Raw genomic sequence first — 53,161 nt, forward strand, 5'->3', positions numbered from 1 at the left:
CGTTATCGTCTTTCCATGTTTTCGTTCCTTCTACTTTTGTTTCACCTACTTTTGTATTTGTGATGTCATAACCGTTGACTTTCGATTCATATCCTGGTACTGCTTGTTCTTTTACTTCATACTTGTACGCTACTCCGTTTGCATCGTATGCTTGGAGTTTTTCAAACGTGTACTTCCAATTTGTTGCCGCTGTTACTTCCTTTGTATCTACTACTTTACCATTTTGTAAAAGGTCTACTTTGATCATTTCCGGGCGATCTTTCGCGTTATCATCTTTCCATGTTTTCGTTCCTTCTACTTTTGTTTCGCCTACTTTTGTATTTGTGATGTCATAACCGTTGACTTTCGATTCATATCCTGCTATTGGCTGTTCCTTCACTTTATACTTGTACGCTACTCCATTTGCATCATACGCTGCTAAATCTTTGAATTCATATTTCCAATCTGTTGCTTTACTTACTTCTTGCGTCGCAATCACTGTACCATTTTGTAGTAGGTCTACTTTAATCGAACTTGGACGATCTGTTGCGTTATCGTCTTTCCATGTCTTCGTTCCTTCTACTTTTGTTTCGCCTACTTTTGTATTTGTGATATCGGTACCACTTACTTTGGATTCATACCCTGGTACTGGCTGTTCTTTCACTGTATACTCGTAAGCCTTTCCTTCCGCATCATATGCTTCTAGATCTGAGAATATATATTTCCAACCCATTACTGCGAATACGTCGTGTGTTTGAATCACGTTCCCATTTTGTAGTAAGTCTACTTTGATCATTGTCGGACGGTCTGTTGCATTTCCGTCGTTCCATGTCTTCGTTCCTTCTACTTTTGTTTCGCCTACTTTTGTATTTGTGATGTCGGTACCACTTACTTTGGATTCATATCCTGGTACTGCTTGTTCCTTCACTTCATACTTGTACGCTACTCCGTTTGCATCGTATGCTTGGAGTTTTTCAAACGTATACTTCCAATTTGTTGCCGCTGTTACTTCTTTTGTATCTACTACTTTACCGTTTTGTAAAAGATCTACTTTGATCATTTCCGGACGATCTTTCGCGTTATCGTCTTTCCATGTTTTCGTTCCTTCTACTTTTGTTTCGCCCACTTTTGTATTCGTGATGTCATAACCATTTACTTTGGATTCGTATCCATCCACCGGTTGTTCCTTCACTTCATACTTGTATGCTTTTCCATTTTCATCAAACGCTACTAAATCTTTAAATTCATACTTCCAACCTGTTGCTTTGCTTACTTCTTGTGTCGCAATCACTGTACCGTTTTGTAGTAAGTCTACTTTGATGGCTTTATGCTCTTCCTCTGTTCCCCCTTTCCACGTCTTCGTTCCTGCAACTGATGTCTTGCCTACTTTTGTATTCGTGATGTCATAACCATTTACTTTGGATTCATATCCGGCTACTGGTTGTTCTTTCACTTCATACTTATATGCTTTTCCGTCTGCGTTGTTTATCGCCAGATCTTTAAATTCGTATTTCCAACCTGTTGCTTCGCTTACTTCTTGCGTCGCAATCACTGTACCGTCTTGTAGTAGGTCTACTTTAATCATCGTCGGACGATCTTTCGCGTTATCGTCTCTCCATGTTTTCGTTCCTTCTACTTTGGTTGTTTGTACCACTTTTGTATTTGTAATGTCATAACCATTTACTTCTGTTTTGTATCCATCTATCAGTTTTTCTTTTACTTCATACTTGTACGCTACTCCATTTGCATCATATGCTGCTAGGTTGTCAAATTTGTATTTCCAACCGTCTGCCGCTGTTACTTCTTTCGTGTCTACTACTTTCTCATTTTGTAGTAAGTCTACTTTGATTGAACTTGGACGATCTTTCTCATTATCGCCTTTCCACGTCTTCGTCCCTGCAATAGATGTAGTTTTCACTTTATTCGGAATTAGCAACTTAACTCCATTTACAGCATCTGATTTAACTTCAAAAACTACTTTTTCTTTGGGGTCGAAATCAACATAGTCTGGAGCTGAAATTTCTTGCACATAATATTTACCTGGCTGTAAATTAGGGATTTCAATTATCCCTTTTTCATCTGTTTTATATACATCTCCAACTTGTTCATCAGACTCTTTATACAGCTTAAACGAAACATTTGGGATTACTTTTTCTTCATCACCTTCAATATGCTTTACAATTTTTAGCGTTCCTCTTGGAGTCACGTTACCTTCAGCACCACCACCAGCTGTCATATTTTCGACTGGGTGGGTACCCGATTCAGTAACTGGTTCCTTGTTTAGAACTTGGTAATCAATCGTATAATCATTCTTAAAAAAATCTTGCTTCTTCCCAGCTTCCGTTATAGTAGATGTATAACCAATCGTAAAGGAGGCAAGACGTGCTTTATCCTTATTAAGCACAACTTTAAATGATCTGTCTCCAGTAAAGGTAATCGTTCCGTAACCTTGCTTTTCAAGCTCTTGTAGCGTTAAAGATCGACGACCTAGATGATCATCTATACTTATATAGAAACTATCCTTATTAAGTGTTTGACCTTCCTGTAAATTATCAGTCACAACAATATCGCGACTTAACTCTTCTTTATTTAAGTTTATATTTAAGAACCAACGTACCTCACCTGGCTTACCTCTCATATCACCAGTTTTATAAAAAAACGGACCCTTTCCAGGATCTGTACCACCACCGCTTGTTGGACCGGTAATTGTTACAGATTGCTTATCTACATTTGTACCGAAATTGGTTTCAATCTCTTTCTTTTCATCCGTTCCTACATTGGCAGCTTCCACGAAAAAGTTTAAATACCCTTTAATATTTTGATGTGTACTCACTTTATCATTAAATGTACATACCACAGTACCTGCAGTGACTTTACAAGTACCATAGTCATCTAATAGAAACTCTGTATCTAATCCTTTTAATTCTGGAGGCAGTGTTAATGTTAGTGTGTCTCCAGCCTTCAGCTTAAGACCATCTTTTTCACTGAAGTTTACAGTAACTTTAGTCTGTTGTCCGATAAAAAGATCTGTTTTATCAATCTTAAAACTATCCACAATTCCTGCTGTGTTTAATTCTTGTGCATTTGCTACGATAGGTAAAAGACTCTGGCCTATAGTAAACATGAAAATCATTATAATCGAAAAAATTGAAGTAATTCTCTTCAAATACATACTCTATGTTAGCCTCCCCATAATTTAAAATATAAATAGTTTCTGGTACAAACATGTTATGTCGAAAATTCTATTATCCAACCATTTTACCTACGTATTTTTGATAGTTATTATGATTTCTCTTCCTCCTTCACTACTACTTAACAACTTGAAACTTGATTTTTTATAAGTGTATCTAACATTTTCAACACGCCTACAATTATGTACTTTTGACCTATATTTTTTAATAGGAACATAGATAAACCTTAATAAGGAAGTTTAAATAATAAATACATATAGACGACAGATACTGGAATACATTTAAAATCAGAAAAAAATGATTTAAAACGCATTCCAGACGAAACTCATGACAACCAGTCTTCTTTTTGTGCCTTAGGAATTATAAAATGATTATTCTACGTGTAAAAGATTTTAGTGCGGGCAAATATAGACTAACTACTTCACAGCAAATATGCATCCTATCAACTTCCATACTTATCGTTCTGAAAAAAGAACGAAAATTACGGATTATAGTCGCATTCAGCATACCAGCAAAAAAGCTTATAAATGTGGAACGAGTTAAAATACTCATATTTTACAGAATATCATTAGAAGATAAGCTTTCCGTCATCATAAGTACGGCTGATAATGTCCATGTATTAAAACATTTGATATTTAGTTAAATACCGAAATAAGTTGATGCAAAAAACATTTTAATATCAGCGTTATATGATTAAAATATTACGGACGAAGTATTGTTTGTCTATGAAGATAAAAGAAATATTCTCCAAATCTGAATAAAGTGGAACAAGTTTGGGGGTAAATAAAAACGATTGTGATTTTCAACTGATTTCATGTGAATTTTGCAGAAATACGGGAATCAGTCTTTTCATTTTTGGAGTATATAACTGGGTGTCAGGAAGAAGGGTTTCTCCTGATAGATCTGATTCTAGATCTATGTCAAAAAATTAAAATAAACCTACATATTATCTATCCGCTAGGAACTTTTAATTTCTTTACGAATAATAAAATATTTATATGTACTTATATACATTTATGTATTAATATATATATAAGTGGTGTTGAATCCAAAATAAGAGGTGTGTATCTCCTCATTATTTTTATCTAATCTAAAAAAACAAGTTGATTAGCACCAAATCCCTAACTCTTTAAATAAATAAGAAGTTTTGAGGATTACCTACTCAGTTGTTAAGGTAGTTATAAATGTAAGTACACTTACCTTGATTGTAATAACATTATTTAAAGCAATTACAACATTTCCTATTAGCATTTCATTAATAAATAATACAGACATGCTTTTTTTCGTAATTCCCCCAAAAAACAACAAATTTTTTCCATAGTCTATTATTCTAGAATTGTTACCAAAAATCAATAGTTAATTGTTGTTCCCCCATTTTTACTTCATTATTATAAGGCACCTTTAGGTTAACCGATTATCCTATTTTACATATCATATTTTGGCTAAGATTGACCACCCTCATATAATTCTCCTTAATTTATAAAACATTATATATTTATGTTTTTCAGAAAAGCCCACCTTTCTTTTAAAAGTAATAACATCTATATCCTCATTAAAAATATGCAAATAATTCACTTTTCACTTTTCTATTTCTCAATATAAATTAATTAAAATAAAAAAACATATAATTAAGTCTTTATCTATCTTGTGTTGTCAGTCCAAAAGAAAAAACAATTAGTTATATTAAAAATAACCCACTTTAAAGTGGTGACATTTTATTGAGAAAATACATATATGCATAAAAGCATATTTCCTCCTACTCATTATCATATACAATATTAACTGTAACAAAAATGATTACAACTAATAAGGAGGCTTTTTTACTATGAAAAAAATGATTTTAGCCGGTGCGTTAACTTTAGCAGGAATTACTGGTACTACCGCGTTTATTCCTGAAACAAAGGTCGCTGCTGCCACTCAAGAACAAAGCTTTACAAAATTTTATTCTTTGCAAACTGGAAGTAGTTCTGAACAAGAACCTGTTTTCCTTCAAAAGGGACAAGAGTTAACAATTCAACCTAACAGTAAAACTCCTAGTTACAGTGTTTATGACTCAAATCATAGCCTTATCGGACGTTATTCTGATGGGTATGGCAGAATTTTCACTGCAAAAACAGATGGAAATATGTATGTTCAATTTCATGCGCCTTACGTTTACTATAGTCCTATTAGCTTTTCTGTTACGTATACTATCCAATAGAAAAGAGGTCCTTTTACAGGGCCCCTTTATTTCTCTTTCCATTTTACTTTTACAAATCCATCTTTCACCATTACACCACTTATACTAAACACATATTTTTCATTCACTTTTAATGTAACTGTAAAAGCACCTTTTTTTGATTCACAAATTTCCTTTAACTCTTTTATCCCTTCCCCTTGTCTTTCATACAAGCTAAAGCATAAATTACCGTGTTTTGCATCTGTTTCATAAGAAAATGTCACTTCTGTATCTTTCTCGTACTGAATTTCAATATCTTTACCAGCAATATCCCATGATGAAAATTTTGCTTCATAACTTGCCTCTCCTTGCTTCTCACTTTCTAAATATATATCACCAGCTTTCCACATATCATCTAACGTTTGAACGAAAGCAAAGCCGCTCAGTAATACAAACATCGCACTTGCAAATATGACAACCAATGTTATCTTTTGTTTTTTCATAGCCTTCATTGTATGTTCTCCTTCTATTTTCTTGTTACTTCTTCGTATCATATATAACAAAACTCCAATAAAAAAAAAGGCAATCACAACATCGTGTGATTGCCTTTTACTAAAAGCGAAAATCGGCTAGAATAATCGGTGGCTTCGCGCCTTCCTCCGAGGCAAAGTACGCCTCTCTGTCAGGAGCTCCATCCCCCTCCTATTCTGAACGAGCCGCTTCCGCTTTTCTTAATTACATTTTTTCTGGTGCAGATACTCCCACGATTGCTAGTGCGTTTTGAAGTGTAGTGCGTACTGCTTTCATTAATTCATAACGAGCTTTACTTAATTCTACGTTATCTTGGTTTAATACTTTTTCTGCATTGTAGAAGCTGTGTAATGCTGCTGCTAATTCAAATGCATAGTTTGTAATGCGGTGTGGTAGACGTTTTTGTGCTGCATCCGCAACTACTGCTGGGAATTCACCAAGTTTTTTCAGTAACTCTACTTCTTTCTCAGAAGTAACAAGTTTGTAGTTCACATTTCCGCCCGTAGCTAATCCTAACTCTTCACCTTGACGAAGGATACTGCATACACGAGCATGTGCATATTGTGCATAGTATACTGGGTTTTCATTAGATTTTGATACAGCTAAGTCCATATCGAAATCTAAATGAGAATCACCGCTACGCATTGCGAAGAAGTAACGCATTGCGTCCACGCCTACTTCTTCCATAAGCTCACGAAGTGTAACTGCTTTACCTGTACGCTTACTCATCTTCATTTTTTCACCGTTTTGATACAGTTGTACCATTTGGATGATTTCTACTTCAAGTGTTTCTTTATCGTAACCTAGCGCTTGGATAGCAGCTTTCATACGAGGAATGTAACCGTGGTGGTCAGCACCCCAAATGTTAATTAACTTATCGAAACCACGCTCTAATTTATCACGGTGATACGCGATATCTGGTGTTAAGTACGTGTAAGATCCATCATTTTTAATTAATACACGGTTTTTATCATCACCGTAAGTCATTGAACGGAACCAAGTTGCTCCATCTTCTTCAAAGATCTCTTCGCGCTCTTTTAATACAGCAAGAGCTTGATCGATTTTTCCGTTTTTGTATAATGATGTTTCTGAGAACCATACATCAAATTTAACGCGGAAGCTTTCTAAGTCTTTTTGAAGTTTTGCTAATTCATATTTTAAACCGTACTCACGGTAGAATTCATAGCTTTCTTTTTCATCAGCTTTCGCATAACGATCGCCAAATTCTTCTGCTAAACGTTTACCGATTGCAATGATGTCCGCACCGTGGTATCCGTCTTCTGGCATTTCTTTCTCTAGGCCTAAAGCTTGCATGTAACGAGCTTCAACAGAAAGAGCTAAGTTATGAATTTGGTTACCAGCGTCATTAATGTAGTACTCACGAGATACATCGTATCCTGCTTTTGCTAATAGGTTACATAAAGTGTCACCTACTGCTGCACCACGTGCATGCCCTAAGTGAAGATCACCTGTTGGATTCGCAGATACGAACTCAACTTGTACTTTTTCACCTTTACCAGTATTCGTTTCACCGTAAGCTTCACCAGCATTAACGATTGTTGGGATTAAGTCTGTTAAGTAGCTATTGTCCATGTAGAAGTTAATGAAACCAGGACCTGCGATTTCAATTTTTTCAATAGAAGCTTTTGCTTTATCGAAGTTTGCAACTAATTCTTCTGCAATCATACGAGGTGCTTTTTTCGCAACGCGTGCAAGTTGCATTGCCATATTTGTAGAGAAGTCACCATTTGTCTTATCTTTTGGAGATTCTAATACAACGTTTGGAATCTGTTCTTCTGTCGCTAATTCTGCCTTTAATACAGCAGCTTGAATTTCTTCTTTAATTAATCCTTTTACTTGTTCTAAGGAATTCATTATTTTGCCTCCTTCAAATTAATTGTAATTGTATATCTGCCAGCTTCTTGTTCACTTAGAAGCAATGCGTACGTTAAGAAGAGTTGTCCTTTTTTCTTTTCATCCGACCATTTAAAAAGAACGTTATCAGTTTTCGTTTGCAATGCAAACGTACCAAGTTCACTCGTGTACGTACCAGTTGTCCATTCACCTTTCACATGCGTTTGACGCATAGAAACAGCACCTGAACGCATAATGAGAACTTGTTCATCTTGAATTTTAATAATTGTTTTCACTTCGCCCTGTTCGTTCGGCTCTTGGAATGTTACATATGTACCTTGACCTTTTACATAGTATTGACCATTTGCTTCAAAAGCAACGGTTTCCTTCCTCGCCCCTTCACGGATTTCTGTTACGAAATGAACGTGTACCGGCAAGCCTGCAAGTTGTTTCTCCACGTCTTGCACACCTTTCAAATGTTATAGATATTAAATACAACTTATAATAAATCACTTTTCCTATCATATCAAAAAAAACCTCTGTCTGTCTGCTGAAAAATCAGGAAAACTCCATTTCAAAAAATAATTCACTTTCACTTTATTTCATATGATAAAATATTTTTTAAATCTAAATATTCTTTCATTTCAAGGGGTGAGTTAAGTGCTACCAACAAAATTGAAAAAAGGTGATGAAATTAGAGTGATTTCACCATCTTGCAGTTTAAGTATTGTCTCAAATGCGAACCAAGGGCTCGCTATCAAAAGATTAACTGACATGGGCTTTCAAGTTACATTCTCAACATATGCTGATGAGATCGATCGATTTGCTTCCTCTTCTATTTCTTCACGCATTCAAGACCTTCACGAAGCATTTAGAGACCCGAATGTAAAAGCCATTTTAACGACACTTGGCGGATACAACTCTAACGGTTTATTGAAATACCTCGATTATAATTTAATTCGAGAAAATCCGAAGTTCTTCTGTGGCTATTCTGATATTACCGCTTTAAATAATGCCATCTACGCAAAAACAGAACTCGTTACATATTCAGGGCCCCATTTCTCTTCATTTGGAATGGAGAAAGGGCTCGAGTATACGAGCGATTACTTTTTAAATTGCTTAACTTCTAATGAGCCTATTGAAGTCCTGCCATCTGAAACATGGAGCGATGATTCTTGGTACATCGATCAGGAAAATCGAGAATTTATTAAAAATGAAGGATATGTTTCAATTCACGAAGGCGAAGCAACTGGGGAGATTATCGGTGGTAATATGAGCACATTGAATTTACTGCAAGGTACACCATATATGCCAAATTTAAAAGGCAAAATTTTATTTCTTGAAGAGGATAGTCTAACTGGAACAGCTACCCTTAAAACTTTTGATCGTTATTTACATTCCCTTATGCAGCAGCAAGATTTTGAGTACATAAAAGGTATCGTTATAGGAAAGATGCAAAAAGGTGCAGAATGTACGATAGAAGACATACAAGAAATGATTGCTTCAAAGCTTGAACTTGCACATATCCCTATCATTGCAAATGCAAGTTTCGGGCATACAACCCCGATTTTCACTTTCCCAATTGGCGGACGTGTACAAATCATTTCTAACAAAGAAAAAACATCTATCACGATTTTAACGCACTAAAAAAGGAGCGAATGAGTCGCTCCTTTTATCGTTTTTCTATTTTTTCCAACGCTTTTTGCGGAATTGATTCTTTCGGGATTTCTGCCCATCCTTTTCCTTGCATACCTTTTGCATAAATTTTTATAAACGCCCCCGTATGCAATTCACGGTTCATCATTCTTTTCACAACTTGTAGCTTTCCGTCCTCTGTATACCCTTTAAATGTATACAAGTATTCACCGTCTTTTTTCTCACCTTTATCTATAACCGCATAATAATCTTGTATTTCTTTATTTGAAAAGAAGTTGTCTACAAAAGCATGTACACCTTCTGTTTTTGTGTTCAAATAATACGCTGTTCCACCTAAAATGATGGCGAATACAGCTAAAACTTTCATTACCAATTTCATACATGAACCTCCTGTTTGCACTTCTTTCTCTCTAGTCATATATCTATACTTGTATTATACGAAAAATGACATACTATACTCTATCTAAACACCTTACACTTTCCTTACATTATTGTAAGGCATTTTCACCTTATATTAATTTCCCAATAAAAAATTTTTCCGTTTCATGAACTTTTATATTATTATTGAATGATACAAATTTTTATTACAAAAATCAAAGGAGACAGTTTTCAAATGGCTATCTTGCAAGGTTTAGCACTATTACTTGTTGTACTTTGTCTATTTACACTTTTTAGTTACCGTGCTCCTTACGGTATGAAAGCGATGGGTGCTTTAGCTAATGCAGCAATCGCAAGTTTTCTTATTGAAGCATTTCACCGTTATATCGGTGGAGAAATGTTTCATAACGACTTTTTACAATCAGTAGGGGAAGCTTCTGGTAGTATGAGCGGTGTCGCAGCGGCGATTTTAGTCGCTCTAGCAATAGGTGTTTCACCCGTATATGCTGTTTTAATCGGTATCGCTACTAGCGGATTCGGTATTTTACCAGGATTTTTCGCTGGATACGTTTGCGCTTTCGTCGTGAAATTTCTCGAAAAAAAATTACCGGCTGGCGTAGAGTTTTTAGCAATTTTATTTATCGCTGCACCAATCTCACGCGGAATGGCAATGCTTATGGATCCGCTCGTGAACGCAACGCTCGGTAAAATTGGTTCTATGATTTCAGTTGCAACTACAGAAAGTCCTATTATTATGGGTATTATGCTTGGTGGATTAATAACAGTTATTTCTACCTCTCCACTGAGTTCTATGGCACTCACTGCAATGCTTGGATTAACAGGTTTACCAATGGCAATTGGTAGTCTTGCCGTAGCAGCCTCAGCCCCAATGAACTTTATTTTCTTTAAACGACTAAAGATTTGCTCAAAGAAAGATACAATTGCTGTAGCAATCGAACCTTTAACACAAGCCGATGTTGTTTCAGCAAATCCAATTCCAATTTATGCGACGAACTTCGTTGGCGGTGCACTTGCTGGTATTATTACATCTCTGTTCCAGCTCGTTAATAATGCGCCAGGAACAGCATCACCAATCCCAGGACTTCTTGTCTTATTCGGATTTAATGACGTTGTAAAGGTAACAATTGCTGCTGTATTATGTGGAATCGTTACCACGATTATTGGATATATCGGATCAATCGTGTTCCGTAAATATCCAATTCGCTCTGCTGATGAAATTCGCGGCATTACTTCGGAAGAGAAGGTTGCATAAGAAAAAGAGCTATTCTCAAGCGATGAGAATAGCTCTTTTTTATGTCGCGTGAAGGTAAATAAAATTATATAGACGATTTTTTAAATATATTGACTTACCGACACATATCGCCAAAACAAGGGCCCCCTATTCATATAGGAGGCCCTTGTTTTATCCAGCTACAGCAGCTAGAATCTCCGGCCATTTCACACTCTCGGTCGAAGCCAAAAGCGCTTCTCGGTCGAGCGTTCCAATGACCTGCGATTCTGAGCGAGCTGCCTCCGCTTTTACTTCACCCAACCGAGCAGCATTTCCCGCACGAATTTGCTTGCTGCGACTGGTGTTTGATCACTATGGTCGTAGACAGGAGCTACTTCTACTAAGTCTGCTCCAACTACATTTATATTTGAATTTGCAATTGCTACGATGGAATCTAATAATTCTTTAGATGTGATACCTCCAGCTTCTAACGTTCCTGTTCCAGGAGCATGAGCTGGGTCTAATACGTCAATGTCGATTGTGACATAGACTGGGCGTCCTGCAAGTTTCGGTAATACTTCTTTTAACGGTTCTAATACGTCAAATTTATATAAGTTCATACCTACTTCTTTTGCCCATTCGAATTCTTCCTTCATTCCAGAACGAATACCGAAAGAATATACGTTTTCCGGACCAATTAAATCGCACACTTTACGAATAGGTGTAGAGTGGGATAAAGGCTCCCCTTCATACGACTCACGTAAATCAGTATGAGCATCCATATGGATGATTGCTAAATCCGGATATTTTTTTGCCATTGCCTTAAAAATTGGCCAAGACACTAAGTGCTCACCGCCGAGACCTAGTGGAAACTTACCGGCATCTAAAAGTTTTGATACATACTCTTCAATCATGTCTAAGCTGCGTTGTGCGTTTCCGAATGGTAATGGAATATCACCCGCATCAAAATATTTTACCTCTTCTAGTTCACGATCTAAATATGGGCTATATTCTTCAAGACCGATTGATACTTCACGAATACGTGCAGGGCCAAAGCGAGAACCTGGACGGTAACTTACTGTCCAATCCATAGGCATCCCGTAAATAACTACCTTTGACTCTTCAAAACTTGGATGACTTTTAATAAATACTTTACCTGAATAAGCTTCATCAAAACGCATATTCTTTTCCTCCTTATGTGGAACTTAAGGTATCCCAACCTTTCATTATTTCTCAAATTTGGAGCGAGCTGCTCCTCTTTCTCGATTTACCGGGTCTTCTGTTTCATAACAAAAAGACGATTTTCTTTATAGGAGTGTAAGTAGCTAGCATGTTCAAGTCTTCTGGACAAACACCTTAAATGAGCTACTTACACTTTATTTGTTCGATACGATTTTCTTACTTAATTAGATCGCCAACAAATTTCGGTAATGCGAATGCTGCATTGTGTAATTCTTTTGTGTAGTATTTCGTTTCGATTTCGTGGAAACGATCTTCACTTACTTCTAATGGATCGTGTTTTTTAGATCCAATTGTGAACGTCCAAAGACCACTTGGGTAAGTTGGAATGTTCGCTGTGTATAAACGAGTAATAGGAAAGATCTCTTTTACGTCTTTAAACACAGTTGTAATTAATTCTGGTGTAAACCAAGGGTTGTCCGTTTGTGCAACGAAAATACCGTCTTCTTTTAACGCTTTAGAAATTCCAGCGTAGAAACCTTTCGTAAATAAGTTTACCGCTGGTCCTACTGGCTCAGTAGAATCTACCATAATTACGTCATATTCATTTTCGCTCTCTGCGATGTGTAGGAAGCCATCTCCTACTTTTACTTCTACACGCTCATTATCTAATGCGCCTGCAATTGATGGTAAGTATTGTTTAGAGTACTCAATTACCTTTCCATCGATTTCAACAAGAGTTGCTTTCTTTACACTTGGGTGTTTTAATACTTCACGAATAACACCGCCATCACCGCCACCAACAACTAATACGTTTTCAGGGTTTGGATGTGTAAATAAAGGTACGTGCGCTACCATTTCATGATAAACGAACTCATCTTTTTCTGTTGTCATAACCATGCCATCTAAAATAAGCATGTTTCCGAACTCTTCCGTTTCAACCATATCTAGTTTTTGGAATTCTGTTTGCTCCGTATGTAATGTGCGGTTAATACGCGCCGTAATCCCAAAATGTTTTGTTTGTTTCTCAGTGAACCATAGTTCCATCGTACAATCACGCCTTTCAATGCAAATTTATAATAGGGACATCATTAATGTCCCCTAACAAAAATAAAACAAAACATCCAAAAAGTATAGTTAAAAGTACAAAAATACCGAAAATATATTTTAGTCAGAGGGTTCCAATATATACGCATAAAGAAAACCCTTTCTTAAGAAAGGGCTTTTGTCTCTACTTCTACCGGTTTTCGAATCGGAATTAAAAGCATTACGCAGCCAACTAACACAACAATTCCACCGACTAAAAACGGACTTTGCGGTGAAACAGTATGACCGATGATCCCTGATAAGATTGGAGCAATTGCGCCACCTAACCAACGAACGAAGTTATAAACGCCTGATGTAACAGATCTTTCATAAGGTGAAATATCCATTACATAACTTGTAAATAATGCATTATTTAATCCAGATGCTAATCCTGATAGGACAATTAATACAATTTGTAACCACATAACTTTCACAAAGAATAGTGCAATTAAGAAAATCGCAAATACGAGTAAACTACCTTTCAACAATGCTTTTGGTTCATATTTACCTTCTAGCTTATGGGCTAAAATTGCAGAACCGTAAGCTAGCGCTAATCCCCATCCACAAAATACAAATCCTAATTGAATAGCAGATAAATGCATAATAAGTGGTGAATATGCTAGCACAACGAAAAATCCGTAGTAGTATAACATTCCTGAAATCGCACCTTGCATAAACGGTTTATACTTCACCAGGTTAAGTAATTCCCCTACGCCTGCTGCTTTACGCTTCACTTTTCGTTCGGGTTCTTTTACAAAAAAGAAAACTAAAATAAATGCTAAGAAAATTAAAATACTCGTCGCAAAAAATGGGTAACGCCAAGAATGTCCACCTAATATCCCGCCTAATAACGGTCCACCTGCCATCCCTAAACCGATAGCTGCTTCATACAATCCTACTGCTTCATGAACTTCTTTACTTAATGCGATCAATAATGTCATCGCCGTTGCGAAGAACATCGCATTTCCTAATCCCCATCCTGCGCGGAAAAGAGATAATTGAGCAATCGTTTGCGATATACCACATATAAACGCAAATACAGTCACGATCGCAAGACCAATCGTCATCATTCGTTTATCACCAAATCTCGATGCGAATACTCCAGCTGGTAACATCATAATCGCCATTGTTAAAATATATGCTGTAAATAACATCTCTACTTGCCAATGGGATGCGCCAATTTGCTCAGCAATGCTTGGTAAAATTGGGTCGACTACCCCTATACCCGAAAAGGCAAGAAAGGTAGCTACCACTGTAATCAATCTCCCTAGTTTTTGTTTGCTCTCCATTTTGATCATTCTCCTTTTGTGCTCTCTAAAAATGTCACGGCACGATGTAAGCTATCTTCAAGTTCTGCCTTTACACGCTGCATTTGCTCCATTTTTCCGTCTAGCGTTTGCACTTGTTGTTCAAGCATCTCTTTAATTTCTTGAATCACTTCGCGGTCAAGAGGATTCTCACTATTTCTTCTTTGCTCCATTCTTTCTTTTAACGATAAGAAATACTGCATCTCTTGAAGCGTAATTCCTAACACTTCTTTCGCTTCCACAATTTTTTTAATTCTGGCAATATCCTCGTCTGTATACAGGCGAATGTTCCCCTCACTACGTTCAGGGGGATGAATTAAACCAATTTCCTCATAATAACGAAGTGTACGTTTTGTTAAACCAACTTGCTTTGTGACTTCATCAATTTTATACATGTTTATTCCTCCCTTCACTCGATTATTACATTTTACGTTAACGTTAACTTTTGTGCAACTGTTAGACTTTTGTAAATGTTTATCCTATTCAATTGTATTTTTCAAAAAGCAGTTTCATAATGAAAGAAAAGAAACGATAAGGAGATTTCCGTATGAATAAACCACTTATTTTCGCCCACCGCGGGGTAAAAGGAACACATCCAGAAAATACGATGATTGCCTTCCAAGAAGCTGAACGCATTGGCGCCCATGGAATTGAACTTGATGTCCACCTATCAAAAGATGGTGAACTTGTCGTGATTCACGATGAAACGGTAGATCGCACAACGAATGGTATAGGCCACGTTTCTGAAAAAACAGTAGCGGAATTACAAGCTTTAGATGCTGGTAGTCATAAAGACCCTTCTTTCCATGAAGCAAAAATTCCGACGTTACGCGAAGTATTCATTTGGTTATCTACAACAAAGTTACAGCTCAACATTGAGTTAAAAACAGATGTTATCCACTATCCAAATATTGAAGAAAAAGTTGTCGCTCTCGTTCGAGAATACCACCTGTCTAATCAAATTGTATTCTCTTCATTCAACCACGCCTCTGTTTCATTATTAGCAGAAATAGCTCCTGAAATTCCAAGGGCAATTTTATATGATACACCACTTGCTGATCCTATCGCCGAAGCAAAAACTAGAGAAGCAACTGGTTTACATCCAAATTTCCAACTGCTTACAAAGGAATTTGTTCAACTAGCACAAAAACAAGGTTACGTTTTCCGCCCTTATACAATTAACGAATACAAAGATTTACAAACTATGATCGATTATGGTGTAGATGTCATTATTACCGATTGGCCAGCACGTGCCCTTGAGCTCCTTTCTTAATTGAAGGAGCTTTTTGTTTTCAAAATTTCATTGTTTAAAATAACCGAAAACCCTCAATACTAATACAATAATGTTTGTATGATGAGGGGCTGAAAAAGATGAATCAAACTATGAATCCAAAACTTAAAAAATATAAACGTCTTTTCTTCACCGTAATGTTTTCTTCTGTTCTTTTTTTCGTTTTTTCCTTTTTTGTTATTATTATAGTTGCAAAAATTATGGGACCTCCTCCTGTTGCTGTCCCGCAAACAAGTGTCTTTTACGCCAATGATGACACTGTTATAGGACAAAGTAATGAAATGCAAAAACGTTACAATGTATCTCTCAATGAAATTTCTCCTTATGTAAAAGAGGCGACACTATCTATCGAAGATCAACGATTCTACAAACATCATGGCTTTGATATGAAGCGTATTGCTGGTGCCATTGTTGCCGATTTAAAAGCGATGGCAAAAGTCCAAGGTGCTAGTACGATTACACAACAGTATGCTCGTAACCTATACTTAGATCATGATAAAACGTGGAAACGTAAACTATTAGAAGCAATGTACACAATTCGCCTTGAGGTAAATTATAATAAAAATCATATTTTAGAAGGATATTTAAATACAATTTATTACGGACATGGTGCTTACGGAATCGAAGCTGCGTCCCGTTTATATTTCGATAAAACTGCAAAAGAATTAACGTTAGCAGAAGCTAGCATGCTCGCAGGTATCCCGAAAGGACCTAGTGTCTATTCTCCCTTTTTAAAAGAAGATCGTGCGAAAGGAAGACAATCTCTCATATTAGATGAAATGGTAGAGCAAGGTTATATTACGAAGAAACAAGCAACTTCAGCGAAGAAAGAGCCATTAACTTTCGCCTCATTAGATACGAAAAAAGTGGCAGAGGTTGCGCCTTATTTCCAAGATGCTGTACAAGCTTCCCTTCTTCGTGATATCGGATTAGATGAACAAGCCTTACAAAAAGGAGGCTTGCGTATTTATACAACGCTCGACCCTAAATTACAATCTGTTGCAGAGCAAGCTGTAAAAGATCATATACCTGACACAACAAACATACAAACTGCGCTCGTATCTATGAACCCAAAAACAGGAGAAGTGGCCGCCCTTGTTGGCGGGACTGATTATAATACGAGCCAATTTAACAGGGCTACACAGGCCGCTCGCCAGCCTGGATCTACGTTTAAGCCATTTCTATATTATGCGGCATTAGAACGAGGATTTACCCCTGCTACGCGCTTAAAAAGTGAATACACTGTGTTCACTTTAGGTGACGGTGTTTCAAAGTATAAACCGAAAAACTATAAAGACTATTATGCAGACGATTTTGTAACAATGGCGCAGGCTCTTGCGGTCTCTGATAACGTATATGCCGTGAAGACAAATTTATTTTTAGGCGAGGACATCCTTACAAAAACGGCGAAACAGTTCGGAATTAAGAGCGCATTAAAAGACGTCCCTTCTCTTGCTCTCGGTACATCTCCTGTAAAACCGATTGAAATGGTTAACGCTTATAGCATGTTCGCAAATGGCGGAAAAGAAGTAAAACCGATTTTCATTCGACGCATTATGGATCATGAAGGAAATATGCTATACGATGCTCATTTAGAGAGTAAACAAATTCTAGATAAGAGCAAAGCGTTTGTGATGGAAGAAATGATGACGGGCATGTTTAATAAAAAACTAAGCAGTTATGCTGCTGTAACTGGTCAATCAATGTTATCTAAACTATCCAGAACATATGCTGGAAAATCTGGTTCCACTGAAACAGATAGTTGGATGATTGGGTTTACCCCGCAAATCGTAACTGGCGTATGGGTTGGATATGATCAACCTAAATCGATTTCAAACGTAGCAGAGCAAGGATATGCGAAAAGAATATGGACCGATACGATGGAGAAAGGCTTAGATGGACAACCTAAAAAAGAGTTTAAACAGCCAAGTGACGTCGTTGCAGTCAATATTAACCCTGAAAACGGAAAAATCGCTACAAAAAATTGTCCAATTTCAGTGAAAATGTATTTTGCAAAAGGTACAGAACCAACTGAATACTGTATGGATCACGTCGATGATAAAGAGGAATTTGAAAAGACAACTGAAGAAAAGAAAAAAACAAGTTGGTGGAAAAAATATCTTCCTTGGTAAAAAAATAGCTGACGGGCATCCGTCAGCTATTTTTTATTCACTTAATAATGCACGGCGCAATTCTTCGCTAGATTCGTTCCAAATCGCTTCATTATGTTCTTTCAAGAATGTACCAAGTACTTTTTTAGATGATTCGTCCATATGGTCAACCATAATGTGACGCTTCAATGATTTATCCATTTTATTTACGTGCTCTGGAAGTGATTTATATCCGCGACGAATTTCACGGTCAACCGTCATTTCACAAGCTGTTACACCTGCATAATACGCACCTGTCGCAGTTCTTTCAATTGTTACCCACACAAGCCAAAATGGTTTTCCGTTTGGAACTTCATCTTTATTTGTTAAAAACTTAATACCTTTTTCTACTGTACTACGCGCATGCATCGCACCAATATCAACAAATGCTGTTTTCTCTAATACATCGACAAATACAGGTGAAATATTTTCTAGACTTAATGCCCCAACGCCAAAACCACCATGTCCATCTGTTGAATCATTTTTCACGATATTAAAACCGATTTTTTTCTTTTTCTCTGTCATATGTAAGTTCCTCCTCGTTTAAAGGCCGAAAATAGGCGCAATGATATTCTGTAAAAATATTAATACATACGGAATAACAACATTAAAAATAGGCTGGATTGTGTAATTGCTAAGCGGTGTAATAACAAGAATTAATAACGCTATCGCTCCATACTTTTCATACTGTGTCATTTTCGCACGAATATTTGTTGGTGCTAGATCCTCCACTACGCGATATCCATCAAGTGGCGGTATCGGTAATAAATTAAAGACAAGTAAAACGATATTCAACATAATAAAAATCTGGAAAAATTGAGCTAACGTATCTGCTACTGCAGATGGAATTGAGTATAATACACCAAATTTTAATAAACTATACCAAATAATTAAACCGATTGCGCTTAAAATTAAGTTACTAATCGGTCCTGCAATAGAAACTAATATACCGGCAAGACGTGGTCTTTTAAAGTTGTACGGGTTAACAGGAACTGGTCTCGCCCAACCAAAACCAAGAATTAATACAGCAATCATCCCAATAGGATCTAAGTGTGCCATCGGTGATAAAGTCAAACGGCCTTGTCTCTTTGCTGTATCGTCTCCAAATTTATATGCTACATATGCATGCGCAAATTCATGCACTGATAATGCGATAATAATGGCCATTGCTACCAAAGGAATTTGGTGCAACGGGTATCTAAATAACTGATCCATGTTTCATCTCCTCTTCCATTTGTCAAAAAAAGAAATTATTTGTTTTTTCGATTGTTCTTCCACATAATCCGCTATAATAAGAGTGTAACTTACATAAAAGGAGCGATTATATATGCCATACGTAACAGTGAAAATGCTAGAAGGACGCACAGAGGAACAAAAGAAAGCTCTTGCTGAGAAAGTAACAGCAGCAGTAAGCGAAACAACTGGTGCTCCTGAAGAAAACATCGTTGTTTTCATCGAAGAAATGTCTAAAAACCATTATGCAGTTGGCGGAAAACGCTTAAGTGACAAATAATTTCAAGTTTTTTCATAAGAAGCAGCGCTTAGCTGCTTCTTATTTTTTTCCTTCTAGTAACTCGATGATTCTCTCTTTATATTTTCCTTTTCTTCCATCTTCATAGATTAAATCATGCGGGTAGAATAGCTTTTGATCCCTTCTCTTCTTACCAGTAATCGCTTCAACAATATCCGATTCACGTGAAAGCTCTCTAAGCTCTCCATTTGGCATAAGAAGTAAGATTGGCAGACGTTCTTCTTCTTCACCAGCACGGTAAAAGTCGTACGGTAAGTCTGATGTTGAATCAACTACTAAATAATATTCTGGATCGAGTCCAATCTTTTTAAATAAGCTACTTAATTCCATCCAATTATCTAAACCGTGCTTATCTGTAAACTCTACATATTTAAATAAGTTTCGATTCATAAAACGGCGACATAAATCACTTAAAATTGGATCTTCTTCGTCTTGCCATACTTGGAAGTAATAATACATAACGTTCTCGTCTAACTTTAAATAATCCTCTACTGTCACTTCTTCTTCAAATAAAGAATAGAAATGAACCGGATGATTTTTAAATGTATAATACTTCTCGTGCAATGACTTTGCACGGTGTAAAATCTTCGTTAAAATAACTTCGGCACTGCGCGTTACCGGATGGAAATATACTTGCCAATACATTTGATAACGACTCATAATATAATGCTCAACAGCATGCATACCACTATTTTTAATGACTACTTGATTCCCGTACGGACGCATGACACGCAGTATACGTTCCATATCAAAGTTTCCATACTTTACGCCAGTGAAATACGCATCTCTTAATAAATAATCCATGCGATCTGCATCAATTTGACTGGAAATCATGCTAATCGCTAACTTATTAGTAGATGTTTTTGCGATTACATCCGCTACCTTTTGGGGGAAATCTTTATCCACACGACTTAATACGCGATTAATTTCCGTATCTCCAACGATAATCTTTTGCGTAAATTTCTCATGATCTAATGAAAATACTTTTTCAAACGAATGAGAAAACGGGCCGTGACCGACATCATGAAGTAATGCCGCACATAAACATAACAATCTATCTTCAGCATTCCAGTTTGGTCTGCCATCAAACACATCATCAATCATACGACGAATAATTTCATATACACCTAACGAATGAGTAAAGCGACTATGCTCTGCACCGTGAAATGTAAAAAATGTCGTTCCAAGCTGTTTAATACGGCGCAAGCGTTGAAATTCTTTCGTTCCGATTAAATCCCAAATAACACGATCGCGCACGTGCACATATTTATGTACCGGGTCTTTAAACACTTTTGTTTCGCTGAGTTTGTCGTTTAAATATACCACCTTCCGACATCCTCCTTTCTTTACTGCATTCTTACTATATATTATAAACGAAATAGGAAACAGAAAGAAATGAAAGACTATATTAATTGCCCGTGTATAAAGAAAAAATCACTNNAGTGATTTTTTCTTTATACATTATTTACCTAAAACGAATTCAGCAACTTCATCTAAGATCATTTCTTTACCTAGAGGGAAGTAACCTTTGTTTAAGTCTTCGTTTTTAATTGTAAATACGTGGTTATTTTTAACAGCGTTCATATTTTTCCAAATTGATTCTTCTTGGAATTCTTTTAGACGCTGAGAACCGTCACCAGTTGTAAATACGAATAAGTAATCTGGGTTGTAATCAATTAAAGCTTCTTTTTGTACTTGTACTAAAGGTTTATCAGTTGGTGTACCTTTAACTGCTGGTAATTTTAAATCGTTAAAGATTACGCTACCGTAACCGTAGTCACCGTATATGCGGAAAGCATTTGGATATGCAGCCATTTTCATAAATTTAGCATCGCCAGTTTTCGCTACGATTTTATCATGTAATTTGCTTGCTTTTTCATCATACTGTTTGAACCATTCTTTTGTTTCTTTCTCTTTACCGAAGATTTGACCTACTTCTTCGAATTTCGGACGCCATTGGTCTAATGGAGTTTTTAACATAACTGTTGGTGCAATTTTAGATAATTGATCATAAATCTTTTCTTGACGATTGTTTACAAGAATTAAGTCTGGTTTTGCAGCAGCTACTGCTTCGATGTTAATTTTATCGCCCCAAGCAGAACCAACTGGTTTTACGTCTTTTAATTTCTTTTCAATATGTGCATCAATTTTTTCTTGAGATGTATTAGCAGTAATGATTGGTTTCATACCAAAGATTAATAATTCTTCTGTTGAACCACTAAGGTCAGCAATTTTCTTTGGATTTGCAGGGATTTTAATTTCCCCTTTTGCATGTTGTACAGTGCGCTCTTCAGTCTTCGCATCCTTCGCATCTGCTTTCTTCTCTTCTTTGTTAGAACAAGCTGCAAATAGTACAGAAGTAACGACTAGTACCATTGCTAATAACGCCATTTTAAAATTCTTCATGTTCCCACTCCTTCTAGCTGTATTTCTCTTATAAGTTACAGTGAACTATAAGAAACAAGATTAACAATTAATAAATATATATTAATTAATTGTTGCTTATGCCCCGTTCTAACGGGTGTTCAACTTCCTATTTACTAGTAAGAAGCTCAACGTCCATTAGAAGCCCCCCTCTTTACGAGGGGGATTCTACTTATGCTTTTTTACGCAATTGATTACTAATCATCGCTAAATCATATGTTAAACAAATTGGTTTACAGTTTACTGGACACGGAACGATTTGAGCTTCAATCTCAAATACACTGCGAAGTGTTTCACTCGTCATCACTTCGTCTGGCGTTCCTTGCTTCATTAACTTACCTGCTTTTAATGCAATCATATGATCTGAGAAACGAGAAGCATGGTTTAAGTCATGGATGACCATAACAATCGTTCTACCTTCTTCTTCGTTTAACTTTTTCAATAAGTTTAATACTTCTAATTGATGAGCCATATCTAAGTACGTTGTCGGTTCATCTAATACAAGTAATTCTGTCCCTTGTGCAAGAGCCATCGCAATCCATACGCGTTGACGTTGCCCGCCTGATAACGCCTCTGCTGGACGATTTGCGAATTCTGTCATTCCCGTCACTTCAAGTGCCCAATGAATGTAGCGATAATCCTCTTCTTTCAATGTTCCAAACCCTTTTTGATGAGGAAAGCGTCCATATGAAACGAGTTCAAACACAGTAAGGCCAGTTGGCACTTCTGCAGTCTGTGGTAAAATTGCCATTTTCTTTGCGATTTCTTTCGTTGGCTGTTTCTCAATTGCTTTTCCGTCAAGATAAACAGTACCCTTTTTCGCCTTCAAAATACGAGAAGCCGTTTTTAATAATGTGGACTTCCCACAACCATTTGGTCCAATAATTGTTGTAATTTTCCCTTCCGGAATTTCAACTGTTAATCCATCAATAATTAACCCTTCATTATAGCCAACAGATACCGCATCAACTGCTAAAGTTGCCATACAAAAAGCCTCCCTTTATTTTGTCCTCATAAGTAAGTATATGAAATATGGTGCACCAATTACAGAAATAACAAGACCGACCGGTATTTCTGAAGTTGTTAACACACTTCTTGAAATTACGTCTGCGAATAAAAGTAAAAACGTCCCTATTAGTGCAGCGGTAGGCAGCATAATTTGATGTTTACCGCCAACAAGGCGCCTTGCCAAATGCGGAGCCATTAAACCGATAAAACCAATTCCTCCGGCAACAGCAACAGATGCACCAGCTAAACAAACTGCAATAAATAATAATTTACGTCTTTCTTTTTCTACATTTACACCAAGACCAACTGCTGTGGAGTCGCCTAGGTTCATTACGTTTAATATGTGAGCCTTACTAATAGCAAGTGGCAAGAAAATAACCATCCATGGAAGTACACTTAGTACGAACTTCCAATCTGTGCCCCATAGACTTCCTGCTAACCAAATCGTAGCAAAACGGAAATCGTTAGATGTCATCTTCATAGAAAAAATTAAACTAACAGCACCAAACCCGGCTGCAACAGCGATACCGACAAGTATTAATCTCGTTGATGAAACGCCGTCTTTCCATGCTAATAAATAAATAATAACCGCTGCTAATATCGCACCAACTAACGCAAAGAAAGGAAGGATAAATACAGATAAAAATGTACCAGTTCCAACTTTCCCGAAGAAAAAGTAAACGAAGATAACGACTGTTAACCCCGCTCCAGCGTTAATACCAATAATACCTGGATCAGCAAGTGGATTACGTGATAACCCTTGCAAAATCGCACCTGACATCGCTAAAGCAGATCCAACTAATATAGCAATGACCATACGCGGCATACGGAATTCAAATAAAATAACAGACTGATCTTCAGCCCCGAGTCCAACCAATGACTTTAATACGTCCATTGGTGGTATTTTAAATGTCCCTGTATTTAAACTTACTAAAAATACAGTAACAATTAATCCTACTAAAATTGTTAAAACCGAAACGTTCTTTTTTGTTAAGACACTTGTCCTCACATTTTCCCTCTCCCTTCGTTACGTGCTAAGTAGAGGAAGAATGGAACCCCAATTAGCGCTGTAATTGCTCCAATTGGCGTTTCAAACGGCGGATTAATAACGCGAGATAACATATCTGCACATTCAATTAACAGCCCGCCTAAGACCGCAGAACATGGAATAACCCATCTATAGTCTGAGCCTACAAGGAAACGAGTCATATGTGGGATGACAAGACCAACAAATCCAACCGATCCTGCCATAGAAACTGCCGAACCTGTTAACACAAGAACAAGTACTGTTCCGATAAATTTAATTAATGTCGTATTTTGACCAAGTCCAATCGCAATTTCTTCACCGAAGCTTAAAATTGTAATATACCTCGACATCATAATTGCAATTAAGAGACAAACTAGACCAATCGGTACTAACATATTAATACTTTCCCATTTCACGCCAGCAACTCCGCCTGCATTCCACATACTCACCTCTTGGGCAAGATTGAAATATAGCGCAATTCCAGATGAAATGGCCCCTAATAAAGCACTAATCGCTGCACCCGCTAAAGCTAATTTCACAGGCGTTAATCCACCTGGTGAAGAAGATCCAATTCCATATACAATGCTCGCTCCAAACGCAGCACCAATAAACGATGCGATAACGAACATTAAATAAGGTGAATTAGGGAAGAATGCATACATAATTGCAATTCCAAATACAGCCCCATCTGTAATCCCCATTAACGATGGGGAAGCAAGTGGATTTCGCGTCATACCTTGCATAATTGCCCCTGATACTGCTAAAAAGGCACCTGCTACTACGCCCCCTATCGCTCTAGGCATACGAAGTTCTTGAATTACGTTATGATGCGTAATAGAACCATCAAACTGAAACACAGCTTGCCATACAGTCTTTAAACTAATATCTGCAGCACCAAACGAAATAGACAATGCCATGCTTAAAGCTAACAAAATTGTACCTGCTACTAAAATAATAGAAGCAATGAGCGGCCTGCTCTTAATCTCTTTAACATTCACATCTTGCTGTTCTATACTCCTTGCGCTCGCTTCCATCCCTCAACCATCCTAACCAACAACATATGTTTAATTTAATGAAATTTATTCTCAAATAGTAATAAAAAAAATAAAATGAATCGTTCTTTGCCTGATAATGATTCTCAGAATCAGACACCTTCTATTCTACCTATCGCTTCCAAAGACTGTCAACTATTATTTTGAAATACAAATTCATATAGATTGAGACCTTAATAAATAGATAACACCTATCTGTCATTATCTATTATCAGCACCAATTAAGCTTCCACAGAATAAATCCTTCCCTTTATGGGCATAAAAAAAGAAGAGTAATCTGTTCACTCTTCTTTTCCTTACTTATTTAACTTTGCTTCAATTTTTACAATTAATTCGTCTTCTGTCGGTGCCGCAACTGGACGGTTATTTACAAATGCGAATGATTTTTTACGACCAGGACCACAGTAAGACTGACATCCAACTTCAATCGTTGCACATGAATCTACTTTTTTTAGCTTTGGAATCAACGTTTTAACGTTTGTTGCCTGACAATCATCACACACACGAAATTCGTTTCCCATTATATAACACTTCCTCTATTTTAAACTTTTCTCAAGTACATTTAAAAATAAACACTAAATGGTATTTTACCGCTCTTTGAAGCTCGTTGCAAGTTTCCTTTCGACGCTCTTTCCTCATATAATGCTACATATTTATATGTTCTCCTACAGAAGCTTCCGTCATTCTTGGCAAAATTTATCCCGCTTTAATGGGCAGTAAGACCCCTACCTCAAAATTCATCGAAATCTACCATATTTTTAAAAGCTTTGTATAAAAGCTCATTTTTTTGCCCATTATAAAAATAGGAAGTTCATAAAAAGAAAGGGAGTTGAATCTATGAAAGTAAGACAAGATGCTTGGACGGATGAGGATGATTTATTACTTGCTGAAACTGTACTTCGTCACGTTCGAGAAGGAAGTACGCAATTAAATGCATTTGAAGAAGTAGGAGACAGGTTGAATCGTACATCGGCTGCCTGTGGTTTCCGTTGGAATGCTGTTGTTCGCTATAGCTATGAACAAGCTCTTCAACTAGCAAAAAAACATCGTAAAGATAAAATGCGCGCTGCAAGCGGTGAACAAGCGAAAAAACGTTTACTTTATACACCACCAGCTTCAGATTCAATAACTGATTATGAAGAATTTGTACAAGAGGAATCAATTGTACAATATAAAGAAGCTATTCCATATAAAGAAACTACCGTTCCTACTGCAAAAAGCTCTATGACAATGCAAGATGTTATTTATTTTTTACAAACAGTCGGATCTTCCAATATAAAAGTGACAGCTCTTGAAAATGAGAATACGAGATTGAAACAAGAAATTAAATCACAAATCCTTCGAAATGAAGAACTGGAAAAGAAACTAGAAAAATTAGAAAAGCAATCTCATACTGTACAAGAAGATTACGAAACACTTATGAATATTATGAACCGCGCTCGTAAGTTGGCAGTCATGGATGACGAGGAACGTTCTCAAACATCTTTCCGAATGGATCGAAACGGTAATTTAGAAAAAATTGCAGAATAAAAAGGATGCATATAATGCATCCTTTTTTAGTCTTTCACCTTTAAATTTTCCCTTTATATATGAGAAAACCCCATTCTTCATTTTTTGCTATAATAGAGATTGTCATTTTAAAGATAAGGGGTTAGTTATATGAGCAATTCCCGTTCCATTTTATCTCAGCCAGAGTGGCGTATTGTAGATCAGTCTAGTTTGGGACCAACATTCCATGCATTGCAGTCATTCGCCATGGATGACACATTATGCACAAGCATTGGAAATGGTCAATCAGCTGCAACAATGCGTTCTTGGGTTCATCACAATACAATTGTTCTTGGCATTCAAGATTCACGCCTACCGCACTTGGAAGAAGGTATTTCTTTTCTAAAAGAAAACAACTTCAATGTTATCGTTCGTAATTCTGGCGGACTTGCAGTCGTACTTGATGAAGATGTTTTAAACGTATCACTGTTATTCCAAGAAACAGAAAAGGGTATCGATATTGATCTTGGATACGATACAATGTGGCATTTAATTCAAGAAATGTTAAAGGATTACGATGTTACAATCGAGGCAAAAGAAATCGTTGGTTCTTACTGCCCTGGTAGCTACGATTTAAGTATTCGCGATCAAAAATTTGCTGGTATTTCACAGCGCCGTATTCGCGGCGGTGTCGCTGTCCAAATTTATCTATGCGCTACAGGAAGTGGTTCTGAACGTGCCGCACTCGTTCGTGATTTCTACAACCTAGCCATTCAAGGAGAGGAAACACGCTTTACGTATCCTGAAATTGTACCGAGTACGATGGCCTCACTTTCAGAATTACTTGGCGAAACCATTACAGTACAAGATTTAATGATGCGTCTTTTAAAAACATTACAGCAATTCGCTCCAAAGTTAACACCATCTCAATTAACAATAGATGAAATACCTTTATATGAGACGAATTTACAGCGTATTATTGATCGTAATAATAAAGCACTTGGCTTAGAAAAATAAAGACCGTCGCTATAATAGCGACGGTCTTTATTTCAATTCATTATAGAATTAAAGTGCTTGAGCTGCTGTAATTAAAGCTAACTTGTACACTTCTTCTTCGTTACATCCACGAGATAGGTCGTTTACAGGCATGTTTAAACCTTGTAAGATCGGTCCTACTGCTTCGAAGTTACCTAAACGTTGAGCGATTTTGTAGCCAATATTACCAGCTTCTAAGCTTGGGAATACGAATACATTAGCATCACCTTTAATTGTAGAACCTGGAGCTTTTTTCTCAGCTACAGATGGTACGAATGCAGCATCGAATTGGAATTCTCCGTCTAAAGCTAATTCAGGAGCCATTTCTTTTGCAATGCGAGTTGCTTCTACAACTTTTTCTGTTTCTGGAGATTTCGCAGAACCTTTTGTAGAGAAGCTTAACATAGCAACGCGTGGATCAATACCGAATAGTTCAGCAGTTTTCGCACTCTCGATACCAATTTCAGCTAAATCTTGGCTATTTGGTGCAATGTTAATTGCACAATCAGCGAATACATATTTCTCTTCTTCACGTACCATGATGAATACGCCAGAAGTTTTTGTAACACCTGGTTTTGTCTTGATGATTTGAAGTGCTGGACGAACTGTATCAGCTGTAGAGTGAGCTGCACCACTTACTAAACCGTGTGCTTTGCCCATGTATACAAGCATTGTACCGAAGTAATTTTCGTCTTTAAGGATTTTGCGAGCGTCTTCTTCAGTTGCTTTACCTTTACGGCGTTCAACGAAAGATGCTACCATTGCATCCATTTCTTCGTATGTAGCTGGGTCGTAAATATCAACGCCTGCTAATGTTAAATTCATGCTAGCAACTTTTGCGCTAATTTCTTCTTTATTACCAACTAAGATTGGTTTTACTAACTCTTCTTTTGCTAAACGCTCTGCAGCGCCTAAAATTCTTTCATCAGTTCCTTCAGGAAGTACGATAGAAATGCCTTTTCCTTGAACTTTTTCTTTTACTGTTGTAAATAAGTTGCTCACGAATAAACCCTCCTACATATGTTAAAAAAACTCTATCTTTAAGAATACTGCTTTTCTTCTATATTTTAAACTTATAGCTCCCAAAAAATAGATAAAATAAAAATGATTATATTTTCATAAAATTCAGCATAGAAATAAATCCTCTTTAACCCTTATCTCTTCCTATTTTCAAGTAAATTTAAATGTGACAGTTTTATGCACCAAGGCTTTATATAGATGATTTTAAAACTATATATGCTATAGTTAACGTGTAAAACTATCATTAACTGAGGTGAATAGAATGAGTGAAGCAACAACAACGTTAGATGGCTGGTATTGTTTACATGATTTACGTTCTATTGATTGGGCTGCATGGAAAACATTATCTAGCGACGAACGCGGACAAGCTGTGTCTGAATTTTTAAATGTCGTTGAAAAATGGAATGAAGTAGCTAGTGCGAAAAAAGGCAGTCATGCGATGTATACAGTTGTTGGCCAAAAAGCTGATATTATGCTTATGATTTTGCGTCCAACAATGGAAGAGTTAAATGAAATTGAGACAGAATTGAATAAAACAACATTAGCTGAATATATGGTTCCTGCATACTCTTACGTATCTGTTGTTGAACTAAGCAACTACCTTCCAGCTGATGAAGATCCATACCAAAATCCACAAATCTTAGCTCGCTTATATCCTGAGTTACCAAAAGCAAATCACATTTGCTTCTATCCAATGGACAAGCGTCGCCAAGGTGATGACAACTGGTACATGCTTCCTATGGAAGAACGTAAAAAAATGATGTACAGTCATAGTAAAATCGGTCGCCAGTACGCAGGTAAGGTGCGCCAAGTTATTTCAGGATCTGTTGGATTCGACGATTTTGAGTGGGGCGTAACATTATTCGCTGACGATGTTCTTCAATTTAAAAAACTTATATATGAAATGCGCTTCGATGAAGTAAGCGCTCGTTATGGTGAATTCGGAACATTTTTTGTTGGAAACATTTTACCAGACGAAAAAGTAGAGAAATTTTTACACATATAAAATCGTAAAAAAGGAACGGAATTCGTTCCTTTTTTTATTACCTTCTATATTTCTCTTCAAAAAACTTCTTTTCTCCACAAATTTGAACAAAAATCGACAAATACCTTTCAAATCCCTTACAAAATTGTAACCTTTCTATATCCAAATTTATGCTAAAATGGTACGAGCTATATGCTAATAACGATGCGAAGGTGATAATCTATATGAAGAAAATCTTATCTATTTTACTAATGCTTCTATTGTCAATTTCTTCCTTAGGAGTAACAACATCCCATGCCGAAGAAAAAATACACATTGAGGCAGCTGCTGCACTTCTATTTGATGCAGATACAGGAAAAATACTGCATGAACAAAATCCAGATGAATTACTAGCTATCGCTAGTATGTCAAAATTAATTGTTGTTTATGCCGTGTTAGAAGCAATTAAAGAAGGAAAAATCACTTGGGATACAAAGGTAAACATTTCTGATTACGCTTATGAAGTTTCACGTAATAATGAATTCTCTAACGTTCCCTTCGAAAAGGGACGTCAATATACTGTAAGAGAACTATATCATTCTATCGTTATCTTCTCTGCAAACGGATCTAGTATTGCCTTAGCAGAACTTCTTGCAGGCAGTGAGAAAAACTTCTTAAATCTTGCAAATGAACATGCAAAAAAACTAGGGTTAAAGAAATATAAATTTGTAAACGCTACTGGGTTAAATAACGCTGACTTAAAAGGAAAACATCCTGAAGGAACTGATCCGAATGGAGAAAATTCCATGTCAGCTCGCGATATGGGTATGCTTTCAAAAGCAATGATTACAAAGTATCCAGAAATGCTAGAGGATACAAAACAAAGATTTAGAAACTTCCCAGATAATCATCCGAAACCAATTCGTATGGAAAACTGGAACTGGATGTTGCCAGGTGCCGCTTTCTCTTATGAAGGAACAGATGGTTTAAAAACTGGTAGTTCTGATACTGCTGGATACGGATTCACTATTACAGCAAAACGTGGTGACTTACGCCTCATTTCAGTAATTATAAAAACAAAATCAATGGACGAGCGTTTCACTGAATCCCGTGAATTAATTGAATACGGATTTAATAATTTCGAAAAACAAAAACTAAAAGTGGATAAAAACAATACAATCTCTGTAGTAAAAGGGAAAGAAGACCAAGTCACTGTTACACCGGAAAAAGAAATAACAGTAATTGCGAAGAAAGGTAGTAAAAATCCTTATAAAATTGGGACTGAGGTAGATAAATCCCTCGCTGAAGATGGACATTTAGTTACCCCTGTTAAGAAAGGTGCCAAAGTAGGATCGATTACTTTAGAATCAACTGATAAATATGGTTTCTTAGATGGTAGTAAAAGTATGAAAGTTACCGCAAAAACGACAGCAGAAGTTGAAAAAGCAAACTGGTTTGTGTTATCAATGCGCTCTATTGGAGATTTCTTCTCAAACTTATGGTCTAAAGTATTTTAATGATGAAAAGCTAGCTCACGCTAGCTTTTTTTATTTTCTTCCCTCAATGTAAAACTTCGTTTGGTTGTCATATCTGAGTCCTTTTTCTCATACGTATGAACTAGTAATTGTTACACACTTCATCTAGAGATAAACCTCTTTCCACAAAGGATTCCAAAAAGAGAGGTGACACATAATGGGCGTTATCGCGTATAACGAAGAAGATGTAAAGTTATTAGCTAGACTGATGCGTGCTGAAGCTGAAGGAGAAGGTCAACAGGGAATGTTGATGGTCGGAAACGTTGGAGTAAATCGTGTCCGCGGAAATTGTTTAGATTTTAAAAGTATTCGTAATTTACGTCAAATGGTCTATCAAAACCCTGGCGGTTTTGAAGCAACACAAAAAGGTTATTTTTATCAGCGTGCGAGAGAACAAGATATCGCCTTAGCAAGGCGAACGATTCAAGGACAACGTTTCTGGCCTGCCAACTTTGCCTTATGGTTTTTTAGGCCTGAAGGTGCATGTCCACCAACTTGGTATAACCAGCAAAACTCTGGTCGCTTCAAGAAGCACTGCTTCTTCCAGCCATCTGCTGGGGATTGCCCTAGCGTATATTAAGGGATGAAAACAAGGAGGGATTTTTGAATGGCACAGCAACAAAACCCGTATTATGGAACAGGTTTTTATCAACCGTCTGGAACTTATGTACAACCGCAACAAATGACCCCACAGCAACAACAACAGCAACAAGCGATGCAACAACAAGCTGCGCAAGCTCAATTTGCTGTTTCTCAAGGCATGTTACCATTAGAACAGTCTTATATTGAAAATATTCTCCGCTTGAACAAAGGCAAGCAAGCCACAGTTGTAATGACTTATGAACGTGGTAGCTCACTTGGTACACAATCGTACACGGGTATTATCGAAGCCGCTGGTCGTGATCATATTGTAATTAGTGAGCCACAATCAGGGAAACGTTATTTACTACTAATGATTTACTTAGACTATGTGGAATTCCCAGAAGAAATTACGTATTTACCTAGTCAACAAGCTACTTATGCTCCAAGACCATAAAAAAAGCTGGCATATGCCAGCTTTTGTTTTTTATAACCCTTTTACAACTGCAGTTCCGACTAAGATCCACGCCACAATAAACGCTACGCCACCAAGAGGTGTAATTGGGCCAAAGAACTTAATACCTGTCGTACTTAATGCATACAAACTGCCTGAAAACATAATAATCCCGGCCACCATAAGCCAGCCAGCAGTAGTTAAAAGTGATGATTGAATTTTATCCATCAATAAAGCAACTACGAATAGTCCACCTGCGTGAAACATTTGATATGTAACGCCTGTTTTCCAAACTTCTAACATTTTTGCAGAAATTTTATTTTCTAAACCGTGTGCTCCAAAAGCCCCTAAAGCAACAGATAGCCCTGCTGCAATACAACCTAGTAAAAAGAAAATTTTCATCTTAATTCCCCTTTTTTACCTTTATCATAAGCAATTTTTTCATATAAGCCAAACGATTTATCTTCTAAAAATCAAATAAGGAATTACCGTTTGCATCACTTTCTTTTATATATACTGGCTCATCAGAAATCGGTGTGATTGGTTGCATTGTTATGGGTTGTGATCCGATGATTTGTGATTGAATTTGTGGCTCTCTATACGTAGAAGATTCAACCTGTTCATCTAATAGTAAATCACATAAAGCACGCACAACTAATACATGCTCTTTTGATTTTTGTCCTTCACTACTTTTTGCTTTTGCAATTTCATTCGCCATTTTATTTAAAATTTTATCACTCGATATTTGCATTCCTTTTCACCTCTTACTTTGTAGTTCTTTCTCAAATTGTCCCAGCTTCTCTACTGAACCAAATACTATTATCATATCATGTTCTTGTAGTTTTTCCTGCCCCGTTGGATTATGTATAACATTCCCATTTCTCAAAATCGCTAAAATTGTTACATCAAATTGATTTCTCACGTCACTCTCGAGTAATGATTTACTAGCTAAAATAGAGCCCTCACCGACTGCAATCTCTTCAATTACAAATGACTGCTCCACGCCATATAGTACTGTATCAATATAATGAACTGTTAGCGGATTCGCAATACCTTTTGCAATATGAATCCCTGCCATGCTAGATGGATTAATCACCTTATTTGCCCCAGCCCTCTTTAATTTGTCTTCAGTTTCTGGTTTTTCTGCTCTTGCCACAATTTTAATTGCATCGTTTAATCCTCTAGCTGTTAATGTAATAAATACATTTTCAGCATCATTTGCGACGATAGCAACTAAACCCGCTGCCTTTGAAATTCCGGCATGATGTAGCACTTGGTCTTCCGTTGCATCTCCATGTACATACAAAAGTTTTTCCTTCTCTAATATGCTTTCATCCTTATCCACGACGACAAATGGGATTTTCTTTTCTTGTAATTCATGTACAACTTGAAGCCCGACTCTACCACAACCACATACGATAATATGATTTTGTAACTGCGCTATTTGTTTATCCATCTTCTTCCTCCGCACTGCATGAAATAAATTCCCTTCAATAATCATAGCTGCCACTACACCAATTGCATATGTAACGATACCGACGCCAACAGGTATAATAAGAAGTGCAAAAACTTTTCCTGCATGTGTTACAGGAATGGCATCTCCGTATCCAACGGTTAATACAGTAATCATCGTCATCCAAAATGCTTGAAACAAACTAATCTCTTCAATCGTCATAAATCCTAACGTTCCTAGAATTACAACAAAGGTCATACATATAACTGCTATCCATAATTGCTTACGTGCATTCATATCGTGTTTCAACTCTTTTCTCTATCTACAATCTTTGCCAGTGGAAATGAAATACATATATACTAGATACGGAATCTATGAAAGAGGTTGATATAATGAAAACATTTCTTTCCGCCTTACAATGGGCGCTCTTTATTTTAGCTGGAAGCCTTATCGTACCAATTAGCGTCGCAACTAGTTATGGTCTCGATGGCGCTGAAGCTATTGCATTCGTACAAAGAACATTATTTGTTCTTGGTTTTGCTGGCCTACTGCAAGCTTTATTTGGGCATAAACTTCCTATTCAAGAAGGTCCTGCAGGGCTTTGGTGGGGAATTTTCTCCCTTTATGCAAGTTTAGGTGTCGTATTATTTGGATCCAGCAATGAAACACTTAAGGTCCTTCAGTACGCTTTCTTATTAAGCGGCATCATTTGTATTATTCTTAGCATTTTTGGACTTATTGATAAACTAGTTCGTTATTTTACACCGACAGTCATTGGAACATATTTATTTCTGCTTGTCGCACAACTGAGTGGGTCCTTCTTAAAGGGAATGTTTGGCCTTGACGGACAACATACAGAAGTACAAGCTGACGTATTTATTCTATCACTGATTGTTATTTTACTATCCTTCTTCATCATGAAGCTACCTATTATCGGACAATACTCTGTTCTTTTCAGTATCGTCTGCGGCTGGATTTTATTTGCATATTTCGGATTATCTAATCCAGTAACGCCTGTGACAGATATAATCCGTTTTCCGTCTCTATTTGTTTTCGGGATGCCTCGTATTGAGTGGAACATGGCCATTACGGTCATTTTCGTTACACTATTACTTCTAACAAATATGTTAGCAAGCATTCGTGTTGTGCAAAAGGTTGTTTCTAAATATGAAGAGAATACGGCACCAGATCGTTTCAAACAAGCCGGCATTATAACGGGAATAAATCAATTGCTAGGAGGTCTTTTTTCAGCGATTGGACCTGTCGCTATTTCTGGATCAGCAGGCTTTATTGCAACGACTAATATTTATAAACGACTCCCATTTATGTTAGGATCAAGCTTTATTATTCTCGTTAGTATATTTCCAAAGATTACTTCATTCTTTGCGGCGATACCTGTCGCAGTTGGATATGCTGCCATTTATCCTGTATTTGCAAGCATGATTGGTCTTGCCTTCCGCGAATACGAAACGGTGCAGAATAAAGAACGATTATTTAAAGTAGCGGGGCTTTCAATCTTTACAGGCGTCGGCGTTATGTTCGTTCCAGCAGGAGCATTTTCTACACTCCCACCATTTCTAGCATCATTTTTAAGTAACGGTCTCGTTCTTGGATCTGTAATGGCAATTTTGCTCGAAATACTATTTTCTCGTTCAACAGAAAAACAACGATCGTAAATTGGAAAACTTCCATTATTGCACTCTACCTATAGAGTTGTTACGATAATAATAAATTAAAAGCTAATCAGGAGTTAACGGTATAAATTATCATGGGCAACACGCTCATGGTAATTTATACTAACAATAGAGAACTTCTCCTAACTTCACATAAAGTGAAACTTTAATCAGTATGGGTTTTGTTCATCCCCACTGATTATCAGCCCTCACCAATCGGACTTTTACGGGCTGTTAATGCAGGATAAAGAGGTTCGATGTCTTACTATATATTACCCAATATCTTCATAAAACTTTATTTCTATTTCAACAAAGAGAGGAATTTTCAATATGACTTATAAAATGATTGTTTTAGATTTAGATGATACTTTATTACGTGATGACCATACTATTTCACCTCGCACGAAAGAGGCTCTAATGACCGCACAAGAGCAAGGTGTAAAAGTTGTACTTGCTTCTGGGCGTCCAACGTTTGGTATGCGCAATGTAGCGAAAGAACTTCGTTTAGAAGAATACGGCAGTTTCATTCTATCTTTTAATGGTGCAAAAATTATTAACTGTAAAACAAACGAAGAAATCTTTAGTAGTACGCTATCTCCTGAAATCGTTCACAACCTATTTGAAATTAGTAAAGCTGAAGATGTATGGATTCATACTTATATGGGCGATGATATCGTAACGGAAGAAAATAATCCTTATACTGAAATTGAGGGCGATATTACTGGTATGCCAATTGTTGTAGTAGATGACTTTAAAGCTGCTGTTAAAGAGCCTGTAGTAAAAGTATTAATGAATAAGGAAGCTGAACGTCTTGTTGAAGTTGAAAAGAAACTACAAAAACAACTAGAAGGCCAATTAAGCGTGATGCGTTCTAAACCATTCTTCTTAGAATTTACTGAAGCCGGTGTTACAAAAGGAACGAGCTTAAACAAACTGATCCAAAAGCTTGGCATTAAGCGTGAAGAAGTTATCGCAATGGGCGATAGCTATAACGACCAAGCAATGATTGAATTTGCTGGTCTTGGCGTTGCAATGGGTAATGCACCTGATGATATTAAAGAAATTGCAAACTACGTAACAGATACAAATATGAACGATGGCGTTGCAAAAGTTGTAGAGAAGTTCGTACTAAAACGAGAAGCGCTTGTTTAATATTTTCACCCATAAAACCTATTTGAAGTCAAATACTTCAAATAGGTTTTTCTTTAAATTCTCATGCTTTTGTGACTATATTTTGAACTTTGCACTATTCTCGTAGTGTAAACTTTCTTTTTGTATATAATGAAACAAAATAGACTATTTTATTTTGAAAAAGAATACAAATTTACTATATACAAGCATACGTTAAAGGAGGTTACTTTATGTTATCTACACCAATCGGACGATTAAGAGCAATTGGACTAGTTGAGGGTATTTCTTTCCTATTACTATTATTTGTAGCAATGCCATTAAAATATTTCGCAGGATTTGCAACAGCTGTTAAAATTACAGGCATGGCTCATGGTGTTCTATTTATTCTATTCATCTTTGCAGTAATTCAAGTAACAATCGCACACCGTAAATCAATTTTATGGGCACTTGGAGCATTCGTTTCATCAGTTATCCCATTTGGTACTTTTGTTCTAGATGCTAAATTAAAGAACGAACAACAATAATAAAAAGGTAGTTAACGACTGTTAACTACCTTTTTTATTTACAGATTTGGAATTTCCCAATCAATTTCTCTTTCACCCATATTAGCTAAAATCGTATTCACTTTAGAATATGGTTTACTCCCAAAGAAACCACGTCTTGCTGATAGTGGACTTGGATGTACAGATTCGATAATATAGTGCTTCGTATTCGTAATTAACTTTTTCTTCGCCTGTGCATGACGACCCCACAATATGAAAATAACTGGCTTTTCACGTTCATTTAATAGCTTAATTACGCGATCCGTGAAGTGCTCCCATCCTTTCCCTTTATGAGAATTTGCTTCACCTTGTCGAACTGTTAGTACAGTATTTAATAATAAAACTCCTTGCTCCGCCCACTTTACTAAATAACCGTTATTCGGGATTTCATAACCATATTCATCTCGAAGTTCTTTATACATATTTAGCAATGACGGTGGCGTTTTAATACCTGGTTGTACTGAAAAGCTTAAACCATGTGCTTGATCCGGTCCGTGATATGGGTCTTGTCCTAAAATAACGACCTTTGTATTTTCATAACTTGTATATTCTAGAGCGTTAAAAATATCTTCTACTTTCGGATAAACTACATGTGTGCTGTACTCTTCTCTCAAAAAATTAGCTAAAGTAAGATAGTATTCTTTCTCGAATTCCGGTGCCAATAATGGCCCCCAATCATTTTTTAAAACATTTTTCATACTTTCACTTCCCGTCCAATTAATTCACCATATCCTGCTTTGTAAATACTACAAACGAAATAATTAGGGACACAACGGCCCATACAGTTAAATTCATCAAAGAAAATCCCATCGATAAACCTTGTAATGCAGGTAATTTTCCTGATAAATAATCCGTTAATGATAAATTCACACTAAAAATATATTTTGCGCCTTCCCAAGATGTTGCAAACGAACTTAAAATACCGCCTGCAATTAATGCAGCTAGCATAACGCCCATACCAGCTGGTGTATTACGAATTAAAACAGAGACCATAAATGATATAGTTCCAACAACGATAGCAACAAACCAGGCTAGTCCATACGCCATTAAGATATATTGCCACTGCGGAATAAGGTGCACAAAGTTCGTATTTAACGTCTCCTTATCAATGACGAATCCTGTTAAAACAGGTAAATTCCATCCCGAGTACCCAAATACAAGCCCTGATAGTATGTAAGCAAACAAACCTACAAGAAACAGTATGAGCGAAATGAAAAATAACATCGTCACGTATTTACTAAGGAGTATTTTCCAGCGCCGAATCGGCCGCGTAAGTAACATCTTCATCGTCCCATCACTTCGTTCTCCTGAAACGATATCAATGGCGACAATCATTACGAGAAGCGGAATAAATAACGTAATTCCTTGCTCAATAAATGCCCTGACAAAAGTCGGTGCACCCGGTGCCATCGGGTTAATATCATGATCTAAATAATATTGTTGTTGCTCAACTCTTACCTTTAACCAATCACGCCATTCTTCTGGCAACCTAGAATTGTTCAATCGATTTTGAGAATCAACAATTTGCTGTTGTAATGAAACCTTCCAATCAGTTGTACCGAGTCTTTTTTGTGTCGTTTCTATTTCACGATACTGCGCGTACACAAAAAGTGGGATCAAGATTGCTAAAATAAGCATAACAACAAAAATACGTTTCTTGCGGTAAATCTTTTCTGATTCATTTAAAACTAGATTCGCAAATTCACTCATGCTGCTCACCCCTTGTGAGTTCAATAAATAAATCTTCTAGCGTAAATACAAGTTCCTTAACGCTATGTACATCTATCCCGTTTTCTACAAAATGTTTATTCCAATTGCTTATAGATGCGATATTCATGCGGCATAGTAATCGATCACCTTCTATACTCACTTCTCTTACTTCCTCAGCATCTTCTAGCATATCTTTTGCCTTAAGAATTGGTGTAACAATCCATTCTACGCGATCACTTGCTGTTTGAATTAACTCTTCAACCTTGGCAACTGTTATCATCTTTCCTTTATGAATAATAGCAACGCGATCACATATCATTTGCACTTCACTTAGCAAATGACTTGAAATAAACACACTCATATTTTCTTCTTTCACAAGCTTATGTATAAATTCCCTAAGTTCTCTAATCCCAGCTGGGTCTAAACCGTTTGTCGGCTCATCTAATATGAGCAATTTGGGATTTCCAAGAAGCGCTTGCGCAATACCAAGACGCTGTTTCATACCGAGTGAGTATGTTTTTACCTTATCGTGAATTCTTTCATCCAAATGAACCATTTGAGCAATTTCAATAATACGTTCATCTGATATACCACCTAACATACGGGCAAATTGTTTTAAATTTTCCCATCCCGTTAAATAGGTATACAGTTCTGGGTTTTCAACGATACTCCCAATTTGACGCATCGCTTCTCTGAAATTTTCCTTAATAGAATAACCGCCGATAGAAATCGTGCCTTCTGTTTCTTTAATCAATCCAACTAACATTCGAATGGTAGTCGTTTTTCCGGCACCATTCGGCCCTAGGAAGCCAAACACTTCTCCTTGTTTTACATCAAAGGAAATATTCTCTACAATCGTCTTCTTTCCAATTACCTTCTTCACGTCTCGTACGGAAAGTATCGTTGTCATTTTACCCCTCCTTGTTCTAGTTTTAATTTACTCGCAACATTTTGAACTAATCGGTCCGCCATATATGTATATCCTATTTCATTCGGATGGAAATGATCGGAGTATAATAACTCTTTCCCACGGTTTTGGAATAAATCAAATGTCGGTGTAATATATACATTTTTATTATTTATCGCCAATTTTTCTAAAGATGCATTCCAGTCTACAACAATGTTTGAAGACCCTTTTAAATCTTCTACATCTTCAAAAGGATTATATAAACCTAGCCAAAAAATTGGGCTATCTGTATTTAACTTACGAACTTCTTCTATAATTTTCTTCGCTTCATTCTGGAATGTTTCTGTATCAGGACGGTATGTTTCTAAATCTATCTTTCCAAGCGAGTCCCAACCTGGAAATAAATCATTTCCTCCAATCGTTAAAACGATTACATCTGCTTGCTTAATTGAATATTGAGCGCCACTACTCTCAATTTGTTTTAATAAGTCAGGCATTTTCGCACCACTAACCGCTAAGTTAGTTAAAGCAACCTTTTTCTTATAATCTTTTTGTAAATCTTTTTGTAAATCTTCTTTCATCCGTCCAACATAACCAATTCCTTCTTTATCACCAACACCGCGTGTTAATGAATCACCTAAACTAACGATTTGTAATGTTCCCGTTTTCTTTTTCTCTTTTGCCACTACATCGGTCTTTTTAATTAAATTTGAAGCTTTCGGATTTAATACATCATTTACACCTGAAACAAAGCCATATGCAAATAAACAGAAAGATGCAATTGTAATGAGTAGAATTACTTTTACTACTTTTGATCTCATATCAAAACCCCTTTTAGCCCTCATAGATTGTCCATAATTATACCAAACGCAATTTTGAAAAGCGATTTTCAAACCTTATCTATTATGTTGTTTCCCTATGTACTAATTCTGGCAATAACTCTACGTGCTTTACATCGATTTGCTCATCATTAATCTTTTCATATAATAATTCAAATGCCGTTGCGCCAACATTTTTACTACAATACGAAATTGTCGTAATGCCTAAAATATCTGCCACATCTTGATCATCACAACCGATAATCGTAATATCTTCCGGAATACGAATGCCTTGTTTTTTCGCTTCCGTTACTATCCCCGCGGCAATATGGTTGCAAGATACAAGAAACGCTGTTGGTTTTACTGACATACGTGTCCATTCCCTAATCACATTGCGCCCATCTTCCACTGTAAAACAGCCTTTAAACTTCCAAGCCTCTATCGGTGTTACAGCAATTTGTTGAAGGGAATCTTCATATGCTTGTTTTCTTCTCTGACTATTAATGCTATTACTTCTTCCAATGCAATACCCAATACTTGTATGACCCGCATCTATTAAGCTTTTCATTCCACGCGAAAACACTTTATAATAATCAATATGCACACTCGAAATGAAATTCGAGTCGATTTCTTCGCACATAACAATAGGGCCGAATTTCGTATATTCTTCAAGCTTTTCCTTACTATTTGCCCGCGAACATATAATAACCCCATCAAGTTTTTTCATTTTTAACATATTCAAAATTTCTAATTCCCTTTCCTCACTATAATTCGTCTGACAAAGCATCATATTATAATTATTCTTTGCTGTTTCCTTTGATATTCCCTCGATAATAGCGCTATAATATTGATCATTTACGTGCGGTAATAAAACGCCAATTACATTCGTTTTTCCTTTCACCAAATGAATTGCATTCACATTTTGCGTATAATTTAATTCCTCTATAATTGCTAAAATTTTTTTTCGTTTCTGTTCATTCACATATGGATGATTATTTAGTACACGTGAAACAGTTGAAACAGATACCCCAGCAAGCTCAGCAATCTTCCTTATATTCGTCATCTCATTTTCCCCTTCCCTGCAAAAATTCTCCCTTGACCTGGTAAGCTTTCCACAATATATCCTTTCCTAGCAAATACTTTTTGAAAGGATATACAACTATGCTTCGACTCAAATTAGAATATATATTTTTCATTGGCGGTCTACTCATTCTCGCCATCGGCATTAATATGATGACGACAATTACTTCCTTTGGACTTAGCCCTTATGATTCCTTCTTTATTGCACTATATCAAAATTTCGGGATAAGTATCGGTTTTTGGATTTTCATGATTAACTTTGCTTTTACCCTTATCGTACTCTTTTGGAATAAAAAACAAATTACGATCGGTACAATTGTAACAATGGTTCTTATTTCTCTTTTTGTTGATTGGATCGGTTCCCTTACAACTATTATGGACGCTATCCGTTCTCTTCCAAAATATATAACACTTATTTGCGGAAATCTATTCGTTGGAGCTGGAATTGGTCTTTACGTCTCTACAAACCTTTGTGCAGCACCTCAAGAAGCTTTCGTTTTAACAGTTGCTGAGAAAAAGAAATGGACATTTAGAAGGACAGAAATTTCGTTAGCATTCTTATTTTTAACATTAAGCTTCTTATTAGATGGACCTATCTATTTTGGAACAATCATTTTATCCTTTACAACAGGCTGGATTATCCAAGCATTTATTCAAGTTGGTACGAAGATTTTAAATAGAAAAGAGCCTATTAAGCAAGCTGCTTAATAGGCCCTTTCTGTTTTATGATACGAGATGCTACTTCGCATCCCCTTCAATTCGATAATTTGCTTTCAAACAATCTATTTCTTCATACGATTGCAATGTATGTAGAATATAATCATAATCAGCAAGAGACGCACGATGCGTTACAATGACAATTTCAGCCTTTCCTTTCTCTTCAAGTGGCATTTGAATAATCTTTTCAAAGCTAACGCCACGCTCAGAGAATAACGAAGTAATTTTTGCAAATACACCAATTTCATCTTTCACATGAAATCTTAAAAATTTCTTCACAACAATTTCGTCTGGCTCTTTTAATACTTTTTGATATTGCGGGACTACAGCACTATTTCCTGTTACCCCTAATCTAATATTTTGCATTACAGCTACTAAATCGGAAACAACAGCTGTTGCTGTCGGTAAACTTCCTGCACCTGGTCCATAAAACATCGTTTCTCCGACCGCTTCCCCATACACATATACAGCGTTATATTCGTTTTGTACTGCCGCAAGAGGATGTGTATTTGGAAGTAGTGTCGGTTCAACTGTAACCTCTAATTTTTCACCATCTCGCTTCGCAAGACCAATTAATTTAATCGTGTATCCTAAACTCTTACTGTATTCAATATCTTCTTCTGTAATAGAAGTAATTCCTTTTACCTTCACATCTCCAAGCTCTACATTTGTAGAGAAACCAAGGGTAGCCAAAATCGTCATTTTTCTTGCTGCATCTAAACCTTCTACATCTGATGTTGGATCTGCTTCTGCAAATCCAAGTTGCTGAGCTTCTTTTAACACGTCGTTATATGCTCTCCCTTCATCTGACATTTTCGTCAAAATAAAATTTGTCGTTCCATTTACAATTCCCATTACTTTCGTAATAAGATCTGAAGAAAGTCCCTCTACGATACTTCGTAAAATCGGAATTCCTCCGGCTACACTTGCTTCATAAAACAAATCTGCTTTATTATCTTTTGCTACCGCTAAGAGTTCCGCTCCATGTAACGCCATTAAATCTTTATTGGCAGTCACAACATGCTTCCCGCTTTGTAAAGCTTGTAAAATATATGATTTTGCATCATCAATGCCACCCATCACTTCGATGACAACATCAATATTTGGATTATCTAAAATTTCATTTGCATTTTGCGTTAATAGAGTAGAAGGTACCTCTACTTCCCTCTCTTTTTCAATATTTTGTACTAGTACTTTCGTTACTTTTACAGGACAACCTACTTGGTGTATGAGTCGCTCTTGATGATCTGTAATGATACGAACTACACCGCTACCAACTGTCCCAAGACCTAATAAACCAACTTGAATTTCTTTCATAATACTGTCCACCCCTCAAAAATTGTGTTTAGATGAAATTATATGAGTAAAAAATCTGAAAAACAATGTTTTTAGAACATTCGGAAAAATACAAGTTAACCATTGCAAAGAAAACGTTGCCACGTGTTACACAATCTTTTTTTATAATACATAAGGGGTTTCTTGATACACGTAATAATTTAGCCAATTAGAGAATAATAGATTTCCATGGCTTCTCCACCTTACAAGCGGTTTCTCATTTGGATTATTATGCTTAAAATAATTTTTCGGCACATCAATATTTAACCCTTTGTCACGATCTCGTTCGTATTCTTGCTTTAACGTATCGCAACTATATTCACTATGACCGAGCGCAAACACTTGTCTTCCTTCTTGCCCAATAACAAGATGAACACCCGCTTCCTCAGAGTTTGCTAATAACGTTAACTCTTTCACTTCTCTAATGTCACTCTCTCGTACTTCCGTATGACGAGAATGCGGGGCAAAAAATAACTCATCAAACCCTTGTAACAGTTTCACATGTTGCTCACGAACTTCATGTTCAAATACACCAAACATTTTTTCCTTAAGAGGATACTTTGGAACGCCATAATGATGATACAAACCAGCCTGTGCTCCCCAGCAAATATGAAGCGTAGATGTTACGTTCTTTTTTGAATACTCCATAATACGTTTAAGCTCTTCCCAATAATCTACCTCTTCAAAGGAAAGGGTTTCAACTGGCGCTCCTGTAATAATCAGTCCATCAAATTTCTCATTCTCAATATCACGGAATGTCTTATAAAAACTCGTTAAATGTTCCTGTGCTACATTACGGGATAAATGTGATTCCATATGAAGTAAATGAACATCTAATTGTAACGGTGTATTGCCAATTAAACGAAGTAATTGCGCTTCTGTTTCTTGCTTTGTAGGCATTAAATTTAATATAGCAATTTTCAAAGCCCGTATATCTTGTGTCTCTGCTCGCTCCTTCGTCATTACAAAAATATTTTCCTCCTGCAACACTTTGCGAGCTGGTAAATCTTTATCAATTATGATCGGCATGTTGTTTGCCTCCGACTAACGCTGCTTCTAAATCGGCAATAATATCCGAAACATCTTCTATACCAACCGATAAACGAATTAAATCTGATGTAACACCAGCTAGACGTTGATCTTCAGCACTTAATTGTCTATGCGTTGTACTAGCGGGATGTATAACGCAAGTTCGCGCATCAGCTACATGCGTTACGAGAGTTGCTAGTTTTACATTTGCGATAAATTCTTTCGCTGCTTCTAATCCTCCCTTAATGCCGAATGTTAAAACCCCACTAGCACCTTTCTTCAAATACTTTTGTGCTAACGAATAATTTTCATTACTATCTAATCCCGGATAATTCACCCATTCAATACGATCGTGGTTAGCAAGCCACTTAGCAACTGCAAGAGCATTTTCACTATGACGCTCCATTCGTAAATGCAGTGTTTCTAAACCGATATTGCTAATATACGCATTAAATGGGCTCATACAGTTTCCGTAGTCTCTTAATAATTGAACACGTGCCTTCACAATATAAGCTGCTGCACCAAAATTTTGAACGTAACTTACGCCGTGATAACTTGGATCCGGTTCAACTAGTTCAGGATATTTCCCGTTTGTCCAATCGAAGTTCCCTCCGTCAATGACAATGCCACCTAACGAACTCGCATGACCATCAATATATTTCGTCGTAGAATGAACGATAATATTTGCTCCATGTTCAAATGCTTGGCATAAATAAGGAGTTGCTAATGTATTATCCACGATAAAAGGCACTTCCAACTCTTTCGCTGCATCTGAAAGTTCTTTGAAATTTAAAACGTTCATCGCTGGATTTCCTAGCGATTCTGCATAAACGAGTTTCGTCTTATCATTAGCAAGGGCCACAATTTCATCAGCAGTTAAATTCGGATTAAAGAATGTAACATCAATACCAAGCTTACGCAAACTCACTCCAAATAAATTAAACGTCCCGCCATAAACTGTGGAAGAACAAAGCAAGTGGTCTCCGCTACTACAAATATTTAAAACAGCAAGCATAATAGCAGCCTGCCCAGAAGCCGTTGCAACAGCTCCTACACCACCCTCTAAATCCGCTAGCTTTTGCTCAAATGCAGCTAAAGTAGGATTTCCAATACGCGTATATATATACCCTTCCGCCTCTAAGTTAAATAAGGCTGCTAAATCATCCGAAGTATCGTATTTATACGTTGTACTTTGATAAAGCGGTAAAACCCGCGGTTCACCATTCTTTGGCGTATAGCCACCTTGCACACAAATTGTTCCTTTTCCCCATGATTCTCCCATCTCTCATTCTCCTTTCTTTTTATACAAAATAAAAAACTGCTCCTTTCCTGAAAACAAGAAAGGAGCAGTTTGAAAACACGCTCTAAAGGCTCTTTCTTATCTTTCAGGATTATTACCTGCAGGATTTGGCACAATTCCGTTATACGGCTGTTGCCAAGGTTTCATCGGGCCTGTCCCTCCACCTTTTCTTGATAAGACTATGCAATTACCGTTGATTTTATAGCAATAATTTCCTAATGTCAATCGGTTTTTCTGAATGTTCTAAATTAACTACAAAGAATTTGATGTACATAATAAAAGAAATATATCCCATATTCATTTGAAAAAGACCTTTTAAAACCCACGATTACTATATAGAATTAAGTAAGTAGTTTAACTGTATACATTTCAAATTCTCAGAGACCTCAATATATTGAATAAACCAACCTCTCAAAAAGATACTATACATATTCATTTCACAGTAGCATAAACACTTACATAACGGAGGTATAACATGACAAACACAAAGGACATGCACTATATACTCGTCCTATACGGCATTCTTTTAGGCTCTATAGTAGGAGCAACAGTCTGGCTATTTTTAGTTACAATAAATATCGGCATTCACTTTATTTGGGGATACTTACCTACAATCTTCTCTTCTCCCCCGTATTACACTATTTGTGTAACAACTATCGGTGGTATTCTCGTTGGTTTAACCCAAAAATACTTCGGCACATATCCACGTCTTATGCCGGAAGTGATGGGTGAATATAAAAAAACAGGTAGAATTGAATACCGTTTTGTACATAAAGCTACTTTAACTGCAATTATCGTTTTAATATTTGGTGCTAGCTTAGGTCCCGAAGCAGCGCTTGTTGGAATTATCGGTGGACTTTGTACATGGGTAGGTGATCGCTTTACATTCGCCTTAAAAGGAATCAATGAACTAACAGAGGTTGGAATTGGTGCTACTTTAAGTGTAATTTTTAACGCACCATTATTCGGTTATTTAGCTCCAAATGAAAATGAGGGTGAGCAAATTAACGAATTTTCTAAAGGAAAAAAAGCAATTGTATATTTAGCTACCACTTTCGCTGGTTTTTCCGTTTATTTATTACTTAGTAAATTCGATAATCGCGGATCCTTTATCGTTGATTTTGGAGAAGGTTCCCTTTCTCTTAATGAATGGATTGCCTTTCTACCACTTGCTAGTATTGGTGCTATAGTTGGCTTCTTTTATTTCAAATTAGAATTCACATTAGAGAAATTAATCCATCCCTTAAAAGAATACAAACTATCACTTGGAATTATCGGTGGTATTTTATTAGGAATTACAGGAACTTTTCTCCCGTACACGTTATTCTCAGGAGAACATCAATTAAAAGATTTAGTCGTTGAATGGAGCCATTTATCCTTCTGGGTACTACTTCTTTCAGGGGTTTTAAAATTATGTATTACTGCCGTTTGTTTAAATACAGGTTGGCGCGGTGGACACATTTTCCCCATTATATTTGCTGGATCTAGTATCGGATATGCTATAGCTTCCATTATCCCGATAGATCCAATCGCTTCGGTAGCCATCGTCACGACAGCAATTTCAAGCTATGCATTAAGAAAACCAATTGCTATAACATTACTATTACTCATGTTTTTCCCGCTCAATTTACTATTACCGATGCTTGGAGCGGCAGCGATTGGTAATGCATTTCCACTTCCTAAAAATAACGAAGCTACAAACGAATAAAAATAGGCAGTAGGGACAAAAGTTCCACTGCCTATTTTTATTACACACGTTGCTTCAATAACGCGTATAACTCTTCAAAATTTTGTACTTCATATGTTGGCACAATCTCGCTATTATTTGATTTCTTTTCTGGATTAAACCAACAAGTATCAATTCCCGCTACATATCCACCTTTTATATCAGCGCTTAACGAATCCCCAATAATGAGCCCTTCTTCAGGAGAAAAATTAGGAATTCGCTCAAAAACATAATCAAAATACTCCTTCATTGGCTTTTGATAGCCTGTATCTTCAGAAACAAAAATATCTTTAAACATTGAATGTAATCCTGCATTACGCAAACGTTTATCTTGCGTCTTAGAAACACCGTTTGTCACTATATATAAATCATACTCCCCTTGCATTTGATTTATAAATTCAAATGCACCTTGTATGAGTTGATTCCCTTCCTCTAAGTAGTTACGATAATTATTTTCGAATAATATCCCATCTACTTCTTCCCCGTATTCTTTAAACAAAATTGAAAATCGTGTATTTACGACTTCATCACGATTTATTTCACCTTCTTCAAAAGCGGTCCAAAGACCTTTATTAACTTTTTTATACTGCGCTTCAACTTCTCTACTTAGAGGAATCCCTTTCTCTTCAAACAGCATACGTAACGCCTCTTTCTCCGCCTTTTGAAAGTCTAACAATGTATCATCTACATCAAATAATAGTGTTTTGTATTTTTTCATAAACCCCTCACACTCTCTTTTCTACAAAAACAAATTTAAGTAAATCGTATCATTCTTTCTTGTAAAAATAATAGGAGATATCTCATACTAAGTATGAGGTGAAAATATGAAAGTCAGCAAAAATAGCGAAGAAATCTCTCATTACATACAAACTTACAATTTCCATACTCTCTTTTCTTTTGACATCTTACCGTATGCTGAACTACATTCCTTTCAGAAGAGAGAAAAGATATGTAATGAAGGGGTTCATGTTCCTTATCTTTATTACTTAATTTCCGGGAAAGCAAAAATATATATGAGTCACAAAAACGGAAAGATCTCCTTAATTAACTTTATTCAAGCACCTTCGTTCATTGGGGAATTAGGATTAATTGGCGTGGAATCCGTCACGAAAACGGTGGAAGTAATCGAAGATTGTATATGCTTAGCGCTTCCTCTTAAAGATTGTCAGCATCTTTTGTTACAAGATGCTATCTTTCTACAGAAACTATGCAAATTTATCGGTAAAAAAACAATTACCCGAACAGAAAGTTACGCTAAAAATAATAGTTACCCATTCGAAAACCGTTTAGCAGCGTTTATTCTATTAACAGAACAAAATAACAGTTATACAGAAAAACATACCGAGGTCTCGGAATATTTAAATGTCAGCTACCGCCATCTTTTATATGTATTAAACCAGTTTTGCCAACAACATTATTTAAAAAAAGACGGAAGAACCTATTACATACAAGATCGAACGCAATTGGAAAAACTAGCTGACGAACTGAAAATATAAAAAAGTAGCATTAACGCTAATCTGTTAATGCTACTTTGTTTGAGTGACGATTCTGTTTTCAATTAAAATTTGCTTGCTACTTTAGCTGCTTCTTCAAGACCCGCTGCAATGATTTCTTCTGCTTTATCTGGGAATTGATTATGTCCTTCAATAACTACTGTTTCCATGTTTGTTGCACCGAAGAAGCCCATCATGCTTGCTACATATTTAACAGCCATTTCTACTTCTGCTGCTGGGCCTTCAGAATATACGCCGCCGCGCGCGTTTAATAATGCAATCTTCTTATCTCCAATTAGACCAACTGGGCCTTCTGGCGTATATTTAAACGTTTTACCAGCTCGGTTTAAATAATCAATATATGTGTGCAATACTGCTGGAATCGTTAAGTTCCATAACGGGAAACCGAAAACGACTTTATCAGCTTCTAAAAATTGATTTAAATACTTATCAGCAACCGCTACTGCTTTTGCTTCCTCTTCCGTTAAATCAAATCCTTTACCTGCTTTGAATGTACCATTAATCATATCTACGCCTACATATGGTAATTCTTCTTTATATAAATCAAGTTCTACTACTGTATCATTTGGATGTGCTTCTTTATAGTTTGCTAAAAATGCCTCGTATAATTTCACACTAACTGCTTGTTCCGCTGGGCGGTTGTTTGCTTTTACAAATAAAACTGTTGTCATTGCCTTTTCCTCCTACTACTCACTCTTATGTTGTTATATGCTGTCAAAAAAGGTATCCCTTGTAATTGTTGTTTTGTTGCTTACAAACATATTTTATCTTTATATCAAGACAATTTCTTCCTCACATAGACGTATTTTTCCATAAAAAAAGTCCACCTTCTAAAGGCGAACTAGGTCTTACGACTTTTGTCTTATACGACTCCATTTTTCACTGCATATAACGCCGCTTGCGTACGATCAGATAAATTCAACTTACTCAAAATACTACTGACATGAGCTTTTACCGTTTTTTCTGTAATAACTAAAACAGAAGCGATTTCTTTATTACTCATCCCCTTCGCTAAGAGTTGCAACACTTCATTTTCTCTTGCTGTTAGCACATCTACTTGAATAGAAGGTTCCTCTTCTTTTTCTTCCACAGGTAACGTTTGAGAGAGAAGGGCATTCGCTATATCGGGATGTAATTGAATATTACCTTTATATGCGCTTCGAATCGCTTCAACAAGCTGATCCGGTTCTACATCTTTTAAAATATAGCCACTTGCTCCCGCCCTTAATGCTGGTAAAACATGCGCCTGATCAGAAAAGCTAGTTAATACAATTACTTTCACATTTGGATATTCTTTTTTTATACACGCTGTCGCCTCAACACCATCCATTTCAGGCATGTATAGATCCATTAGTACAACATCAGGATTTGTCTCCCCTACTTTCACTAATGCCTCTTTCCCATTACTTGCTTCTCCAACTAACTCTAAATCTTCCTGCGTACTTAAGAAAAATGCCAATCCTTTTAAAACAACTGTATGATCATCGACTAACAATACTTTTATATTCACAAACTTCCCTCATTTTCACATCATAATGGTACGCTTATTTTTACACTTGTTCTTTTCTTACCACTTATAATTTTAATTGTTCCACCGACTAATTCCACTCTTTCTCGCATCGTAGTCATGCCAAGTGATTTCTTCTCTTTTATATCCTTTTCTACAAAGCCGTTTCCTTGATCGACTATTTCCAATGATACATTCTTCTCCGTCACTTTGAAATAAATCGTCGCTTCTCTAACATTCGCATGTTTGCTTACGTTATTTAAAGCTTCTTGTCCAATTCTCCATAGCGCTTCCTCTACTACGCGTGGCAAATCACGGACACCTGTAACTTGTTCCCTAATTTTCAGCCCCAAGTTTTCACCGTACTGCTTTAAAGCTGGTAGTAATCCTTTCTCTAAACCAGCTGGACGTAATTGCCAAATTAACGTCCTCATTTCCTTTAAAGCTCCTTGCGCTAATTCACGCATCTCATGCAAAGATTGGTCTACCTTTTCATTTTGACCTTTTAAAACCGCCTCAGCACCTTTTGTCATAAAGGTTAATGAAAATAATTTTTGTGAAACAGAATCATGTAAATCCCTTGCTAATCGGTTTCTTTCTTCCATTCGTACAAGTTCACGTCGTTGCTCATTTAATCTTATATTTTCTATTACAAAGGAAATATGATTTGTTATTGCTTGAAGTACATCTATCGTATTCACATCAAATTCACCATTATTTGAACTAACACATAAAACACCAAATATATGACTTTGAATCTGTATTGGTGTAGCAATAACCGTTCTATTAAAGGCTACCTTATGATGGGTTTGATGATTTAATAAAATAGGTTCACTTTTTTCTAACGCTTCTTTCGCTGCTTCTTTTATATCCTCTTGTAATTCTTCCTGGCAATAAGATGCCCGCAAGGATAATTCTTTTTCTTCCCTAATAAAGAATGCGATTTGATTCCACTGAAACACTTCACCTAATTGATTTACAACTTTTTCAGGCAATAGATTAATTTGATGAATCGTTCTTAAAGCTTGAATGAACCGTTCTAACTTCACATAATAATGCGCTCTTCGCTTCTCATTTTCATATAACTTCGCTCGTTTTAAAGCCGTTCCAATTTGAAAAGCAACTGATTGGAGCAACACTAGCTCTTCTTCTGAAAAATGTGTTTTACCTGGGCTCGCCACATTTAACAAACCAAATTTTTCTCCTCCAGCCTTTAAAGGAACGGTAGCATGATGAAGAATCCCTTCCGTATCTCCCCAATTATATTCAATTGCGTTATTAATTCTTTTACATTCAATAATATTAACAGCCCGCTCTAATTTTCCATCCACAAAGCCTCGTAAACACCAACATTCCCCTTCACACATCGGGCGTTTATTTTCATATGTAAGTGCCTCTGGTAACTGGTAATCGATTAATTTCGTATATCTCCCATTTTTATCCGCCAGAAAAATCCATCCTGTCGTTAAACCCGTTACACTAAGTAATTTTTCTAGTACTGCTTGCAATACATGATATGTATCATTTGATGTATTTAGTGTTTCTGCAATTTCTTTTAATATAACTAATTCATTTGTACGATTCTCTTGAAACATAATTCGTCTCCTACATACAAGATTTTACATAGCCTCTAACATAAATCATCTACTTTTCACTTTGTACTTATTCGTAACATTGATATAATGGTGAAAACATAGTTTTCATTATATCACCTGAGGGGGCTTTCATAATGACATTAAATAAAGCACTTACTATCGCTGGTTCTGACACAAGTGGCGGTGCTGGTATACAAGCAGATTTAAAAACATTCCAAGAACTTGGTGTATACGGAATGACATCTCTTACGACAATCGTAACGATGGATCCACATAACGGTTGGGCACATAACGTATTCCCAATCCCAGCTTCTACATTAAAACCACAATTAGAAACGACAATTGAAGGTGTTGGAGTAGATGCTTTAAAAACAGGTATGCTCGGATCAGTAGAAATTATTGAAATGGTTGCAGAAACAATCGAAAAACATAATTTCAAAAATGTAGTAGTGGACCCTGTTATGGTATGTAAAGGTGCTGATGAAGCATTACATCCTGAAACGAATGATTGCTTACGTGACGTTCTAGTTCCAAAAGCATTAGTTGTAACACCAAACTTATTTGAAGCTTACCAATTAAGTGGCGTAAAAATTAATTCTCTTGAAGACATGAAAGAAGCAGCGAAAAAAATCCACGCTTTAGGTGCGAAATACGTCCTAATTAAAGGCGGTAGCAAGCTTGGTACAGAAACTGCTATCGACGTCCTATATGACGGAGAAACATTCGATCTTCTAGAATCAGAAAAGATTGATACGACAAATACACATGGCGCAGGTTGTACATATTCTGCGGCAATTACAGCAGAACTTGCAAAAGGAAAACCTGTAAAAGAAGCAGTAAAAACTGCTAAAGAATTTATCACAGCTGCTATCCGTTATTCATTCAAGATTAACGAATACGTAGGTCCAACACATCACGGTGCATATCGTAAATTCGTTGTATCAAAAGAACTTGTCTAACCTGTAAATGAAAACACCCACAGAGTGAATATATTTCTGAAGTGACCCAATGAAATA

52 protein-coding genes and 1 riboswitch are annotated in these 53,161 nt (G+C 36.5%); of the genes, 19 read left to right on the forward strand and 33 right to left on the reverse strand.

The features are described 5' to 3' along the window. A partial coding sequence (locus COL05_RS07935) for a Cna B-type domain-containing protein (RefSeq protein WP_142337396.1) occupies positions 1 to 3,151 on the reverse strand: 3,151 nt, incomplete at its 3' end. 1,844 nt (positions 3,152 to 4,995) lie between these two features. Here COL05_RS07935 and COL05_RS07955 point away from each other — a divergent pair. Further along, on the forward strand, positions 4,996 to 5,370 hold the full coding sequence (locus tag COL05_RS07955; RefSeq protein WP_098668203.1) for a hypothetical protein: 375 nt from the start codon (positions 4,996 to 4,998) through the stop codon (positions 5,368 to 5,370). Positions 5,371 to 5,396: 26 nt separating this feature from the next. On the opposite strand, the gene COL05_RS07960 is transcribed toward COL05_RS07955, so the two are convergent. From COL05_RS07960 to COL05_RS07975, 3 genes are all read right to left on the reverse strand, one after another. Further along, positions 5,397 to 5,954, reverse strand: a complete 558-nt coding sequence (locus tag COL05_RS07960) for an anti-sigma factor (protein ID WP_257152542.1) — start codon at positions 5,952 to 5,954, stop codon at positions 5,397 to 5,399. A 109-nt stretch (positions 5,955 to 6,063) separates the two neighbouring features. Next, complete coding sequence (gene argS / locus COL05_RS07970) at positions 6,064 to 7,734, reverse strand: arginine--tRNA ligase (RefSeq protein WP_098668204.1); 1,671 nt, start codon at positions 7,732 to 7,734, stop codon at positions 6,064 to 6,066. After that, entirely contained in the window at positions 7,734 to 8,171 is a 438-nt protein-coding gene (locus COL05_RS07975; protein WP_000414867.1) for a YwiB family protein, read from the reverse strand. Before COL05_RS07975 ends, argS begins: the two co-directional genes overlap by 1 nt. A gap of 202 nt (positions 8,172 to 8,373) precedes the next feature. Here COL05_RS07975 and COL05_RS07980 point away from each other — a divergent pair, with 202 nt between their 5' ends. After that, positions 8,374 to 9,360, forward strand: a complete 987-nt coding sequence (locus COL05_RS07980) for a S66 family peptidase (protein ID WP_098668205.1) — start codon at positions 8,374 to 8,376, stop codon at positions 9,358 to 9,360. Positions 9,361 to 9,385: 25 nt separating this feature from the next. On the opposite strand, the gene COL05_RS07985 is transcribed toward COL05_RS07980, so the two are convergent. After that, on the reverse strand, positions 9,386 to 9,748 hold the full coding sequence (locus COL05_RS07985) for a YxeA family protein (protein WP_098668206.1): 363 nt from the start codon (positions 9,746 to 9,748) through the stop codon (positions 9,386 to 9,388). Positions 9,749 to 9,982: 234 nt separating this feature from the next. Between COL05_RS07985 and COL05_RS07990 the strand changes: the two genes are divergently transcribed. Continuing rightward, positions 9,983 to 11,020 (forward strand): PTS sugar transporter subunit IIC, encoded by a 1,038-nt coding sequence (locus COL05_RS07990; protein WP_098668207.1) that lies wholly within the window; start codon positions 9,983 to 9,985, stop codon positions 11,018 to 11,020. A gap of 266 nt (positions 11,021 to 11,286) precedes the next feature. Here the strand turns inward: COL05_RS07990 and speB are convergent, their stop codons facing one another. The 4 genes from speB to COL05_RS08010 form a co-directional block, all read right to left on the reverse strand. Next, positions 11,287 to 12,159, reverse strand: a complete 873-nt coding sequence (speB, locus tag COL05_RS07995; protein ID WP_048528013.1) for an agmatinase — start codon at positions 12,157 to 12,159, stop codon at positions 11,287 to 11,289. Positions 12,160 to 12,376: 217 nt separating this feature from the next. After that, on the reverse strand, positions 12,377 to 13,204 hold the full coding sequence (gene speE, locus COL05_RS08000; protein WP_060632991.1) for a polyamine aminopropyltransferase: 828 nt from the start codon (positions 13,202 to 13,204) through the stop codon (positions 12,377 to 12,379). Between the two features lie 164 nt (positions 13,205 to 13,368). Then, positions 13,369 to 14,532: an MFS transporter gene (locus COL05_RS08005; RefSeq protein WP_098668208.1), complete on the reverse strand. Its 1,164-nt coding sequence runs from the start codon at positions 14,530 to 14,532 to the stop codon at positions 13,369 to 13,371. 5 nt (positions 14,533 to 14,537) lie between these two features. Further along, a complete protein-coding gene (locus tag COL05_RS08010) occupies positions 14,538 to 14,945 on the reverse strand; it encodes a MerR family transcriptional regulator (RefSeq protein ID WP_098668209.1) in 408 nt (135 codons plus the stop codon). Positions 14,946 to 15,097: 152 nt separating this feature from the next. On the opposite strand from COL05_RS08010, the gene COL05_RS08015 reads away from it, so the two are divergent. Beyond that, complete coding sequence (locus COL05_RS08015) at positions 15,098 to 15,823, forward strand: glycerophosphodiester phosphodiesterase (protein ID WP_098668210.1); 726 nt, start codon at positions 15,098 to 15,100, stop codon at positions 15,821 to 15,823. 98 nt (positions 15,824 to 15,921) lie between these two features. Continuing rightward, positions 15,922 to 17,973, forward strand: a complete 2,052-nt coding sequence (locus tag COL05_RS08020) for a transglycosylase domain-containing protein (protein WP_098668211.1) — start codon at positions 15,922 to 15,924, stop codon at positions 17,971 to 17,973. A 33-nt stretch (positions 17,974 to 18,006) separates the two neighbouring features. On the opposite strand, the gene COL05_RS08025 is transcribed toward COL05_RS08020, so the two are convergent. Further along, positions 18,007 to 18,516 (reverse strand): YwhD family protein, encoded by a 510-nt coding sequence (locus COL05_RS08025; protein ID WP_000136678.1) that lies wholly within the window; start codon positions 18,514 to 18,516, stop codon positions 18,007 to 18,009. Between the two features lie 18 nt (positions 18,517 to 18,534). Continuing rightward, positions 18,535 to 19,206 (reverse strand): site-2 protease family protein, encoded by a 672-nt coding sequence (locus COL05_RS08030; protein WP_078420143.1) that lies wholly within the window; start codon positions 19,204 to 19,206, stop codon positions 18,535 to 18,537. A gap of 112 nt (positions 19,207 to 19,318) precedes the next feature. On the opposite strand from COL05_RS08030, the gene COL05_RS08035 reads away from it, so the two are divergent. Next, positions 19,319 to 19,504 carry a 2-hydroxymuconate tautomerase gene (locus COL05_RS08035; RefSeq protein ID WP_001147171.1) on the forward strand — a complete coding sequence of 62 codons (186 nt, stop codon included), beginning with the start codon at positions 19,319 to 19,321 and terminating at the stop codon, positions 19,502 to 19,504. 39 nt (positions 19,505 to 19,543) lie between these two features. Here the strand turns inward: COL05_RS08035 and COL05_RS08040 are convergent, their stop codons facing one another. The 6 genes from COL05_RS08040 to COL05_RS08065 form a co-directional block, all read right to left on the reverse strand. After that, the gene (locus tag COL05_RS08040) at positions 19,544 to 20,848 is read right to left on the reverse strand and encodes an HD domain-containing protein (protein ID WP_000262739.1); all 1,305 of its coding nucleotides are present in this window, start codon (positions 20,846 to 20,848) and stop codon (positions 19,544 to 19,546) included. A gap of 135 nt (positions 20,849 to 20,983) precedes the next feature. Next, positions 20,984 to 21,928 (reverse strand): ABC transporter substrate-binding protein, encoded by a 945-nt coding sequence (locus COL05_RS08045; RefSeq protein ID WP_098668212.1) that lies wholly within the window; start codon positions 21,926 to 21,928, stop codon positions 20,984 to 20,986. Between the two features lie 190 nt (positions 21,929 to 22,118). Continuing rightward, positions 22,119 to 22,931 carry an ABC transporter ATP-binding protein gene (locus COL05_RS08050; protein WP_000212064.1) on the reverse strand — a complete coding sequence of 271 codons (813 nt, stop codon included), beginning with the start codon at positions 22,929 to 22,931 and terminating at the stop codon, positions 22,119 to 22,121. A gap of 15 nt (positions 22,932 to 22,946) precedes the next feature. Further along, positions 22,947 to 23,963, reverse strand: coding sequence for a FecCD family ABC transporter permease (locus COL05_RS08055; RefSeq protein ID WP_001260777.1), 1,017 nt, complete (start codon positions 23,961 to 23,963; stop codon positions 22,947 to 22,949). Then, positions 23,960 to 25,015: a FecCD family ABC transporter permease gene (locus COL05_RS08060; RefSeq protein WP_073517725.1), complete on the reverse strand. Its 1,056-nt coding sequence runs from the start codon at positions 25,013 to 25,015 to the stop codon at positions 23,960 to 23,962. Before COL05_RS08060 ends, COL05_RS08055 begins: the two co-directional genes overlap by 4 nt. A 314-nt stretch (positions 25,016 to 25,329) precedes the next feature. Further along, positions 25,330 to 25,554, reverse strand: coding sequence for a YuzB family protein (locus COL05_RS08065; protein ID WP_000526077.1), 225 nt, complete (start codon positions 25,552 to 25,554; stop codon positions 25,330 to 25,332). A gap of 316 nt (positions 25,555 to 25,870) precedes the next feature. Between COL05_RS08065 and COL05_RS08070 the strand changes: the two genes are divergently transcribed. Together COL05_RS08070 and lipL are read left to right on the forward strand one after the other, a co-directional pair. Then, positions 25,871 to 26,563, forward strand: coding sequence for an RsfA family transcriptional regulator (locus tag COL05_RS08070; protein ID WP_098668213.1), 693 nt, complete (start codon positions 25,871 to 25,873; stop codon positions 26,561 to 26,563). Positions 26,564 to 26,692: 129 nt separating this feature from the next. Then, positions 26,693 to 27,538, forward strand: a complete 846-nt coding sequence (gene lipL, locus COL05_RS08075; RefSeq protein ID WP_098668214.1) for an octanoyl-[GcvH]:protein N-octanoyltransferase — start codon at positions 26,693 to 26,695, stop codon at positions 27,536 to 27,538. Between the two features lie 48 nt (positions 27,539 to 27,586). Here the strand turns inward: lipL and pta are convergent, their stop codons facing one another. Continuing rightward, on the reverse strand, positions 27,587 to 28,558 hold the full coding sequence (gene pta, locus COL05_RS08080) for a phosphate acetyltransferase (protein WP_098668215.1): 972 nt from the start codon (positions 28,556 to 28,558) through the stop codon (positions 27,587 to 27,589). Positions 28,559 to 28,838: 280 nt separating this feature from the next. On the opposite strand from pta, the gene hemQ reads away from it, so the two are divergent. The 4 genes from hemQ (at position 28,839) to gerQ (ending at position 32,111) form a co-directional block, all read left to right on the forward strand. After that, complete coding sequence (gene hemQ, locus COL05_RS08090; RefSeq protein WP_001287590.1) at positions 28,839 to 29,582, forward strand: hydrogen peroxide-dependent heme synthase; 744 nt, start codon at positions 28,839 to 28,841, stop codon at positions 29,580 to 29,582. Between the two features lie 203 nt (positions 29,583 to 29,785). Then, positions 29,786 to 31,057, forward strand: coding sequence for a serine hydrolase (locus COL05_RS08095; RefSeq protein ID WP_098668216.1), 1,272 nt, complete (start codon positions 29,786 to 29,788; stop codon positions 31,055 to 31,057). Positions 31,058 to 31,232: 175 nt separating this feature from the next. After that, positions 31,233 to 31,655, forward strand: coding sequence for a cell wall hydrolase CwlJ (gene cwlJ / locus COL05_RS08100; protein WP_000538167.1), 423 nt, complete (start codon positions 31,233 to 31,235; stop codon positions 31,653 to 31,655). Between the two features lie 27 nt (positions 31,656 to 31,682). Then, entirely contained in the window at positions 31,683 to 32,111 is a 429-nt protein-coding gene (gerQ, locus tag COL05_RS08105) for a spore coat protein GerQ (protein WP_098668217.1), read from the forward strand. A gap of 30 nt (positions 32,112 to 32,141) precedes the next feature. Here the strand turns inward: gerQ and COL05_RS08110 are convergent, their stop codons facing one another. The 3 genes from COL05_RS08110 to COL05_RS08120 form a co-directional block, all read right to left on the reverse strand. Beyond that, on the reverse strand, positions 32,142 to 32,510 hold the full coding sequence (locus COL05_RS08110; RefSeq protein ID WP_000688311.1) for a DUF423 domain-containing protein: 369 nt from the start codon (positions 32,508 to 32,510) through the stop codon (positions 32,142 to 32,144). 64 nt (positions 32,511 to 32,574) lie between these two features. Further along, positions 32,575 to 32,859: a YwdI family protein gene (locus COL05_RS08115; protein ID WP_098668218.1), complete on the reverse strand. Its 285-nt coding sequence runs from the start codon at positions 32,857 to 32,859 to the stop codon at positions 32,575 to 32,577. A gap of 6 nt (positions 32,860 to 32,865) precedes the next feature. Further along, positions 32,866 to 33,858, reverse strand: a complete 993-nt coding sequence (locus tag COL05_RS08120; RefSeq protein ID WP_142337399.1) for a potassium channel family protein — start codon at positions 33,856 to 33,858, stop codon at positions 32,866 to 32,868. Positions 33,859 to 33,953: 95 nt separating this feature from the next. Here COL05_RS08120 and COL05_RS08125 point away from each other — a divergent pair, with 95 nt between their 5' ends. From COL05_RS08125 to COL05_RS08135, 3 genes are all read left to right on the forward strand, one after another. Further along, positions 33,954 to 35,237: a purine/pyrimidine permease gene (locus COL05_RS08125; RefSeq protein ID WP_142337397.1), complete on the forward strand. Its 1,284-nt coding sequence runs from the start codon at positions 33,954 to 33,956 to the stop codon at positions 35,235 to 35,237. A gap of 327 nt (positions 35,238 to 35,564) precedes the next feature. Beyond that, positions 35,565 to 36,386 carry a Cof-type HAD-IIB family hydrolase gene (locus COL05_RS08130; RefSeq protein WP_098668221.1) on the forward strand — a complete coding sequence of 274 codons (822 nt, stop codon included), beginning with the start codon at positions 35,565 to 35,567 and terminating at the stop codon, positions 36,384 to 36,386. A 209-nt stretch (positions 36,387 to 36,595) separates the two neighbouring features. After that, a complete protein-coding gene (locus tag COL05_RS08135; protein ID WP_098668222.1) occupies positions 36,596 to 36,889 on the forward strand; it encodes a DUF3817 domain-containing protein in 294 nt (97 codons plus the stop codon). A gap of 38 nt (positions 36,890 to 36,927) precedes the next feature. On the opposite strand, the gene COL05_RS08140 is transcribed toward COL05_RS08135, so the two are convergent. From COL05_RS08140 to COL05_RS08160, 5 genes are read right to left on the reverse strand one after another with little or no spacing between them, the layout of a single operon-like run. Next, positions 36,928 to 37,605 (reverse strand): uracil-DNA glycosylase, encoded by a 678-nt coding sequence (locus COL05_RS08140; RefSeq protein ID WP_098668223.1) that lies wholly within the window; start codon positions 37,603 to 37,605, stop codon positions 36,928 to 36,930. Positions 37,606 to 37,624: 19 nt separating this feature from the next. Next, positions 37,625 to 38,617 carry an ABC transporter permease subunit gene (locus tag COL05_RS08145; protein ID WP_098668224.1) on the reverse strand — a complete coding sequence of 331 codons (993 nt, stop codon included), beginning with the start codon at positions 38,615 to 38,617 and terminating at the stop codon, positions 37,625 to 37,627. Further along, positions 38,610 to 39,527: an ABC transporter ATP-binding protein gene (locus COL05_RS08150; protein ID WP_098668225.1), complete on the reverse strand. Its 918-nt coding sequence runs from the start codon at positions 39,525 to 39,527 to the stop codon at positions 38,610 to 38,612. The genes COL05_RS08145 and COL05_RS08150 overlap by 8 nt, the downstream gene beginning before the upstream one ends. Next, a complete protein-coding gene (locus COL05_RS08155) occupies positions 39,524 to 40,417 on the reverse strand; it encodes an SGNH/GDSL hydrolase family protein (protein ID WP_180233429.1) in 894 nt (297 codons plus the stop codon). The genes COL05_RS08150 and COL05_RS08155 overlap by 4 nt, the downstream gene beginning before the upstream one ends. Positions 40,418 to 40,427: 10 nt before the next feature. Further along, the gene (locus tag COL05_RS08160; protein WP_098668227.1) at positions 40,428 to 41,405 is read right to left on the reverse strand and encodes a LacI family DNA-binding transcriptional regulator; all 978 of its coding nucleotides are present in this window, start codon (positions 41,403 to 41,405) and stop codon (positions 40,428 to 40,430) included. 98 nt (positions 41,406 to 41,503) lie between these two features. Between COL05_RS08160 and COL05_RS08165 the strand changes: the two genes are divergently transcribed. After that, positions 41,504 to 42,130 (forward strand): YczE/YyaS/YitT family protein, encoded by a 627-nt coding sequence (locus COL05_RS08165; RefSeq protein WP_098668228.1) that lies wholly within the window; start codon positions 41,504 to 41,506, stop codon positions 42,128 to 42,130. A gap of 30 nt (positions 42,131 to 42,160) precedes the next feature. On the opposite strand, the gene COL05_RS08170 is transcribed toward COL05_RS08165, so the two are convergent. From COL05_RS08170 to COL05_RS08180, 3 genes are all read right to left on the reverse strand, one after another. Then, positions 42,161 to 43,456 (reverse strand): homoserine dehydrogenase, encoded by a 1,296-nt coding sequence (locus COL05_RS08170; RefSeq protein ID WP_098668229.1) that lies wholly within the window; start codon positions 43,454 to 43,456, stop codon positions 42,161 to 42,163. A 141-nt stretch (positions 43,457 to 43,597) separates the two neighbouring features. Beyond that, positions 43,598 to 44,503, reverse strand: a complete 906-nt coding sequence (gene metA, locus COL05_RS08175; protein ID WP_098668230.1) for a homoserine O-acetyltransferase MetA — start codon at positions 44,501 to 44,503, stop codon at positions 43,598 to 43,600. Further along, positions 44,487 to 45,785: a bifunctional O-acetylhomoserine aminocarboxypropyltransferase/cysteine synthase gene (locus COL05_RS08180; protein WP_000504758.1), complete on the reverse strand. Its 1,299-nt coding sequence runs from the start codon at positions 45,783 to 45,785 to the stop codon at positions 44,487 to 44,489. The genes metA and COL05_RS08180 overlap by 17 nt, the downstream gene beginning before the upstream one ends. A gap of 93 nt (positions 45,786 to 45,878) precedes the next feature. After that, positions 45,879 to 45,983: riboswitch (SAM riboswitch) on the reverse strand. A 295-nt stretch (positions 45,984 to 46,278) separates the two neighbouring features. Between COL05_RS08180 and COL05_RS08185 the strand changes: the two genes are divergently transcribed. After that, positions 46,279 to 47,511, forward strand: a complete 1,233-nt coding sequence (locus COL05_RS08185; protein WP_098668231.1) for a chloride channel protein — start codon at positions 46,279 to 46,281, stop codon at positions 47,509 to 47,511. Between the two features lie 40 nt (positions 47,512 to 47,551). On the opposite strand, the gene COL05_RS08190 is transcribed toward COL05_RS08185, so the two are convergent. After that, positions 47,552 to 48,247 carry a YjjG family noncanonical pyrimidine nucleotidase gene (locus COL05_RS08190; RefSeq protein WP_098668232.1) on the reverse strand — a complete coding sequence of 232 codons (696 nt, stop codon included), beginning with the start codon at positions 48,245 to 48,247 and terminating at the stop codon, positions 47,552 to 47,554. A 106-nt stretch (positions 48,248 to 48,353) separates the two neighbouring features. Here COL05_RS08190 and COL05_RS08195 point away from each other — a divergent pair, with 106 nt between their 5' ends. Then, on the forward strand, positions 48,354 to 49,025 hold the full coding sequence (locus tag COL05_RS08195) for a transcriptional regulator YeiL (protein WP_098668233.1): 672 nt from the start codon (positions 48,354 to 48,356) through the stop codon (positions 49,023 to 49,025). Positions 49,026 to 49,087: 62 nt separating this feature from the next. Here COL05_RS08195 and COL05_RS08200 read toward each other — a convergent pair whose 3' ends face one another. The 3 genes from COL05_RS08200 to COL05_RS08210 all read right to left on the reverse strand — a co-directional run bounded on the left by COL05_RS08200 (position 49,088) and on the right by COL05_RS08210 (position 52,145). After that, entirely contained in the window at positions 49,088 to 49,714 is a 627-nt protein-coding gene (locus tag COL05_RS08200; RefSeq protein ID WP_098668234.1) for an FMN-dependent NADH-azoreductase, read from the reverse strand. 191 nt (positions 49,715 to 49,905) lie between these two features. Next, complete coding sequence (locus COL05_RS08205; RefSeq protein ID WP_098668235.1) at positions 49,906 to 50,553, reverse strand: response regulator; 648 nt, start codon at positions 50,551 to 50,553, stop codon at positions 49,906 to 49,908. Positions 50,554 to 50,573: 20 nt separating this feature from the next. Next, on the reverse strand, positions 50,574 to 52,145 hold the full coding sequence (locus COL05_RS08210; protein ID WP_098668236.1) for a GAF domain-containing sensor histidine kinase: 1,572 nt from the start codon (positions 52,143 to 52,145) through the stop codon (positions 50,574 to 50,576). Between the two features lie 134 nt (positions 52,146 to 52,279). Between COL05_RS08210 and pdxK the strand changes: the two genes are divergently transcribed. Continuing rightward, complete coding sequence (gene pdxK, locus COL05_RS08215; RefSeq protein ID WP_000174252.1) at positions 52,280 to 53,104, forward strand: pyridoxine/pyridoxal/pyridoxamine kinase; 825 nt, start codon at positions 52,280 to 52,282, stop codon at positions 53,102 to 53,104. The last annotated feature ends 57 nt before the right edge of the window (positions 53,105 to 53,161 follow it).

This window comes from Bacillus sp. AFS059628, assembly GCF_002571225.1.
In the GTDB taxonomy this organism is placed as follows: domain Bacteria; phylum Bacillota; class Bacilli; order Bacillales; family Bacillaceae_G; genus Bacillus_A.

What these genes read in the sequence shown, in the direction of transcription:
- COL05_RS08045 (WP_098668212.1), bottom strand. Translation starts at nt 21,928, where the DNA reads ATGAAGAATTTTAAAATGGCGTTATTAGCAATGGTACTAGTCGTTACT.
- COL05_RS08135 (WP_098668222.1), top strand. Translation starts at nt 36,596, where the DNA reads ATGTTATCTACACCAATCGGACGATTAAGAGCAATTGGACTAGTTGAG.
- COL05_RS08190 (WP_098668232.1), bottom strand. Translation starts at nt 48,247, where the DNA reads ATGAAAAAATACAAAACACTATTATTTGATGTAGATGATACATTGTTA.
- COL05_RS08200 (WP_098668234.1), bottom strand. Translation starts at nt 49,714, where the DNA reads ATGACAACAGTTTTATTTGTAAAAGCAAACAACCGCCCAGCGGAACAA.
- COL05_RS08005 (WP_098668208.1), bottom strand. Translation starts at nt 14,532, where the DNA reads ATGGAGAGCAAACAAAAACTAGGGAGATTGATTACAGTGGTAGCTACC.
- COL05_RS08150 (WP_098668225.1), bottom strand. Translation starts at nt 39,527, where the DNA reads ATGACAACGATACTTTCCGTACGAGACGTGAAGAAGGTAATTGGAAAG.
- COL05_RS08065 (WP_000526077.1), bottom strand. Translation starts at nt 25,554, where the DNA reads ATGGGAAACGAATTTCGTGTGTGTGATGATTGTCAGGCAACAAACGTT.
- COL05_RS08180 (WP_000504758.1), bottom strand. Translation starts at nt 45,785, where the DNA reads ATGGGAGAATCATGGGGAAAAGGAACAATTTGTGTGCAAGGTGGCTAT.
- COL05_RS08035 (WP_001147171.1), top strand. Translation starts at nt 19,319, where the DNA reads ATGCCATACGTAACAGTGAAAATGCTAGAAGGACGCACAGAGGAACAA.
- COL05_RS07955 (WP_098668203.1), top strand. Translation starts at nt 4,996, where the DNA reads ATGAAAAAAATGATTTTAGCCGGTGCGTTAACTTTAGCAGGAATTACT.
- COL05_RS08125 (WP_142337397.1), top strand. Translation starts at nt 33,954, where the DNA reads ATGAAAACATTTCTTTCCGCCTTACAATGGGCGCTCTTTATTTTAGCT.
- gerQ (WP_098668217.1), top strand. Translation starts at nt 31,683, where the DNA reads ATGGCACAGCAACAAAACCCGTATTATGGAACAGGTTTTTATCAACCG.
- COL05_RS08130 (WP_098668221.1), top strand. Translation starts at nt 35,565, where the DNA reads ATGACTTATAAAATGATTGTTTTAGATTTAGATGATACTTTATTACGT.
- COL05_RS08110 (WP_000688311.1), bottom strand. Translation starts at nt 32,510, where the DNA reads ATGAAAATTTTCTTTTTACTAGGTTGTATTGCAGCAGGGCTATCTGTT.
- COL05_RS08185 (WP_098668231.1), top strand. Translation starts at nt 46,279, where the DNA reads ATGACAAACACAAAGGACATGCACTATATACTCGTCCTATACGGCATT.
- COL05_RS08070 (WP_098668213.1), top strand. Translation starts at nt 25,871, where the DNA reads ATGAAAGTAAGACAAGATGCTTGGACGGATGAGGATGATTTATTACTT.
- COL05_RS08010 (WP_098668209.1), bottom strand. Translation starts at nt 14,945, where the DNA reads ATGTATAAAATTGATGAAGTCACAAAGCAAGTTGGTTTAACAAAACGT.
- COL05_RS08195 (WP_098668233.1), top strand. Translation starts at nt 48,354, where the DNA reads ATGAAAGTCAGCAAAAATAGCGAAGAAATCTCTCATTACATACAAACT.
- argS (WP_098668204.1), bottom strand. Translation starts at nt 7,734, where the DNA reads ATGAATTCCTTAGAACAAGTAAAAGGATTAATTAAAGAAGAAATTCAA.
- COL05_RS07985 (WP_098668206.1), bottom strand. Translation starts at nt 9,748, where the DNA reads ATGAAATTGGTAATGAAAGTTTTAGCTGTATTCGCCATCATTTTAGGT.
- speB (WP_048528013.1), bottom strand. Translation starts at nt 12,159, where the DNA reads ATGCGTTTTGATGAAGCTTATTCAGGTAAAGTATTTATTAAAAGTCAT.
- lipL (WP_098668214.1), top strand. Translation starts at nt 26,693, where the DNA reads ATGAGCAATTCCCGTTCCATTTTATCTCAGCCAGAGTGGCGTATTGTA.
- COL05_RS08145 (WP_098668224.1), bottom strand. Translation starts at nt 38,617, where the DNA reads ATGAGTGAATTTGCGAATCTAGTTTTAAATGAATCAGAAAAGATTTAC.
- COL05_RS08115 (WP_098668218.1), bottom strand. Translation starts at nt 32,859, where the DNA reads ATGCAAATATCGAGTGATAAAATTTTAAATAAAATGGCGAATGAAATT.
- COL05_RS07990 (WP_098668207.1), top strand. Translation starts at nt 9,983, where the DNA reads ATGGCTATCTTGCAAGGTTTAGCACTATTACTTGTTGTACTTTGTCTA.
- COL05_RS08050 (WP_000212064.1), bottom strand. Translation starts at nt 22,931, where the DNA reads ATGGCAACTTTAGCAGTTGATGCGGTATCTGTTGGCTATAATGAAGGG.
- COL05_RS08015 (WP_098668210.1), top strand. Translation starts at nt 15,098, where the DNA reads ATGAATAAACCACTTATTTTCGCCCACCGCGGGGTAAAAGGAACACAT.
- COL05_RS08210 (WP_098668236.1), bottom strand. Translation starts at nt 52,145, where the DNA reads ATGTTTCAAGAGAATCGTACAAATGAATTAGTTATATTAAAAGAAATT.
- COL05_RS08140 (WP_098668223.1), bottom strand. Translation starts at nt 37,605, where the DNA reads ATGAAAAATGTTTTAAAAAATGATTGGGGGCCATTATTGGCACCGGAA.
- COL05_RS08030 (WP_078420143.1), bottom strand. Translation starts at nt 19,206, where the DNA reads ATGGATCAGTTATTTAGATACCCGTTGCACCAAATTCCTTTGGTAGCA.
- metA (WP_098668230.1), bottom strand. Translation starts at nt 44,503, where the DNA reads ATGCCGATCATAATTGATAAAGATTTACCAGCTCGCAAAGTGTTGCAG.
- COL05_RS08165 (WP_098668228.1), top strand. Translation starts at nt 41,504, where the DNA reads ATGCTTCGACTCAAATTAGAATATATATTTTTCATTGGCGGTCTACTC.
- pdxK (WP_000174252.1), top strand. Translation starts at nt 52,280, where the DNA reads ATGACATTAAATAAAGCACTTACTATCGCTGGTTCTGACACAAGTGGC.
- COL05_RS08160 (WP_098668227.1), bottom strand. Translation starts at nt 41,405, where the DNA reads ATGACGAATATAAGGAAGATTGCTGAGCTTGCTGGGGTATCTGTTTCA.
- COL05_RS08060 (WP_073517725.1), bottom strand. Translation starts at nt 25,015, where the DNA reads ATGGAAGCGAGCGCAAGGAGTATAGAACAGCAAGATGTGAATGTTAAA.
- COL05_RS08025 (WP_000136678.1), bottom strand. Translation starts at nt 18,516, where the DNA reads ATGACAGAGAAAAAGAAAAAAATCGGTTTTAATATCGTGAAAAATGAT.
- speE (WP_060632991.1), bottom strand. Translation starts at nt 13,204, where the DNA reads ATGGAACTATGGTTCACTGAGAAACAAACAAAACATTTTGGGATTACG.
- COL05_RS08170 (WP_098668229.1), bottom strand. Translation starts at nt 43,456, where the DNA reads ATGAAAGAAATTCAAGTTGGTTTATTAGGTCTTGGGACAGTTGGTAGC.
- hemQ (WP_001287590.1), top strand. Translation starts at nt 28,839, where the DNA reads ATGAGTGAAGCAACAACAACGTTAGATGGCTGGTATTGTTTACATGAT.
- COL05_RS08020 (WP_098668211.1), top strand. Translation starts at nt 15,922, where the DNA reads ATGAATCAAACTATGAATCCAAAACTTAAAAAATATAAACGTCTTTTC.
- COL05_RS08095 (WP_098668216.1), top strand. Translation starts at nt 29,786, where the DNA reads ATGAAGAAAATCTTATCTATTTTACTAATGCTTCTATTGTCAATTTCT.
- cwlJ (WP_000538167.1), top strand. Translation starts at nt 31,233, where the DNA reads ATGGGCGTTATCGCGTATAACGAAGAAGATGTAAAGTTATTAGCTAGA.
- COL05_RS08120 (WP_142337399.1), bottom strand. Translation starts at nt 33,858, where the DNA reads ATGAATGCACGTAAGCAATTATGGATAGCAGTTATATGTATGACCTTT.